General features: G+C 27.7%; 33 protein-coding genes and 2 tRNA genes (2 of these 35 only partly in view). 12 read left to right on the top strand and 23 right to left on the bottom strand.

From position 1 onward, the window contains the following. A protein-coding gene (gene nusG, locus EXC46_RS01295; protein WP_027333823.1) for a transcription termination/antitermination protein NusG crosses the window boundary here: on the top strand, position 1 shows a 1-nt sliver of it. It extends 596 nt beyond the left edge of the window; a 1-nt sliver of its 597-nt coding sequence is all that appears in the window; its start codon lies beyond the left edge, outside the window; the stop codon is cut by the window's left edge — 1 of its three bases falls inside, at position 1. A gap of 103 nt (positions 2-104) precedes the next feature. Then, positions 105-178: transfer RNA gene (locus EXC46_RS01290), tRNA-Gly, on the top strand. A 121-nt stretch (positions 179-299) separates the two neighbouring features. Here EXC46_RS01290 and EXC46_RS01285 read toward each other — a convergent pair. Next, on the bottom strand, positions 300-704 hold the full coding sequence (locus EXC46_RS01285; RefSeq protein ID WP_129622114.1) for a hypothetical protein: 405 nt from the start codon (positions 702-704) through the stop codon (positions 300-302). An 81-nt stretch (positions 705-785) separates the two neighbouring features. Between EXC46_RS01285 and EXC46_RS01280 the strand changes: the two genes are divergently transcribed. Continuing rightward, complete coding sequence (locus tag EXC46_RS01280) at positions 786-2,414, top strand: IS1634 family transposase (RefSeq protein ID WP_084262976.1); 1,629 nt, start codon at positions 786-788, stop codon at positions 2,412-2,414. A 159-nt stretch (positions 2,415-2,573) separates the two neighbouring features. Here EXC46_RS01280 and EXC46_RS01275 read toward each other — a convergent pair whose 3' ends face one another. After that, positions 2,574-7,685: a rhoptry family protein gene (locus EXC46_RS01275; protein ID WP_027333644.1), complete on the bottom strand. Its 5,112-nt coding sequence runs from the start codon at positions 7,683-7,685 to the stop codon at positions 2,574-2,576. A 312-nt stretch (positions 7,686-7,997) separates the two neighbouring features. On the opposite strand from EXC46_RS01275, the gene EXC46_RS01270 reads away from it, so the two are divergent. The 3 genes from EXC46_RS01270 to EXC46_RS01260 all read left to right on the top strand — a co-directional run bounded on the left by EXC46_RS01270 (position 7,998) and on the right by EXC46_RS01260 (position 10,047). Further along, positions 7,998-9,080 carry a potassium channel family protein gene (locus EXC46_RS01270; protein WP_052353016.1) on the top strand — a complete coding sequence of 361 codons (1,083 nt, stop codon included), beginning with the start codon at positions 7,998-8,000 and terminating at the stop codon, positions 9,078-9,080. After that, positions 9,064-9,894, top strand: a complete 831-nt coding sequence (locus tag EXC46_RS01265) for a deoxyribonuclease IV (RefSeq protein ID WP_027333645.1) — start codon at positions 9,064-9,066, stop codon at positions 9,892-9,894. The genes EXC46_RS01270 and EXC46_RS01265 overlap by 17 nt, the downstream gene beginning before the upstream one ends. Positions 9,895-9,973: 79 nt before the next feature. Then, positions 9,974-10,047: transfer RNA gene (locus EXC46_RS01260), tRNA-Gly, on the top strand. Between the two features lie 76 nt (positions 10,048-10,123). Here the strand turns inward: EXC46_RS01260 and EXC46_RS01255 are convergent. The 10 genes from EXC46_RS01255 to EXC46_RS01210 all read right to left on the bottom strand — a co-directional run bounded on the left by EXC46_RS01255 (position 10,124) and on the right by EXC46_RS01210 (position 16,985). After that, the gene (locus EXC46_RS01255; RefSeq protein WP_052353017.1) at positions 10,124-10,768 is read right to left on the bottom strand and encodes a deoxynucleoside kinase; all 645 of its coding nucleotides are present in this window, start codon (positions 10,766-10,768) and stop codon (positions 10,124-10,126) included. Between the two features lie 16 nt (positions 10,769-10,784). Then, entirely contained in the window at positions 10,785-11,453 is a 669-nt protein-coding gene (locus EXC46_RS01250) for a deoxynucleoside kinase (protein ID WP_027333647.1), read from the bottom strand. Positions 11,454-11,511: 58 nt separating this feature from the next. Continuing rightward, positions 11,512-12,480 (bottom strand): prolyl aminopeptidase, encoded by a 969-nt coding sequence (gene pip / locus EXC46_RS01245; protein ID WP_027333648.1) that lies wholly within the window; start codon positions 12,478-12,480, stop codon positions 11,512-11,514. Beyond that, positions 12,461-13,525 (bottom strand): aminopeptidase P family protein, encoded by a 1,065-nt coding sequence (locus tag EXC46_RS01240; protein ID WP_027333649.1) that lies wholly within the window; start codon positions 13,523-13,525, stop codon positions 12,461-12,463. Before EXC46_RS01240 ends, pip begins: the two co-directional genes overlap by 20 nt. A 92-nt stretch (positions 13,526-13,617) precedes the next feature. Next, positions 13,618-13,770 carry a 50S ribosomal protein L33 gene (gene rpmG, locus EXC46_RS01235; RefSeq protein WP_027333650.1) on the bottom strand — a complete coding sequence of 51 codons (153 nt, stop codon included), beginning with the start codon at positions 13,768-13,770 and terminating at the stop codon, positions 13,618-13,620. 106 nt (positions 13,771-13,876) lie between these two features. Further along, a complete protein-coding gene (locus EXC46_RS01230; RefSeq protein ID WP_027333651.1) occupies positions 13,877-14,344 on the bottom strand; it encodes a Sua5/YciO/YrdC/YwlC family protein in 468 nt (155 codons plus the stop codon). Positions 14,345-14,428: 84 nt separating this feature from the next. After that, positions 14,429-15,085 (bottom strand): LemA family protein, encoded by a 657-nt coding sequence (locus tag EXC46_RS01225; RefSeq protein WP_027333652.1) that lies wholly within the window; start codon positions 15,083-15,085, stop codon positions 14,429-14,431. Positions 15,086-15,167: 82 nt separating this feature from the next. Beyond that, on the bottom strand, positions 15,168-15,377 hold the full coding sequence (gene rpmE / locus EXC46_RS01220) for a 50S ribosomal protein L31 (RefSeq protein ID WP_027333653.1): 210 nt from the start codon (positions 15,375-15,377) through the stop codon (positions 15,168-15,170). Positions 15,378-15,402: 25 nt separating this feature from the next. Further along, the gene (gene rpsD / locus EXC46_RS01215; protein ID WP_027333654.1) at positions 15,403-16,002 is read right to left on the bottom strand and encodes a 30S ribosomal protein S4; all 600 of its coding nucleotides are present in this window, start codon (positions 16,000-16,002) and stop codon (positions 15,403-15,405) included. Between the two features lie 233 nt (positions 16,003-16,235). Then, positions 16,236-16,985, bottom strand: a complete 750-nt coding sequence (locus tag EXC46_RS01210; RefSeq protein WP_027333655.1) for an MAG0110 family membrane protein — start codon at positions 16,983-16,985, stop codon at positions 16,236-16,238. Positions 16,986-17,077: 92 nt separating this feature from the next. Here EXC46_RS01210 and asnA point away from each other — a divergent pair, with 92 nt between their 5' ends. Further along, the gene (gene asnA, locus EXC46_RS01205; RefSeq protein WP_027333656.1) at positions 17,078-18,058 is read left to right on the top strand and encodes an aspartate--ammonia ligase; all 981 of its coding nucleotides are present in this window, start codon (positions 17,078-17,080) and stop codon (positions 18,056-18,058) included. 32 nt (positions 18,059-18,090) lie between these two features. Next, complete coding sequence (locus EXC46_RS01200) at positions 18,091-20,235, top strand: coiled-coil domain-containing protein (protein WP_027333657.1); 2,145 nt, start codon at positions 18,091-18,093, stop codon at positions 20,233-20,235. A gap of 116 nt (positions 20,236-20,351) precedes the next feature. Here EXC46_RS01200 and EXC46_RS01195 read toward each other — a convergent pair whose 3' ends face one another. The 7 genes from EXC46_RS01195 to EXC46_RS01165 form a co-directional block, all read right to left on the bottom strand. Then, the gene (locus EXC46_RS01195; protein WP_027333658.1) at positions 20,352-21,953 is read right to left on the bottom strand and encodes a PTS transporter subunit EIIC; all 1,602 of its coding nucleotides are present in this window, start codon (positions 21,951-21,953) and stop codon (positions 20,352-20,354) included. Positions 21,954-22,100: 147 nt separating this feature from the next. Then, entirely contained in the window at positions 22,101-32,825 is a 10,725-nt protein-coding gene (locus tag EXC46_RS01190; RefSeq protein ID WP_027333659.1) for an SGNH/GDSL hydrolase family protein, read from the bottom strand. A 264-nt stretch (positions 32,826-33,089) separates the two neighbouring features. Next, positions 33,090-33,878 (bottom strand): Nif3-like dinuclear metal center hexameric protein, encoded by a 789-nt coding sequence (locus EXC46_RS01185; RefSeq protein WP_027333660.1) that lies wholly within the window; start codon positions 33,876-33,878, stop codon positions 33,090-33,092. Between the two features lie 81 nt (positions 33,879-33,959). After that, on the bottom strand, positions 33,960-35,453 hold the full coding sequence (locus tag EXC46_RS01180) for an RNA polymerase sigma factor (RefSeq protein ID WP_318024000.1): 1,494 nt from the start codon (positions 35,451-35,453) through the stop codon (positions 33,960-33,962). A 1-nt stretch (position 35,454) separates the two neighbouring features. Continuing rightward, positions 35,455-37,374 carry a DNA primase gene (gene dnaG / locus EXC46_RS01175; protein ID WP_129622113.1) on the bottom strand — a complete coding sequence of 640 codons (1,920 nt, stop codon included), beginning with the start codon at positions 37,372-37,374 and terminating at the stop codon, positions 35,455-35,457. Between the two features lie 20 nt (positions 37,375-37,394). Then, complete coding sequence (locus EXC46_RS01170) at positions 37,395-38,756, bottom strand: glycine--tRNA ligase (protein ID WP_027333662.1); 1,362 nt, start codon at positions 38,754-38,756, stop codon at positions 37,395-37,397. 113 nt (positions 38,757-38,869) lie between these two features. Further along, the gene (locus tag EXC46_RS01165; protein WP_027333663.1) at positions 38,870-39,424 is read right to left on the bottom strand and encodes a thymidine kinase; all 555 of its coding nucleotides are present in this window, start codon (positions 39,422-39,424) and stop codon (positions 38,870-38,872) included. Between the two features lie 62 nt (positions 39,425-39,486). Here EXC46_RS01165 and whiA point away from each other — a divergent pair, with 62 nt between their 5' ends. From whiA to EXC46_RS01145, 4 genes are all read left to right on the top strand, one after another. Beyond that, the gene (whiA, locus tag EXC46_RS01160; RefSeq protein WP_027333664.1) at positions 39,487-40,368 is read left to right on the top strand and encodes a DNA-binding protein WhiA; all 882 of its coding nucleotides are present in this window, start codon (positions 39,487-39,489) and stop codon (positions 40,366-40,368) included. A gap of 57 nt (positions 40,369-40,425) precedes the next feature. Then, the gene (locus tag EXC46_RS01155; RefSeq protein ID WP_027333665.1) at positions 40,426-41,346 is read left to right on the top strand and encodes an ROK family protein; all 921 of its coding nucleotides are present in this window, start codon (positions 40,426-40,428) and stop codon (positions 41,344-41,346) included. A gap of 102 nt (positions 41,347-41,448) precedes the next feature. After that, positions 41,449-43,887 carry a PfkB family carbohydrate kinase gene (locus EXC46_RS01150; RefSeq protein ID WP_027333666.1) on the top strand — a complete coding sequence of 813 codons (2,439 nt, stop codon included), beginning with the start codon at positions 41,449-41,451 and terminating at the stop codon, positions 43,885-43,887. Further along, positions 43,868-44,107, top strand: a complete 240-nt coding sequence (locus EXC46_RS01145; RefSeq protein ID WP_027333667.1) for a hypothetical protein — start codon at positions 43,868-43,870, stop codon at positions 44,105-44,107. Before EXC46_RS01150 ends, EXC46_RS01145 begins: the two co-directional genes overlap by 20 nt. Before the next feature lie 354 nt (positions 44,108-44,461). Here EXC46_RS01145 and EXC46_RS01140 read toward each other — a convergent pair whose 3' ends face one another. The 4 genes from EXC46_RS01140 to EXC46_RS01125 form a co-directional block, all read right to left on the bottom strand. After that, complete coding sequence (locus EXC46_RS01140) at positions 44,462-46,090, bottom strand: IS1634 family transposase (RefSeq protein ID WP_084262976.1); 1,629 nt, start codon at positions 46,088-46,090, stop codon at positions 44,462-44,464. A gap of 169 nt (positions 46,091-46,259) precedes the next feature. After that, positions 46,260-50,744 carry a GA module-containing protein gene (locus EXC46_RS01135; RefSeq protein WP_027333822.1) on the bottom strand — a complete coding sequence of 1,495 codons (4,485 nt, stop codon included), beginning with the start codon at positions 50,742-50,744 and terminating at the stop codon, positions 46,260-46,262. Then, entirely contained in the window at positions 50,698-57,366 is a 6,669-nt protein-coding gene (locus EXC46_RS01130; RefSeq protein WP_027333821.1) for a GA module-containing protein, read from the bottom strand. Before EXC46_RS01130 ends, EXC46_RS01135 begins: the two co-directional genes overlap by 47 nt. Before the next feature lie 20 nt (positions 57,367-57,386). Beyond that, on the bottom strand, positions 57,387-57,671 hold the 3' end of the coding sequence (locus EXC46_RS01125) for a hypothetical protein (protein ID WP_027333820.1). The gene runs 2,640 nt beyond the window's last position; only the last 285 of its 2,925 coding nucleotides appear in the window; the start codon falls outside the window, past its right edge; the stop codon is at positions 57,387-57,389.

The raw sequence follows: 57,671 nt of genomic DNA, 5'->3' as shown, positions 1-57,671 counted from the left end.
ATGCACATACTAAAACCAAACATAGAGCAAAAAAGTTCTATGTTTTTTTATAATTTTTGTTTGACTCTTAATAATAAGATGTTATAATATATACACAAATACACGCGAGTGTAGTTTAATGGCAGAACTTCAGCCTTCCAAGCTGACTATGAGGGTTCGATTCCCTTCACTCGCTCCATTTCATTTTAATGACCGTTAACACAACTAAATGTTGTGTTTTTTCTTTTTCTCATTATGCGAAAGAAAAACACAAGCTTAATTCAAAACTTGTGTTAATTTCTTAAATATAGGCTTGAAAATTAGTTTTTATCTTTTCTCTTTTTAATTGCAAACGCTATAATTCCAGTTCCAGTAGCTGCTAAAAGAGCCAATAAGATTCATAATCATGCAAGTCTACTACTTGGTTTTTGTGTCACATTATCTTTATTAGCTTCTTTTATAGCGCTGTAAATAACATCTGATGAATCTTGTTTTGTAATTTTCTTAAGATTGTCGATGTCTTCTTTTGTTAAATCTGACGAATCCTTGTTAACAATCTCAAAGTAGTTAATTTGATCTAATTCTTGTTTAAATGTGTTATATAAGTTTGGATCGATTGAGTGAATTTCATCAAATGCATGATTAAATTTATCTTGGTCATTATTTAATAGTGCATCCTGCGTTTCCAAGTTAGACCTCATTTTTTGAGGTCTTTTTTTAACCATATATCGTAGATATATGAATTTTCGAAAAATTTTTATTTTTTACACACTTTACACACTTAAATATGGTATAATATATATGTTATGAAATATAATTTATGCAAGAAAAAACAAAATGGTAAGTATTATTTGGTGTTAGCAATTTCAAAAGGTTTCGGCAAAGGATATGGAAGTCAAGTAGGTTTAGGATACTGAGAAGATATTAAAGAGAAATATAACCTTTCCGAAATTGATGATATTAAACCAATAGCAGCACAAATAAACACTAATTTAAGTAAAAAAGATGTTAAAGCAGAGTTTTTTAAAATGTTGGATCCAACTTCTGTTAAAACTAAATTTCAAAATATCGGAATTGAAGCAATTTACAAGATTATTAAAGAATTGGAGTTATTCAAATCTCTTCCAAAAACTAAACACAAGGCTTTAGAAGAAGTTTTGGATTTTATCATTGCGACTCGTATTTTGATACCAAGAAGTTATACATCACAATTTAAAAATAAAAACGATTTTATAAATAAAATAGATGTTCAAAAATCATCAATTTTTAACTATTTAGATACAGTTTTGGAGCATAAAAATACCATTTTAGCTGATTTGCATAAAAAAATTAACGAGCTAACAAATACAAATGATCATATACTTCATTTTGACAATACAACTGTTTATTTCGAAAGTTTTGAAAGAAAAGGAATAAGAAAAAAAGGCTTTTCAAAAGATGGGAAACATAATGAAGATCAAGTTGTAATTGCTATGTCAGTGGATTCAAATGGAATACCATTTCATTACAAAGTTTTTCCAGGAAATACTGCTGATTCTAAAACAATGATTGATTTTCTTGTTGAAATGAAGAAAATTTACAATATATCAAACTTGACAATAGTTGCAGATCGTGGTTTAAATAACAATGCAAATCTTCGTTTCCTTGAACAAAAAGGCTTCAAATACATTTTCCAAAAAAGAATTGATACATTGAATGAAGAAGGCAGAAATTTTATCGTTGAGGATAAAGATTACATGTACAAAAATGAAATTTTTTCGAAAGAAAGATATGTAGATTCAGTGTGAAACAAAAAGAGATTTAATGGTGAAATAAGAAAACAAATTGTTTACTTTAGTCCAGCAAAACAAACACTTGATAGAATAAAAAGATTAAATTTCTTATCCAAAATAGATAAAAAATCCACAAATCAAAAAATTTGTTTGAGTGATTTAGTGCCTGAATACAAGAAAAAATACATGGATATTGAAGGTAAAACAGTTGCAAAATTGAACTATGAGAAAATTAAAAAAATAGCCGATCAAGACGGTTTTTACATGATTGAAACAAATATTCACAACCTAACAGCTGAAAAAGCTATAGAAATTTACAGACAACAGTGAAAAGTTGAAGAGAATTTTAGAACTTTAAAATCATCAATTCAAATTAGACCAGTATATGTTCACAATGAAAATCATATTTTAGCTCATATACTATTATGTTTTTTATCACTTGTGACATTAAAGTATTGTCTCTTTAAATTAAAGAAATATTATGATGATAATGGAGAAATACAAGAAGTAACTTTAAAAATGCTTATTGACTCTATAAATCTAATAAAAATGTCCAAAAAGGAAGTGAATGGAGAAATTGTAAACACGACAACTAATGAATTTGATGAAGATCATAAAAAATATTTCAAAATTTACAAAGACTTCATTGCTTGCATAGGTTAAATTTATGTGTGTAATTTAAGACACAAAAAAGACGAATATCGCTATATTATAGTAATATTCGTCTTTTTTATGCTTTTTAACTTGGAAACTCAGGATGCGAAAGAAAAACACAAGCTTAATTCAAAACTTGTGTTAATTTCTTAAATATAGGCTTGAAAATTAGTTTTTATCTTTTCTCTTTTTAATTGCAAACGCTATAATTCCAGTTCCAGTAGCTGCTAAAAGAGCCAATAAGATTCATAATCATGCAAGTCTACTACTTGGTTTTTGTGTCACATTATCTTTATTAGCTTCTTTTATAGCGCTGTAAATAACATCTGATGAATCTTGTTTTGTAATTTTCTTAAGATTGTCGATGTCTTCTTTTGTTAAATCTGACGAATCCTTGTTAACAATCTCAAAGTAGTTAATTTGATCTAATTCTTGTTTAAATGTGTTATATAAGTTTGGATCGATTGAGTGAATTTCATCAAATGCATGATTAAATTTATCTTGGTCATTATTTAATAGTGCATCTACTAAATCCATTTCTGCATTAGCTAATTTATTTAGCTTTTCTTTTTCTTTAATTAATTGATCTTTTAAATTAGCGTGTTTTGGATCTTCAAGATCAACATCTAGGTTATTTTCAACTAATTCCTTAAGTTTGTTTTTGATCTCTTCATAATTTTGATCATTAACATTTGAGTTTTTGTACTCATCTAATTTTGAAGCTAAATTGTTATATTCTTTTAGTTTATCAATAATTTTTTTGTAATCAGGGTTGTTGATACCAATTTCATTTAGTTTATTTCAAATCTCATCAAGCTGTTCATTACTTAAATTATGATTTGTAATATCTATAGTTAACTCGCCAATGATTTTATTTGCATTTTCGATTGCTTCTTTGAGTTTTTCTTCTCAATTTTGATCTGTTGAATCTGCATTTTTGACTTTTTCTTTGAGTTGTTCTTTATCTTTGTTTGATAAATTCTCTTTAGAGTAAATAAGATTAATTAAATCACCTTTTTTCTTGTTAACTTCTTTCGCTTTGTTGAATGCATCAACAATTTGATCATTGCTTGTTGAGTTGTCAATTTGCTCTTTAAACTTTTCTTTTTCTTCTGGGCTTAAGTTAGGTAAATTATCAATTTTATCCTTAAGATTTTCAACATTTGGAGCAATTCTATTCAGTGCATCTTCAATTTTATGGATTGCTTCTTCAATATCTTGTAAGCTAAAATTATTTGGATTATTTAAAATATTTTCTGCATTACTAATTGCATTGTTGTACTCATCTTTTTTATCTTGCGCGGCATTTTTATAACTTGCTGAATTTCTTATGCTATTTGATTGACTTACAAGTTCCTTGAGCGCATTGATCTTATCTTCACGTTTTTTATTTCCGTTTAGAGACTCAAAATCTTCTTTAAGTTTATTAAGTAATTCGCTAATTTGATCTAGATTTAAGTTTGCTCCAGAGTCTTTATTTAAGTTATTTAAAGCATTTTCATATGTTTCTTTAAATTTATTTTGTAACTCTTTATCTGCATCAACAAAATTAAGGTTCTCAAGTGGATTTTTATCTTCTCCTTGTTTAATAACTGAATCAATGTAATTTTTAAGTTCAGACATTTTATCATTTAATTCTGTTGCTTCATTAATAAGAGCTACAACTTTGTTTAAATCATTTTGATTAGCTTCGATTCGATTTAGAAAATCTTGTTTTTGAGCATTATTGAGGTTATCTAAACTGTCAACTTTTTCAATTGCATTTTCTTTTGCTTTGTTTGCAAATTTATCAAGTGATTCACTTGTATTATTAATCAGTTCATCAATTTTATTCTTAATTAAATCAGGATTATCTAAATCAAAATACTCTTCATTTGCTGTTGTATCATTTATTAACTCATTATTTTCATTTACTCTGTTTTTAAGTTCATTTTCAAGCTCTTTATTCGCTTTATCAGCTAGATTTGGATCATTAATGATATTAGAAGCTTTATCGTTTTGTTTTTTAAGCTCATCAAGTTTACTAATAATTTCATTAATTGTGTTTTCTAACTCTTTAAGTTTTTCAAGTGAATCTGCTTCGTCTAATTTATCTTTAATTTTTTCTTTTAATGCCGGTGGTAGAACATTGCTATTTTCAATTTCTTCTTTAAGTTCATCCCGTTTTTCACTTGTTGAACCACCATTTAAGTTAGCACGAGCACTTGCTAAATTATTTTTAAGATTATTAGCTTGTTCAACACTTAAATTAAGCTCTTTAGCTTGATTTGCTCTTTCTAAAGCAAGATCAAAAGCATCCTTATATTGTGAATCAGAATTAATATATTTATCTTTAGCTTTTGTTTCGTTTGATTTAGCTAACTCTTCAAGAAATTCACTCATAGCATCATCAAGGTCTTTTGCAGTACCAACTACGCTTTTGTCTTTGACATCAATAATACTTTTAATTCTAGCTACATCGTTTTGAGTATTAATTTCTTTAACTAATTCTTCTCTTTGTTTGTTATTTAAATGTGGCAATAAAGTAATGTCATTAACTTTGGAAATTGCATTATTTTTAGCACTTTGTAAGTTTTGAACTCCATTTAAATTATCATAAGCTGTTTTTAATTTATTGATTTTATCTTGCACAACATCTTTTTTAAGATCTAAAAGCTCAAGATTTGCAGTAACGTCTTGCAATATTTTATTAAATACATCTTTTAAGTTGCTTGATGCTTGACCATATTTAAGGTAATCTGCACTACTTATGTTTTTAATTGCTTCACTTTTAGCTTTTAAGTCTCTTAACTGTGACATTAATTCATTAAGTGTATTAGCAGAACCTAATTGATCGTTTGCTTCGATTTTAATGATGTTTTTAAGTTCATCAATTGAATGAGCTTCGCTAATTTTATCGTTAATTTGTTTAATTTGCTTGTTATTTAAAGCATTTAATTTTTTCAGAGCTTCTCTTGCTTTTGCTTTAGCTTGTGCTAGTCCTTCAACACCTTCAAGATTTTCAATTGCGTTTCTTACATTATCAGTAAGTGTATTAATAAATTCTTTGTCAATTGAATCATCTGCTTTAATTAAATTTTCAATCGCTTGATCTAATACTTTTTTGTTTTCACTTGATGAAAGTTTGTAGTTATCAGTTTCTTTTGTTTTCAGTGCAGATTCTTTTAAATCTTTAACATCTTGCATTAAATCATCTAAATCATTGATCTTGTTTTTAAGATTTTGAAGTTCAGTTACTTTATCAGCTTTATTTAATGAGCTGTCTTTTATTTTTTGATCAACAAGATCTTTTAATAATTCTTTTTGTTTTGGAGTTAAGTTTTGTTTGTTTTTAATGCTTTCTAAAGCATCTAAATATTCTCAAAATAGTTCAATTTCGTCAATTCGAGGATCAACATCCTCAACTCTAATAAAAGTAAAGGCATAGTCTTTATTTGCAGGATATTTTTCTAAAATAGTTTCAATTTCGTCACGATATTCTTCTGGAAAATCTGGTTGTTCTTTCAATTTGTATAAATCATCATACATTTTTCTTAATTTAACCATTTTATCATTGGTTTCTTTGATTAAACCTGAATTATCATTTGTAATATCAATTAACTTTCTTAATTCATCATAATTTTCGCTTGCACGAACTTTTTGAATAAATTCGTTTTGTTGTAATGGCACTAAAGCTGGGAAATTGGCACTATCTTCAACTATTGCTATTGCTTTGGATCTTTCAACTTTAAATTCATTAATTGTATATTCAACATTGAAAATTAAACGATATGGATCTTCAGGATCTCTAGTTGCTTTTGAAACTTTAATATCTCAAATATCGTTGATTTTCTTAGGAATTGATGCTTCTAATTGTCATGTCTCAAAAACATCCTTACCATTTGATGTTAAATATTCATTTTGAGTTTTTGTATCAAGTGAAGAAAATGTACGAGAATATCATGAATCTACATCATTTCTTGTCTTATTTCCACTTAATATTATTCCTGAATTTGGAACAGTTCCTTTACCAGGAGCAACTAAATTGAATTCAATTTGATCTTCATTAGGTAATTTATATAAAGTTGATTTTGTCTTGTATTCTCTAACATCAATTGAGTAATTTTGACGATCAGCATTAATTTCTGCGGCTTTTCAGTTAAAACTATAGGTATATTTACTTTGGTCATGAGTAGTAAAACCAGCCATAACATAAGCTAAACCACCAGGGTTTTTAGCATCAAAATAAGCTTGGTTTTTTCTTGTTTTAAAAGTCACTTTAAATCAGTTTTGATCTGCGAATGTACCTCAATCTGTTCCTGTATCATAACCAAAACTAAAAATAGTTCCAATATTGTCTTGGAATTTCTTGCTATGTTGGTAGCCTTCACTTGAGCCGACTGATCCTTCTGTTATGCTACGTGGTGGGTAAAAATATCTCTCTCCTCTCTTATTAAGTTCTGTTTCCATTCGATCAAGAACACTATTATCTATAGAAAAATAAGCTCTAACTGGGTTTGAGTCTGGAGTTGGATTAAAAATTCCTCAATCAGTAAAAAGATTTTTATAAACAGGGTTAATTGCTCATTTATGTTCTAACCTTCATTTGTTATCACCTTCTCAATAAACCAATGAAGTTGTTCATCTATTGAAATTATTTAATTTTCCTTTTCTGCTACTTCCAGGAATTGGAATATCACTAATGATCGCACCATCAGACATAAAATTAATATCCGCGTATTTTTCTCTTGCAGTTTTAGGATTTGCTGGAACAACCGGAATTGGAGCTTGAATACTTTGAAAAATGCGTTCAGAAGTTGTACTTCTATAAGCTGTTATGAACATGCTTCTTGGTACTAATTCTAAACTTTTTGAAATAACAATAGAAAAACGCGGTCTATTGCTTCACTCTTTGCTTGTAGTGTCTATTTCTCCTCTTACGAAAGTTGGGTTTCTATTGAAAGTTGCTTCTCATTCTTGCTCTTCTTCGTATCATTCTTCTTGATCTTTTAATTTATCACCTTTTTCACTTATGGGTCTAATTGTGGCTAATGAATAATCTTTATTTCCGTAAACTTGTGGATTATAACCAACATTGAAAGGTTCTTTTCCTTTCATATTTCACTGATAGTGATTTGGGTTATAAAATGTCATAAGATCTTCATTAAAAACAGCTATTGAATCAGGCGTGCTAGAGATAGCCACTCTATCTCCGTTGTTTGAAACAATAGCTGATGTTGCTACCAAAAATAATGGTGATGTTGAAACTGAAGTTATTAATAACTTACTAAACTTCTTCATCTTATTCTCCTTAATATTAACTGACAAATACTTTAAAAAATAAAATCTTGAAATCTATATTTATGTCATTACGTATATAGACATAAAAATCATATAAAAATATTATTTTTTGTCAATTATGCCAATCGCTTTTTGTGCCAAACATTTTTTGTTTTTATAGCTTAATTTTAGTTATTTTAGTAAAGCTATTTTTCTTTTAGAAAATATGGTGATAAAAAAAGTAAAAATTAGCTTCAAAAAAGTTGAATTTTTTCTTAATTTTTACTTAATAAAATGCACTCATTTTAAAAGCTTCAATATATAATTTATATTATGTTTAAAAGAATTATTAATTGAAATATATTTAAAGTGAATCCATTCGAAGCGCTAGCTCCGATTGTGTGATCTAAAAGAGAAATAAATCCTAAATTAGAAAAAATTAAAGGCGAAATTATATTGTTAAGAACAATTTATGCAATTGTTATTTTTATCTCATGTATCGTTTCATTTTTATCACTTTTTGATTTAGGTACAATTAAGTGACTCAAAATTATTATTGGAATTATTCAAATTATTACTTTCTTTGTTTTCATCATTGATTACGTCTTACACATGCTAACATATCAATATGCAAGCGATAAAAGTTATTTAAGAGTGCCTTTTGTACATTTACGTTACTTCTTTAGTTTCAACTCTTTTGTAATAATTTGTTGTTTATTAGCTTCAATGCACGTTGTCGAACACTTTGGAGCAATTAGTCCAGATCTTAAAAATTTCCTTTCAAACATAAAAGGACTTAACGTGTTTAGAATCATAAGATTATTTATGGTTTTAACCTTATTTGGTCCATTTCAAGTTATTACTCAAGTTTTTGCAACTCAAAAGAAAGTTTTAACTTCAGTATTTATTTTAATTATTGTTTTAATTGTTCTCTTTGCTCTTGTTATTTGAAATAATGAGATCACATTTTTAGAAGAACAACAAAAAGAATTTTTAGACGCTAAAATCCAAGCTCAATTTACTAGCGAACAAATAAATTCACCAGAGTGAGCAAAACAAATTGAAGATTTTAAAACAACAATTATTAACTCAAGCGATTATCAAGCTTTAAGTAGTGGTTACATTACAGATTTTTGAACATCAATTTACTTTACAACAATTACCTTAACAACAATCGGTTATGGTGATTACGCGCCACATGCGCCAGTAAGTAGAATGATCGTAAGCTTCATTGCATTGATGGCAATTGCTATTATTGCTATCCCTTCTGGGGTTATTGCTGGAGCTTTCTTAACAGAAATGCAAAATCGTGCTAAAACACAACAAGAACAAAAAAAGATCAATAAGCCTAAAAAGATTTTAAACATGATCGAGAAAAAAGCAGAAAAGAGTGAAGAATATGATAAAACTAGGTAGTTTCGTTTCATTTAAAAAGCCTAATTATTTAGTAGGAGCAGCACAAGAAAGTATTAATAATGGAGCAAATACAATGATGATTTATCTTGGTGCACCACAAACAACAGCTCGTGCTGATGTTGCTTTATACCAATTAGAGGAATTTGAAAAAGAGTATCAATCAAAAATTGCTAAAGATGATATAGTTGTTCATGCTCCATACATCATTAATCCTGCTAATCCAGAAAAAAGTGCATATTCAATTGATTTTCTAGTTAAAGAAATTAAAAGAATGAATTATATTGGTGCTAGGCTACTTGTTTTACACCCTGGAGCTTATACTAAATATGATCCCGAAGATGCATTAGATACACTTGTTGATAGCTTAAAAACAATTTTAGAACAAACAGAAGATGTCATTATTTGTATTGAAACAATGGCTGGTAAAGGTACTGAAATCGGTATTAATTTCGAACAAATCAGTTACTTATTAAAGTGAGTTAACTCCGATCGTTTAAAAGTTTGTTTAGATACTTGTCACATGTGAGATGCTGGTTATAACTTAAAAGAATACAACAAATTCAAAGAAGAACTTAAAAAGTGAGATCTATTAAAAGAAGTTAAAGTCATCCATTTAAATGATTCAAAAAACGATTTAAACTCGCATAAAGATAGACACGCAAATATCGACCAAGGTTTTATTGGTTTAAAAACGCTTCAAAGATTTGTGCACGATCCTGATTTTGATAATATTCCAATCATTTTAGAAACTCCTTTTGAAGGAACGCAATCTCCTTACAAAGAAGAAATCAAAATGTTACTTAACAAAGAATAACAAACCTAAAATATCGAAAATTATTTATAAAAAATGTTTGCTTTATAATTTTTAGTGTATAATATTAAAGCAAACACACGCGAGTGTAGTTTAATGGCAGAACTTCAGCCTTCCAAGCTGACTATGAGGGTTCGATTCCCTTCACTCGCTCCATTTCATTTTAATGACCATAGACACAACTTTAAGTTGTGTTTTTTTATTTTCTAAAAATAAAATACAAAAAAGCAAGTTAATTAAACTTGCTATTTGATCGAAAATTTTCAATTTGTAAAAGAGCTTCATTTAAAACTTCTTCTTGATTTTTATTATTTGTATCTAAAATACAATAATTTACACCATATTCTTGGCAGAGCTTAATAAAATTACTTTTATAATCGTGATGTAACTTTTTGTAATATACTTCATTAATGTTTCAATTATCAATTTCTGCCTTGCGGTTTCTTTGGAAAATACGATTTTTAAAAGTTTCAAAATTAACATCTAAATAGATAACAAAATCAGGGATATTAAAACTATCAATCATTTTATTGGCCATTGTTTTATAAGATCTTCATCTTTTAGGATCATTTTCAAAAGCAATTTGAGAAAAGATGATGTGTTCAACTGAAAAACGATCTAAAAAAAGGAAATAATCAGCAAATTGTTTTTTAAGCTCATTTTCAATTTTATATAGTTCACTAATGTGCGAATCTAAAACATATAGTTCAAAAGATAAAGTGATGTTAGGTTTTTTCTCAAGATGTCACTTTAATAAATTGTTAAAAACAACATCATTCTCTTTAAATTCATTTAAAAAATATGCTGGTTTTTGTAAATTGTTTTTGTAATGTTCAACAAGCAAGCTCACCAAAGTGCTTTTACCAGATGAAATCATTCCACTTACTGCTACTTTAATAATTACCTCCTTGTTTTAAAAAGTTATTAATAAGTTCTTGGCTTTCTTTAAAAACTTCTTCTTCGCTTTTGTTATCGGTATCTATAATTTGATATTTAACATTAAATTCTGCACACAATTTAAGAAATTCTGTTTTATATATCGAATGGAGTTTTTCTCAATATCACAAACTAGCTTCTCAATTATTAATTTCAGCTGGTCTTGATCTTTTCAAGATTCTTTCTTTAAATGTTTCGAAATTCATATCAAGAAAAATTACAAAATCTGGAAGAGAATTAGCAGAAACTAGTTCAGTCACCCCTGCTTTATAAATTTCAAGATAATTCTGGTTTCATTCATTTTCAAAATCAATATAAGCAAAAATGCAATGTTCAAGCGGAAAGCGATCTAAGAAAATAAAATTCTTTGATTCATCTAAATTTAGATTCTTGAATTTTTCCCTAATAGCTTCAACACGATGAATATGACTATCCATTACATAAATATCAAAACTTAAACCAACATGTGGTTTATTTTTTAAAAATCAATCTAAATAAGTATCAAAAATAAAATCGTTATCTTCATACTCTGAAAGTGATAAATTTTCATTTCCATAATGGCTTGAAAGTTTTTTAACTAAAGTGCTTTTGCCAGATGAAATCATTCCGCTTACTGCTATTATCATTTTGCTCCTTTTTTGTAAAAAATAAATTCTACTTTGCTTAATACAAGTAAAGTAGAATTTATAAATCAAAAACTTTTTGTGGTTCTTTTAAAAGTTCAACTAGTTTATTTAACAATTTTTCTTCTCACATAGTATGTCCAGCTTGTTCAATAAAGAATAATTCGGAATTATTTAAAGCTTGGTTCAATAAATAAGCTCCAATTGGTCTTGTATCAACATCCTGTCTACCATGTACAATAATTGTTTTGATATTCTTAATTTTACTAATATTTTCTAAAATGTAATTATCTGAAGGTAAAAAACTTTTATTTATGAAATAATGGGATTCCAATTTTGCAATTTGTAGATCACCAGGTTCAAAAACTAAATGTTTTGAAAGATCAAAATCTAAATTGGAAACTAGATTTGATTCTCATAAATTAAACTCATATGCTGCTTTTTGAATTTCTTCTTGTGAATTTTGTGGGTTTGTGAAATACAAGTAATATTTTTCTAAAATAGATTTACCGGTTATTTGTTTAGATTCAATATAACTTTTGTACCTTTCAAAAGCTTCTGGATAAAAATCACTTGCACCTTTTTCATATAAAAAGTTCACATCTTCTTGACGCGCTAAAAAAACACCTCTTAATAGTAAAGCTAAAACACGTTCAGGATGAGCAATTGCGTAACATAAAGCTAAAGTTGTGCCTCAACTACCACCAAAAAGAATTCACTTCTCGATATTTAATTTGATTCTTATTTTTTCAAGATCTTCAATTAAATCAAAAGTTGTATTATCTTTAATTTCTGCAAATGGAATGCTTTTTCCTGCTCCCCTTTGGTCAAATAAAATAATATGATAAAGATTAGGATCGAATAAACGTCTAATTTTTTGTGAAATTTGACCACCAGGGCCACCATGTAAAAAGACGATAGGAATTCCGTTCGGGTTTCCTAAAAGTTCATAATAAATACTGTGAATTTCACTTACTTTTAAAAAACCTTGTTCATATGGTTCTATAGCATTAAAAAGGTTTTTGTCCATTGTTTTCTTCTGGTCTTGAAAATACGTAGTGACCATCTTGTGTAACTAAAACATCATCTTCAATTCTAGCTCCACCTAAACCTTCAATGTAAATTCCAGGTTCAACTGTAATAATCATTCCTGGCTCTAAAACAAAATCTGAAAAAGCTGAAACTGATGGTCACTCATGGACATCGATCCCTAATCCGTGACCTGTTGAGTGTAAGAATAAATCACCGTATCCTTTTGAAACAATATAATTACGACATACTTTATCAATTTCAGAAGCTTTGATACCAGGTCTTACCGCTTCTCTTCCTCTACGGGCTGATTCTTTAACAATTTCAAGAATTTCAACCATTTTTGGATCTTTAGCCATTTCTTCACCACCAAAAATAGAAGTTCTAGTAATATCAGCTGTATATCCTTTGTATAAAGCTCCAAAATCTACTTTAAGTAATTCACCCTTAACAAGCTTACGTTCTGTAGGGTGGTGGTGTGGTTCAGCACTTGAAGGACCAATTGCAATAATTTCGTCAAACCCTTCTTTATCTGCACCATTCATTTTAAGAAGGTAATTTAAAAGAGCTGCAGCTTCTTTTTCAGTCATACCTTCTCTTACTTGTTGCATAAATTGATTATATGATTTAAGAGAAATATCAATAACAGCTTGCATTTTTTCAAGTTCAGCTTTTGATTTCACAATTCTGAGATATTGAGCATCTACTCACTCAATTGTTTCAGGGTTAACCATTTTTACAATTCTATCTTGAACTGATTTAGTTAAATAGTTTTTTTCCAATGCAATTTTCTTGAAATTTCTTTGCGCAAATCATTCGGACATTGAATTTCCTTTGATAAGTACAATATCAACATTTTTAGCATGTTTTTGAGCGTATTCAATATATCTAGAGTCCACAAATAATGTAGCTCTATCCTTTTCGATAGCTATAAATCCATCTGTTGTTTGAACATCAGCGTATCACAATCTTGTTTGTGGAGCTTCAGAAATAAGAACTTCTGCTCCTGATTTTTCGAACATTTCATTTAATTTTGTACGATCCATTTGTATCTCCTTTTTGAATTTTATTTTTATATAAACAATTATAAATAATTAAAAAAAAGAATAGCTTAAAACTATTCATTTTTTAATGTATATTATTTTTTTTCTTTGTGGTTTGTGTGAGCATTACATTTTGAACAATATTTACTTAATTCTACTTTTTCAGGAGTATTTTTTTTGTTTTTCTTTGAAATGTAATTCTCCATTTTACATGTAGTACATACTAATGTATATCCTTCTCTTGCCATAAATAGCTCCTTTATTTTTTAATTGTTAACAATATTTTTAATATTATAACAAAAAGAACATTTTTTAAAACTTTTTAAGCTTCTTTTTATGTATTAAAAATGCACATTAGCTTCTTTTGATTACTTCATTTGTGTCTAAATTATAGATTTTGCTAGGCACATTGCTCATTTTGCCAAAATTATAAAAATGAGAAACGTTTGGAAACACTTTTTTGGCCATTTCTAGTTCTAAAGGTTTTTCTCCTGACAAATTACAACTAGTCATATAAAGTGGACCATTTACAAGTAAATAATCAATTAAAAGCTTTTGATCAGGCATTCTAAATCCTTGGTCGTTCACAATAATACTATTGCTTCCTGGTCACACTTTCTTTGCGAGCTCATCTGCTTCTAAATTTCACTCTTTAAAGCTACGTGCTTGTTCAATGCTTCCAACTAAAATCATAATTTTTTTACTGTGAGGTCTTTTTTTAAGAAAATAGATGGTATCGAGCGTTTCTTTTTTCACAGGGCCACCGATTCCTAAAACAGTATCTGTTGTACAGATAATAATTTCTTCAAAATTATATTTCATAGCTTTTTATATTATAGTTATTTATTCCAAAAGTATGATTGCTTTATTAAAAAATCAAACACCAAAAAGTGTTTGATCTATGTTTTATAAGTCTTTCATCGAAACATCTTGTCTTTGTTTTGAAGAAGCAACATATAAAGGCATTGTGCTAAGGTGCATTGAAGATGCAACTATACTTGCAGGAAACATAAATATTTCTGTATTAAATCTAGTAACTTTTGAGTTGTAAAGTCTTCTAGTTGCAGCTATTTCTCTTTCAATATAAGTTGTTTGATCCATTAATTCTTGATATAAAACACTTGCTTTAAGTTCTGGATAATTTTCATAAATAGCCATTAAACGACCTAAAATAGAAGTATTTAAAGCTTCAATTTGAGCTGAATTTTGAATTGTGTTTCCTGAATTAAGTAAGCTTCTATATTGTGCTACTTCTTCAAAAACACTAGCTTCGTGTTTTTTGTATGATTTAACTTGATCAGCTAATTTAGTTAATGTATCAGCTCTTTTTGCTAATTGTACATCAACTCCTGAAGCTGCATCGTTAATTGAGTTTTGCATTTTTAAAAATGTGTTTTTCTTCACAATATAGTAAATAAGTGGAAGAATTAAAATACAAGAAATTCAAAATAAAGTTTTAAGAACAGGTGAAACGCTTGGACTTTTTGGTCTATTATCAGCATTTGGATTAAATTCCGCTCTTTCTTGATTTGCTTGGTATGTTGGATCGAATAAATTTGACATAAAGTCTCCTTTTTTATTATTAATTTTGATAACAAAATTATATCAAAAAACCACCTCCTAGATAGAGGTGGTTCATAAATTATTATTTAGACATTTTTTCAAGACGTTTGTTAAATTTATCAATTCTTCCTGTTGCCTTAACTTGTGAACGGTTTCCTGTGTAAACAGGGTGGCATCCTGAACAAACATCAACTGTAAAGCTTTTTCTTGCTGATTTAAAATCAAATTCTTTTCCACATGTTGAACATTTAACTTGAACTTCAAAATATTGAGGGTGAATATCTTTTTTCATAAATCTTTTCTCCTTCTAATTAGTACTATTTTGCGTAGTACTCAACGATTAATGCATCTTTGATTTCTGAGTGCATTTCGTTTCTTTCAGGTAATCTGTCGAATGTTACTTTGAAGTCTTTTCTTGTCATTCAAGCTGCAGCTGCTTTATTTTCTAAAGCTTCTTTAATTTGAACATTGTTTCTTGAAGCTTCTTTAAGTTCAATAACATCACCTAAAGAAACAATCATTGATGGAATGTTTGCTTTTTTACCATTTAATGTAAAGTGTCCGTGGTTTACTAATTGACGAGCTTGTCTTCTTGTTGTAGCAAATCCTGCTCTGTAAACAACGTTATCTAAACGAGCTTCTAATAATTGTAATAAGTTTGTACCTGTAACACCTTTGATTTTAATAGCTTTTTCGAATGCTTTACGTAATTGTTTTTCGCTTACACCAAACATGTATTTAACTTTTTGTTTTTCATATAAGTGTAAACCGTAATCTGAAAGTTTAACTCTTTTGTTTCCGTGTTGTCCTGGTGCGTATGTTCTTTTTCTTCCTTTAGAAAATTCTTTTCCTGTTTCAAGAATTGAAAAACCATAACGACGAGCTTTTTTGAACACTGGTCCTGTATATCTTGACATATTTAATTTCCTCTTTCTGCATAAAAATAGCTAGAGGGTTTGTTTCTATCGAGATAATTTTCACTTAATGTTTTCAGTTAATCAGCTTACTTACTAGCAAATTGTTTGAGACAAGTGAAAATTATTTTTCAACATAACAAACTGCTGTTTTATGCTTATTTATTTTAACATTTTTTATTTAAAAGCAAAATAAAAAAATTCAATCCAAATTTCTTTGAATTGAACCTTCTATTTTATCTTCTGCCGTATATATCTAATAGGAATCTAACTAATTGAATATATGTAAGGAATAAATTAATTCCAGCATATGTTCCTTCACGTCAAACTGTTGTATTAGGAGCAAATTTCATCTCGTGTGCTTTTTTCTTCATAACGTAGAATTGTAAAATTGTAGATAAACTAAGAACAGCTATTGCAATTGCGGAAATCACCATTTCCATTTTGTTACTAAAGATGAAAAATGATGCAATTACTAAAATAATAAAGACAAATAAAAGCACAGATGCAATAACTTTAATACTTCTCATATCAACAAGTTCAAAGTATCCTAAAATACCCATTACAAACATAATTCCAACTGGCGCTAAAAGTATCGCAACTATTTTTCAAGCATTTTGTTTAATATCTTGGATTTGAGTTCCAAGAATCACTCCGATTAAAAAACCAAAGAAAATAATAAACACAACGCTGGCTACAAATAACCAAGGCAGTGATAGCCTGTTTAAACGGTAAGAAAAAATAATTGTAAGGATAAAAATAATTGCAGCAGGAATGAAAAAGTGTGGAAGATGACTAGCTACTCATGCTGAAAAATTAAAATTACCACTTGTGAAAATATAAGTTAAAGTTAAAGCAAATGCTAGACAAAGTGCAACACAAATAGAAAAAATACTAGCTGTAATTCCATAAAATTTTTTCGCTGCTTTAGTATCATCGAGTGAAAATGTTATTTCTTGACTATTGTCTTGAGTTTCGTTAAACATGTTCTCTCCTTTCTTTTTACATTTAATTTAAATATTTAATTATTTAAGCATATATAATTTTAATATATTTATGCACAATAAGGAGCAAAATTATGTACATACCTAAATTAAGCATTAGACAAACACAAAGTGCTATTCAAGACTTAAAAAAAATATTCCAAGAAGAATTAAAGAAAAATTTAAATCTAACTCGTGCAACAGCGCCGTTATTTGTTTCAAAAGAATCCGGATTAAATGATGGGCTAAATGGTGAAGAACCTGTTGGTTTTTTACCTAAAAATTCAACTCACAAATTAGAAGTTGTTCACTCCCTTGCTAAATGAAAAAGACACGCTCTTAAGCAATATCATTTTGCACCATACGAAGGTTTATACACTGATATGAATGCTATTCGTAAAGAAGAAGATTTAGATGAAGTCCACTCATATTATGTTGACCAATGAGATTGAGAAAAAGTAATTTTAGAAAAAGATCGTAATTTAGAATTTCTTAAAGAAACTGTCAGAAAAATTTATCTTTCACTCCAAAACACAAAGAAAAGATTGCAAGAAATGTTTCCTGCTCTTGACGATAAATTAGCTGATGAAGTTTATTTTATAAACTCTCAAGACCTTGAAAACCTATATCCAAATGAGACAATCGAAGAAAGAGAAAACAAAATTGCTAAAGAAAAAGGTACTGTTTTTATCTATGAAATCGGTTATCCACTCAAATCAGGCGTAATTCATTCAAAAAGAGCTTTCGATTACGATGATTGAAACCTAAATGGTGATTTAATTGTTTACTCAAACATTTTAGATCGTGCTATTGAATTATCTTCAATGGGAATTAGAGTCGATAAAAATAGTATTGTAAAACAGAGTCAAAAAACAAAAGAAGATCTAATTAAACTTTCTCCATACCATAAAGATGTTATTTTAGAAAAATTACCACTGACAATTGGTGGTGGAATTGGACAATCCAGAGTAAGTATGTTTTTACTTCAAAAGGCTCATATTGGTGAAGTTCAAGCAAGTTATTGACCAGATGAATATCGTGAAAAAATGATGAAAAAAGGAATTGAGTTACTTTAATTTTAAAAACACAAAAATAGAGGTTAATTGACATGAAAAAACAAATTAGAAAAATTATTTTACCTTCTCTTTGTACAGCGGCTCTTACATTCCCAATTGTTCTTTCTTCAAGTTGTGAAGATCAAACTTTAAAAGACAAAGTTAAAGAATATGAAAACCAAATAGAAACACAAAATAATAAACTCCAAGAAATCCAAGCTAAACTAGAAAGTTTAATTCAAGAATTAGAAAAAGAAAAAGCTAAAAACAAAGATGCTTTAAGCGAGCTAGAAACTAAAGTTAGCGAAAATGAAGCGCTAAAGCAAGAATTAAGCACAGAAGTTGCTAACTTGGAAGAAAAGAAAACTGAACTTCAAAAAGCTCTCAAAAACTTCGAAACTAACAAAACCGAACTAGAAGGAAAGAAAAAAGAAATTCAAGAATTAAATAAACAATTAGCTGAAAAACAAGAATCATTAGATTATGTTTTATCGCAATATGAATATTTCAAAGAAGAAAACCGCCGTTTAACAAACCAGTTAAATAGCACAGATACAGAAATTCAAGCTTTATTGCAAGGTATTAAATTAATTAACAAAGATGGTCTTTTTTCAGCGTTTTTTGCTGATCTTGTTGATTCAGGCTTAAATGAATATCCTAGTGTTTTTATCACAAGAAATGCTGCTCAAGTGTTCCTTTCAAGCTTCATTCAAATGATTGGTCAAATTAACGCTTTCAAAGATAAAAACAAGCCATATAATGACATATTGTACTTTATTGATGAAAGTGTTTGAAACTATGAAAAAGCCTTAAACGAACCAAACACACAAAGATTTAACCTTGAATATCTTGATGATAAATATCACTCAATTTTCAATATCAAAAACAAGGAATGAAACCTTGAAGAAGGTCGTATTTCATTAATCAACAACACCAAGTACATTAGCGGTGTTAATAAACCATTTGATACATTTTTCAAAAGCATGGATGAGATGTTAACTTATTTCCAACCATACCTAGACAAAGGAGTAAAATTGTTCGACTTTTACATCCCTGAAATTAGTTGAATATTTGATGCTAAAGAGGACATGAGAAACTGAATTTTTAAGCATGCTAATAAAATAGTATTCATTAGTGATGGTAATGCACAGCAATATCATTTTATTGAAAATCATTATCAAAATTGAGCATTAAATGATAAGCCTCGTCAGTATTCAAAAAGCGAACTTTTAGAAATTTGAAATAATTTCCAACAAAATGATAATGTTAATAAATTGCCAATTGATTTTGAATATTTCTACACACTAGAAGAAAAATTCAAAATTTATAACCTAGAAAAAAACTACATTAATTCATTTAATGGCAAACTTAGATCAAGAGGAAAAGAATGAGCAGTTTTAAATATTAATCAATATCCTGTTGATCCATATGAAATACAAAACTATCTTCAAGTTACAAATCAAGATTTTATTAATGAGTTTTTAACAGTTAATAAAATCAATAAAACAAGCTTTTTAGATTTTATAATCAAAGGAAGAGAAAAATTCGATCCACGGAAAAAGAACTTAATCTTTATTGGTTCTTCGTTATTTAAAAAGAATAACAAAGGGTGAAGAATTAACCAAAACCAAAGAGCTTATCAAGAAATTCAAAACTACATTGCAAAACTTAAAGAACTTTATCCCCTTTCAGAGTATAACTACTTCTTTAAGTTGCACCCTAGTTACTTAAAATCTGACGCAGATGAATATATTGATTTGTTATTTGGAACAGAAGATGCTAAAAATAGTGCAATATTATTAGATCCAACACTTGCATGAGAATACTTAATGTCAATTGATATCCAAAATATGCAAAATGATAGCTCAATTTTATTCAATAGTGACGGAACATCTAAAACAGAGCTCTTCGGATTACAAGGTACAACCACAGTGCTATTAACAACAATGGTACTTCTAAACTCACATTTTGGATGAGATGCAGAACAAATCAAAACATTTGTAAACTTTCATAATTTCCCACTTTCAAATACATTCAATATTCTTTCGCGTGATAAATATTACGAAAATCCTGATGTAGCTTACCAAGCAAACCTTGCTCAAATGGCAAGAGTTTACAAATACTTCCTTGGACTACCTTTCTTCCCGCAAGAATCAGATTGAATTGATATGCGAGCATTCTTTAAAAGACAAAATTAATAAACTAAAAAGGACGCAGAAACTTTATTGTTTCTCGTCTTTTTTGTTGCTAATTAACTCCTTTAGCTTGCTAAAAAAGAAAAAGAAAAATCACACAGAGTGTGTGTGATTAGTTCTTATTCAGCTCATTTAACAAGTTCTTTTTTACCTTTTGTTAATGCTCAACCAAGTGTTGCACCAATAGCTACAACTGATGTAATTAAGTTTCCAATTAACATTTTTACACCATTAGACATAGCGTTATGGATTACATAGTTGAAGTTAAGTTTTGCTGTGTAGAATTTAGCTTCAGCATCACCATTTTTTCATGAGAATTGTAAAATGTTTCCAATTCATGAAGCTGAACCTTGGCTTGTTGCATATGTTTGACTCATTCCAAGTCAGTATCCACCAACTGCTGATGCAATAGCACCAATAATTAATGGATATTTAAGAGGTAAGTTAACTCCAAAAAGAGCAGGTTCTGTAATTCCTAAATTAGCTGAAATAGCTGATGAAGTAACTTTAGAAATTTGTTTATCTTTCTTAATAACTAAAAGAGCAATTAAGATTCCAATTCCAACCATTCCTTGTGCAATGTTTGAAACAGTTGCAATAGGTGTAATTCAAGTAAATCCTTGACCAAAGTCTTTTGCTGTAGTTGTTACAAGAGTAGCTTCAATTGGCAAGAACCCTTGGTGAAGTCCTGTAATAACTAAAAATGGGTACACAAAAGCAATAAGTGCTCCACCAATTCCGAAGAATGGGAAGTTTGTGTATGTTCAAATTTTTTCGAATGCTAATCCGATGTATTCTGAAATAGCACGACCAATTGGTCCAATAATTCAGAAACCAAGGAAAATAGTAACGAAAACAGTTACTAATGGAACACTTAAGATAGCGATTGTTTCGTGAGAAATTTTTGTCATTAATCTTTCTAATCAGTATCCTAAATATACAATCATTAATACTGGAACAACTTGTGCTTGGTATCCAATTAATGGGAAGCTAAAGAATCCTCAACTTTTTGGGAAAAGAGTATAAGCAACAGTTGTTGTTGCATTAGCTGCTGCCGGATCATTTAAATTGAATAACTCATAGCTACTTTGTGATCATGAATTCATAAGTGATGGAGCAATCATGATAATACCAATTGCAAGTCCATAGAATGGATTTCCACCAAATTTTTTCATTGCTGTATAACCAACAAAAGCAGGTAATGAACCTAAAATAGCTCCTCCGATAATGTCGAAGAATTTTTGCATTCCTAATACAGAAGAGTTTTTTGATCCAAAAGCTCCGATAAAGCTAGTTAAAGCAAGTGCGATCCCTCCTGCGATAAAAAGAGGAATTAAAGGAATAAAAATTTCAGCAAATGCTCTAATTCCTGATCTAATGTTTAAAAATAAGTTATCTTTAAATGAAGCGTCTTTTTGTCATTTAAAGGTTTTGTTTTTCTGTTCTGATTTAACAACAGATGATGAATCATCTTGTGATGCTTCGTATTTTTCAAAAACTTTATTAACAAGTCCAGCACCAAAAATGATTTGAACTTCACCATTAGCGATATTAACACCTTTGGCTAATTCAATTGATTCAAGTTCTTTTTTATCTACAAGTTCAACATTCTTCACAACTGCTCTAAAACGAGTTGCACAGTGGTAAACTTTTTCAATGTTAGACTTTCCACCAAGTCCTTTATTGATTTCTGAACTGATTTTGTTTCAATCGTAATTCATTCAATAGTCCTTTCTATTTGATTTAAAATCTCTAATATTATATAAAAATTTCCATTATTCTAAAAATTGTTTTAAACCTTAATACAAGGCTTAAAAGAGTTAAATGAAAAGAAAAAACAAACACATTAAGCCTTTGTTTGTTTTTAATTATTTATCGCTTTTTAGGTAACCTTTTCTTAAGGCATCTAAAAGCACTTCTGTCATTGTACGAGCTGAATGACGATCTTTAACTTTGTTAAAGAAGTAAATATAAGCAAGAAGCTGATCTGATCAGTAGTTTGAATAATATGTGCTTGATGATCTATTACCTTGAATAAATTCAGCGTTATATCATCCCTTATTAAACCAACCATTTAAGGCACCCATTGTCTTATATCATTTTGGTAAATATTCGTTAAATTTACTATACTGTATTTTAGCTTCATCAAAAGCAGATGTAGCCCCTCTATTAATTATCGCTTGCACATCAGCGCCAATAGCATTTCAGAACTTACCGCTATCATATCCAACCGAAGCACCAATAAATCATAAGAAAGTGGTATACATTCTAAATAATGCTTTATATTCATCGGTTCGCTTGTAGTATGTTTGATATGAAGAATCATATTCATTATTAGTTACTCTACGGAAAAGTTCACTATAAATAGGTTTAAAGAATGCTTTAAAGAACACTTCTGCTTTTCCTACAACACTGAAAATACTTACGTCAAAATCAAATCCTAATGACTCTGAATTGGGATCTTTTGGTTTTAACAATGCATTGTAGATCAATTTATACATACCGGTTGTTTTTTCTAAATTAAATGATCCACTATATCCATTGTTTGTTGAACGATATGAAAATTCTGAAGCATCAAAAAGACGGTTGATTAATTTAACATAATTTTTATTTCCGATTGCAGCAATTAAATTCTCAATAAGTTTTGTTTTATCAAGAATTTTACTTAATGAAATATTTTTAGGGTTTTTATCTGATGTAATGATTGATAAAGCACCTTTTTTAATCGCTTCTAAAAAGGCTTCCCCTGGGTTAGCTGCTTGCTCAAAGTCTGTGTTTTGTAGATTTTTATAAATGTTTTCAAAAACTGTATTAAACTCACTTGAATTTACGATGGTACGAAGCCCGCCTTTTAATACTGCAGTAAATAAGGCGTGATCGTTTTCTAAAGAAAGATTTCAATTTGATTCAATAAGTTTTTTAAGAACAATTCTTGCCAATCCACCGAAGAACTCATCTGTGTTTTCGTTTGAATTAATAATTTCTACAATTCAACCTTTAAGATTTGTTTTAAGTGAATCAAGCGAGCTTGAAGTAGGTTTGTTTAAAAGAGCATTTAAAGCTCCATATCAAGAATTTTTAGCTAAATAAGCTTGTGGACGGTCTAAAACATCGTCTACCATTAACTGTAAAGCTTTTTTAAGCTTATCATTCTTAATGAAACGAACAATTGTTTTATTAATAAGTTCTTTATTAGATTCTTCTGTTTCATTAAAGACTAAACCAGCTAAATTAAGGTCTTGAACAATTTGAGTTAACTTGTCATCTTGAGTTAGTAATTTTGAAATAACTTCTTTTAAAATTTGTTTTACAGCTTCTTTATGTGAAACTTCATTTCCGTTTAAACTAGATGAACCAATTACTAAATTATCACTTAAGAATTTCTTGAAAGTAGAATATTCAGTTAATTGTAAACTTGCGAAAATATTATTTTTAATTTTAGTTACCATCTCATCAAGCGACTGACCAGGTTGCTTGATGATTTGAACTAAAACATCTAACAGGTTATCTAAAATACCAAGACGATCAATTCCAGCATAAAGATTATTAGCAAGAATTGTGACATAATTGTTAATTAAGTCATTTTTTTGAACACCAAGAAAATCAAAGAACTTATGAATAATGTACTCTGTGTTAATTTTAAATGAGTTTGTTTTAAGTGAACCAAGCAAGAATTCTTTCATGTCTGATTTAAATTGAGTTTCATTGCTTGGTATTACAAGATACTTACGAAGCACATTAGCAAGTGTGGTTTCGTTTGCAAGGGCTTCGTGGTTATTTAAAACATAACCAACTAAATTATTAATTAAACTTGCTGTTTCTGGCACTTTAATAAACTCATTAATAATATTTGAAAATACTTGTACACCTTGGTTTTGTCTATTATCAACAAAGTTAGCTAAAATGAAACCTTGACTTTCGCTTGGGATTTGCTCTCAAATCATTTGACCAAAGTCAATTTTCTTAATAATAAAATCAACAATATTCTTAATAAATACCTTGAATGTTTCGTTATTATTACGTACTGTTTCTGAATTTAAAGCTGTTCTTAATAAAATAAGAATTCTAGTTTCCATTAAATTCAGATCACCTACAACATAATTTTTAAAACTATCTCCAAGAACTTGGAAAAGACTAGCAAAATCTGCATTGATACCACTATTTTCAAGTTGCTCAAAAAGCTTATTGAGCATTGGGTCAATCAACTGCACGTTTTGATCAATTTCAGCAATTAATGAGAAGAAACTTCCAAAAAGACTAGCTCCATTTGTTTCATTAATGTTGTTTAGAATTTCTGGGTATTCTGAATTTTTAATTGCATAGTAAGCGAATTTTCCAAGTAATTTGCTTGCTTTTTCGTCACTACCAACATAACCAAGAAGTTCTTTAACCAAAGTAATTAATTCTTGGTTAAATTCATGATTACTAAATAAAATTTTAAGTAAATCATTATAGCTATTTGCTGATTTGAAATCATCAAAATGATTAATAACGTGTTCAGCTAATTTAATAGCAACTTTCTGCACATTTTGACTTTTTAGAATCGATTTAATTGCATCTGCAAATTCATCATTAGCAATGTTGTATGGAACAAGAAAATCTAAATTAACTAGTGAAACAATTTTGTCAATATGTTTTTCACTACTAAAAATATTTACGATTAAACTTTTAGCAATTTTGTTTCAAGTTTCTTGGTTTTTTGAAACATTTGTTGAAAGATTAATAAATTGTTTTACCAGTTCAAAGTTATTTGCTAGATCTAATGAATTTCAAATATTAGTTCCTATATTAGAAACAAATTCATCAATTGTGTTTGTACTTTGAATTGTTTGAATTAAAGCATCAAACACACTGTTATAAGCACCACTTTGTTCAATTCAATTTCCTCAATCATTAAGAACATCTTGAACTAATTTTTCTTTATTGGCAATTTCTAAAATTCCAGCATCAAGTCCTTCAATATTTAAGAATTTGAAAATAACTGAATTTACAAATTGTGCTAAATTGCTAATTTGCTTGCTTTCATTACGGGTAATTTGAATAATGAGTTTGTGTAATTTAGCTTTTATATTCGCCACAAATGATTCATTATTAATAAAGTGTTTAAGAATTAAATATGGATTCTTATAGTTACTTAAAAAGTCTAAATTAGGCTCATTTAAGAAACTTTCTAAAACTGAATCTAGAAGTTCATATAAAATGTCTTGATCTAAAATGTCTTTGAAAACATTAATTAAGTGTTTTTTAGCTTCAATTGTTAAAATTGGACTATTAATTTGATTAATTAAAGGAGAAATTCATTCAATAATATAATCACGTCCTGAATCGTTTGGACCAATATGTAACCCTTTAATTAAAGCAACTAAAACTTTTTTAAGGGTAGATTTATTTGTGCTAATTGCTTCTAATTTGTAAATTTTATTTGCAATTTCAATAAAGCTATCACTAAATTCAGTTTCAAGAATTGTTTTAACAAGATTTGGAATATTTTGAATTGTTTGTTCAAGTTCTTCTTTTGAACTTGCGTGATCTTGAATTTCTTTAAAGACACGTTCAATAATTTGTTCAAAAACATTTAAGTTAGCTAGAAAATCACTACCTTCTTTTGCTAAATCTTCAATGAGTTTTTGTACATCGCTAGTTGTAGTATCAACGTGGAAAGTATTTAAAGTTCTTGTTAAAAGTGATTTAAAGACATTGTTGATTTCTTCATGTTTTAAAATAAATCTTATTAATCCAACTAAATTATTCTTAAACTCTTCAAATTTGATGTTTTGAAGTGTGATTTGTAATAATTCACCTACAGACCGAACATTTTGATATGAGCTAATGTTAGTGATAATTGAATTTAAAGTATCAAAGAAAACATTTTTAAATTCACTTGAACCAACAACACTTTTTACTAAAATATCTAATTTTTCAACTTCAATGTACTGCGAAAGTGTTTCGAGAGCACTATTTGGTAATTTATTAAGAAGCGATTCATTAGCTATGATTTTCTTAATTTGCTCATATGAATTTTCTAAAATCTTAAGTAGAGCAGATTTATTGTTGTTTAATAATTTTGATGTTGATAAAGCGCGAATTAATTCAAGAACTTTTTGCTCTAAATTGTCTTTGCTTAAGTTTTCTTTAAGGGCTGCAAATAAATTTTGAATAATTGATAAAGTTTGAATTTCATAACCATTTGTTGCAAGTTCTTTGACTAGAGTATCATAAGCTACACTTGATAAACCAAGTACATTATCAACTACAAAATAAGCATCTAAAAGATTTTCTGAAATAGAATCAAGTTCTGTTTCAGTAAGACCAGCCACATATGGTTTGAACCCTTCACTTTTTAGTGCGTTTTTAATAGTTGAAACTACAAAATTCTTTGTTTTGTCGCTTTGCAAGAAATTATTAAGAATCTCAATTGCTTTTGGTTTAAGAGTAGTAACAACATCATTTTGGCTAAAGATAGCTTTAACTAAATCATTATAGCTATTAGCATCTTTATAAGCGTTACGATCTTTAACTAATTCAGTAATTACTAAACTCGAAATTTCCTGAAGTAAGCTTCCTAAATCATTATCGTTGTAGATGTTTTTAAGAAGCTCTTTCGCTTCGCTTGTGGTTAAACCAATTTTTGTAGAAATAGAACTTAAAGTAGCATCATTAATACCATCAATTAACTCTGCAACTTTGTTATTTGTTAAATATGTATTTAAAGCATTTGTTGCAAGTTCTTTTAAAATAGCTTCGTTTTCAGGTTTGAAAAGCCGACTATTAAGAAGAGATTTGATAAGTGAATAATCATTTAAATCAAAAAGCGAAGTAAGATTTGCTTTGAATTTCTCTACAAAAGTACTTCAATTTACAACATCTTCCATTTTAAAGACTTCAATTATTTTATTAATAATTTTTTGACTTAAAGGACTTGAAGTGTTATAAGTAAGAGTGTTAAGAATTGTTAAACGTAAATCACCAATAAAACTATCATTAAGTTCTGAAGTAATAAGATTATTTTCTTTTAAGAAGTTAGTAAGTAATTTATTAAATGTTTGATCAAAAGCTTCGCTTTCTAAAAATTGATGAACAAAACCTAAAAAAGCTTCTTTATTAGTTTCAACAAAATTTGTTGCTTTTAAAATATTGAAAATAGCATCTTCGGGTTTGAAAAGAGGTTTTTCAAGTTCACTAATTAATAAATTATCATTATTAATTAAAGCAAGAATAAAACTTTCAACTAATTTTAAAAGATTTTGATTATCTAGAGCAAAATTAACTGTAGCTAAAATTGTCTCTTTATCAAGATATTTGGCTATTTTTTCATCAAGCTCGATTTTGTCAACTAACTGATTTGCTAAATTACGAAGTTTATCTTTAGTACTTTCTAAACTTAATAAGTGACTTATAAATTTAGAAATAAGCTCTTTATTTTCTGTAAAGATAGGTGATTTTAAAAGTGTGATAACTTTTGCTTTTATTTTTTCAAGATCGTATTCACCATTTGTTTGAATACTTTCTAAAACTTTATTAAGTAATTTTGAAGGAATACCTTGCGCAAAAGTAACTATGTCTTCTTGTGATTTCATTTCATCAAGAATTTGAATCATATAATCTAATGTTGAATCTCAAATTCCTAAATCCACAATTAGCTTTTTAATGTTGGTTGCTGTGATGTGAGCAAAAGAATTTGTAGCATTAACGTTTGCTCTATAAAATTCTTGGAAATTATCTTGAATTAATTTGACAATAATTCTTTCAAGAATTAATTGACTGTTTTCTGAATCGAAAATACCATTAATTAATGCTTTAAGGTCATCTTTAAACGAACTTAAATCAAGAATTGATAATAATTTTTGAGCAAAGTCATTTCAATTTGTAAGGTTTGCTTCTTTGAATTCGTTTCAATGATCAAGCACTTTATTAAGACTTGATTCAACGATATTTTGGAATGAAGTATTTTTAACAACTTCGAAAAGTAAAATTGCTAAATTCTCGTTTGCTACATATTTATTAATTTCAGTAAGAAGATTTGTTGGTAATGAATTAATAAATGACTTGATTTCTTCTTTTTCAATAGTTCTAAAAATATAAGTTCCAACGTTTGAAATAATTTTTTTGAAAACAATTTTACTATCGCTATCTAATGTAGTTTGATCAAGGAAGTGTTTGAAAATCTTGAAACTTGTTTCATTTAAATTAACTGACTTAATTGCTTCCTTAAGACTCTCAAGTACAAAAGGTAGAATTTGTTTAAGGTTAGTTTCATTTGATTTAGCAAAATTTTCCAGTCCTTTATATAAGGCATTAACAAGATCTAATTCTTTAATAGCAAATTTAGCTGTCGGAATTGCCCCTTGTAAAACTTGCTCAAGTTGTTCAAGAGCAATACCTTCAAAAGCGAACTTAATTGATTCATTGGTTTTTAAAAATTCAGCAAGAACTTTAACTAAAGTAAAATCAACAGTGTCATTTTCTAAAACTAAATCATTAAATAATGTCACAACATTAGTTTTAACTTGAGCTAAATATTCAGGATTTCTCACAAAAGCTAAAAGAAGCTCAAGAGGTGATTCTCAAGTTTTAATAGCTGCTGTATTAAAATCAAAAAGAGTATCTAAAGTTGGTTTTAAAAATTCTTTGAAGTGTTCATTTGTTAAAAGTTTTGTAACTAACGAGATTAAATTCTCTTTGCTAATTACATTTACAAAATTACTTTCATCAAACGGAATTGCATTTAATCAATTTGTTAACTCGTCATGCTGAACAATTTGATCAAATAAATGCATTAAGAACGCAACAAGCGCGTCTTTATCACTTTCGGTTCAAGAAGTAATTTTTTCTAATAAAAACTTACTAAATTCTAGAATTGAAAAATCACTAATTAGTGGCTGCGCTATTGCTTTAACATTACTTAAAATTTCATCTAAATTAGAGCTTTGTTCAATTGCTTCGAAAAGAGAGTCAACTACTCTTGTGATTAAATTAGTGTTTTTCGCATAAATTAAAGCTGTTTCAATTAACTCGCTTGCAATCGCTTCATGGTTAGGTAAATCTAAATCAATTTGATTTTGTTTTGCAAAATAATTAATAAGTTGCAATAAAGTTAAACTATATTTTTTATTTTGTAAAACTTCTAAAACAATTGGTTTTAAAGGAATTAGGACATTTTCTTTAAAGTTAGGTAAAGCAAAAATAGTATCAAAGATTTCTTTTGGTGTACTTTTGTTAGTTAAAGTTTCAGTTCACTGCGGATTTGAAATTAAAATACTTAAAATGTTTTTAAATAAACTTGAAGTATCTGATAAAAGAATTACATCTTTAAGAAGTAATTCAACTTCTCCTGGATTGATGTAATCTGAATTATTTTCAAGAAAAGGACGAATAGATGTAATAAATAATTCGTCAATTAAGTTGCTTGTAGCAAATCTCTCAAAAGCTTTAGTTAAAACTTCAACTCATGCTTCAGAGTTAGTTTGAATAATTTCTAAACCAATAATTTTCTTGATAAAACCAAAAACATCAGGTTTAACTTTTTGTGCAACTACATCAATTAATTTTGATGGAATTTCTTTAAGTTTTTCAACAAATTCTTCTGTAGTGTCTGTTTTAGTGGCTTCACTTAATCCTTCAAATAATTTATCAACAACTGTTGGCATAAAATCTAATTCTTTAAATAAACTAATTAGACCTGTTGAGAGATCCGAAATTAGTTTTTGATGAATTTGTGCATTAGGATCTAATTCTAAATTCTCAAAGACTTTAATTAAACTTAATCTGATTAATTCTTGAATTTTTGGATCATTTAAAAGTGATACGATAAGTTGCTTAATTGGATCTTCAATTTCGTTAATATCAATTTTTTGAAGGATAAATCTAATAATTTCTTGTGGATTTTCAAAATCAATATGAGCTGATTCAAGCTCATCTAAACTATTAATTAATTTATCAAGAAAATAATTGATGATTGTCTTAAATTCAGGATTACGCGAAATATTAGTAATAAGTTCTTGGAAATTTTGGTAGCCAATATACTCATCAATTGAACCTTTAATTGAATCAGGTAAAACTTTTTCGATAAGTAATGCTAAATTAATATTTTCTGATTGAAGGAAATTATTAACAATTGTTTTAATAATATCTTTATTTGTTTGAACTTGTTCTGGAGTTTGGTTTGCTGTAATTGATCTTGAAAGCAGTTTAATAACTTTAAAAATATTTTCTGATTGACCAAAGTGAGCTTTAGCTGCTTCACCAATGCTTTTGGTTACTAAATCATTAATTTGATCTGGTTCAATGCTTGGGAAACCTGAAATAAATTGAGCAATAAATTCTTGCGCTAAATCAAAAAGACCATGATCAAAGTTTTTATCATTAAGGTTGTCGATAAAATTACCAAAAAGATGTCTGAAATCAGCTTTTTCTTGTTCATTAAGAAGTAATTTGTTTTGAGCAAGAAGATTGGTTACTAATTCAATAATAAAGTTTTTGATTGAAGGAACTTCAATTACCTTTTTAACAATTTTTTTTGCATATTTTGCTAATTTAACAGCAAATTCTGAACGATATTCTGAAAGGTCAATTGTTCCATTTCAATTAGGATCAACAATAAAGGCATTAAGAACTTCTCTAATTGAGCTTACTTGTTCAAAATTTGAACTATTAATTACAAAAGTTTCTAAAACTAAAGTTAAGACACCAATAAAGTTGCTATCAAAGTCATTTGTTTGATTGTCAAAAACGATTGAACGAATTAATGCTTTAAATTCTTCTGAAGATAGACCTAAAGTGTTTGAAACTGATTCAGGAGTAGCACTAACAACTAAATCAATAATTTTATCGGCATGAATTCTTAAAGTGTTAAGAGCAAGTTCTGGTAAAACGACTTTAAAGTCGTCTTTATAGACATTCACAAGTTTACTTTTTGCTATCGCATTAATTAAGTTAAAAATGTATTCAGTTTTTAATGCACCATCTTTAATAGCATCAAAAAGTGTATTTAAATTAAGTTTGTTTTGAGCGTTAAGACTTCTTAAGTTTGATTGAATGTTGAAAATAATATTTTGAATTACATTTGAATCAAAAATTTCTTGAATAAGGTTCTCGATAACTAATTCACCATCAACTTCACGGTAAAGTAATTCACGTAATTTTTGTTCAGGATCAATATTTAAATAATAACGATTAGTTATTAAAATATTAAAAACACTAAGTGCAAGTGTTTTGAAAGAACTTGCAAGTTCAATAATTCGGTTTGAGAAGTTTCTTGGAGTTCTTAAAACATCAAGTTCTTTTTCAAACTCATTTTCTTTATTTAAATATGTCGAAGTATTTCAACCTAAAATATCAAGCGGATTTGCATTAGGTTCAATTTGATAATTAGTTGTATTACGATCTGAATTAATAAAATCTTGATCAAAATCATAATTTTCAGAACCATATGAACTTAAATCCAATTTTGAATTGGTAATTTTTAAATAAATATCCATTGCCATTTTTTTATAAGCTCTGGTGTTTGGATGAATATCGATTAAAATAGAACTTAATTCATCATAATGTTTATTTCAATAATTTGGATTGTATGCGTTAACATAGTTAATTCCATATTTAGACGCAACTTCCATAAGGTTATCATTTAAAACAGAAATAACAGTATCTGTAATACTTAATTTAAGTTTGTCTCCAACAAGATCTAAAAAAGCTTTATCAAAAATATCTTTTAAACCTAAAAAAGGAGTAGGATAACTAACTAAATTAATGTGAGCATTTGGAGCTAAATTTTTAAGTTGACTGATAAAAGTAGCTAAACGCTTTTTCACTTCAGGAACGACAGAAGCATAAATTGAATTAACAAATTCAGCTGCTTTTTGGTATGAAGGATTATCACTTGTTAAATTTTCAATGATTTCAAAAACATTATTTTTACGAAGTTCATCAAAGATTAAGTAGAAAAAGTCATTAGCACCTAATGTAAATGTAATCAAATTAGCATTAGCTAAATTTACTAATAATTCTTCTTTTACTTTTGAATTTTTGCCATATTTAGTTATTAAACTATTACTATCTAATTTGCTTTTGCTATCATATTGAATTTCTAAAAAATTAATTCAATCTAGAATAGTTGAACCAGAAACAGCATAATTTTTGAACTGAGCTATTCTTGATTTTTGATTTAAGATGTTAGCTAAAAATGAAGGGTATGAAGCTCCAGTGATTTCTCCATTTGATAAAAGTTCACCTGGATAATCTTTTGGAAGTGCACCATCAAATCCTGCGGTTATTGAATCCCCGATTGCTACATAGTTGATTTTTTCATTACTTTTAATAATTTGATGAGTTTCAGAAACTTTTCTTTCTGTAGAATAAGAGATCGAAATATCAGAAATTGAAGTTGTTCAATCACTGTCTGAATAATCTTGATTTGTACTTGTTGTTAAGTTAGTAGGTAATTTTTCTGTTGTAGTAGTATTTTTCTTTTCAATTACAACATTACCATTATCAGCACTAATAGGTTTTGAAGAACCTGGTGCCGCACAAGAAGCAGCTAAAGTTGTAGAACCAAAGAATGCTAAAATTCCAACAAGTAAATTATTTGATTTTTTCATAATAAATCCCTTGCTTTTTAAAATAAAAAAGCTGTCCTTTCATATCTTCAAAATCATTTTAATATATATAAAATATATATTAAATACTTTTTGCTTTTATGTTTAAATAAATCATACCAAAAACTCAAATAAAAAAGAAATTTAAAAAACAGCCCAAAATAACCAAAAAGTTAATTTTTGTGCTGTTTTTATGCTTAAAAATAATTTTTTGTATAATTCTCATTTTTATTCAAATATTGTTTGGAATATTTTTTGCTTTTTATTCTATTTAATAGTGATATTTTGATAAGGTTCTTTAGTTTTTATCACAATAAATTTTTCCTTCGGAAATTTAGCGCTTAAAAGTTTTTGCATGTGAAATGCAAACACTTCCTCATCAAGATGTGGTACTTCTAAAATGTTAATATTTAACTCTTTAAAATTGATTCAATCACTTCAACGAAAATCACTTGTAATAATTAAATCTGTGTTATTAAAATGTAAATCATTAATTTGACCAATGTATCCGCTACCACTTAAAATTGCTATTCTAGGGAAAGTTTTATCTCAAAAACTTTGTTTGACATTTGTTCTAAATGACTCAAAACCTAGTCTTTTGTTAAATAATTTAGTCAAGTTGTTAATTGTAAAAGGATATCCTTCTAGCTCTGCTGAAAATTTTTGAGAATCTGTTTTAACATAGTCTTCTAAACCTAAAAATTTAGCTATTTGGTATGAAGTTCCTTTGCTATCGCAATCATAATTCGTGTGCATTGCAAAAGCTGTAATTTGATGCTCTTTTAATAATTTATGAAGTTCTAGTTTATAAGGTGATTTTTCTTTTTCTGCTTGTTTTGTGGCCTCAAAATAAAAAGGGTGGTGTGTTAAAATCAAATTACAATCATTTTGAATTGCGGCCTGAATAGTTTCTGATGTAAGATCAATTGCTAAAATTACACCTCTTAATTTTTTTGCTTGATTAAACTTAACACTGTAACCTGAAGGATCTCAAATTTCCTTATTTTCAAGTGGATACATCTCGTTTAATCCTTTAATAAAATCCTTTAATTTCATAGTACTAATCCTTTAATATTTTCTTTTGCTAATTTTGTAATTATAATACATTTTATATAAAAATAAAGGCCTTGAAGGCCTTTAGTTTTTTAAATAATCTTTAAGGTTCGCACCATGTTTTGGGTTATTTTTAAGTTTTCTTAAAATTTTATTTTCAATTTGACGAACTCTTTCCTTTGAAACACCACCTCTTTCTTTAGCTAGTTCTTCAAGTGTGTGAATTCTATAACGGTTACCTTCAGGGTCAACGCCGATACCAAATCTTTTTCTAATAAGTTCTTTGTCTTCTGGTGCTTCTAATGTATCTTCAATAATTTCGTGAAGAATTTCAGCAAGCTCTTCTTGTGAAGCATAATCAATAGGAGAAACGATGTTTTCATCTTTAACAAAGTCACTAAAACTTGAATCATTTTCTTTTCCAACTTGTTTATCAAGCGAAATTGGATCGATATTGATTTTTCTAATGTATCTAACTTTGTCAGCTGTGTAACCATCTCCAAAACGTTCAGCAATTTGATCGTCAGTTGGTTCATAACCTAATTCTTGTTGTAATTCTCTTTCGATTTTTGAAATTTTATTGATAGTTTCAACCATGTGCACAGGCACACGAATTGTTCTGGCTTGATCAGCAACTGCACGAGTGATTGCTTGTCTAATTCATCAAGTTGCATAAGTTGAGAACTTAAACCCTTTATTAACATCGTATTTTTGAACTGCCTTTAAAATTCCTGCATTTCCTTCTGAAATTAAGTCAATAAAAGTTAATCCTCTATTTTTATATTTTTTAGCATTATTAATAACTAAACGTAAATTACGTTGGATAAGTTTGTCACGAGCTCTTTTTCCTCTAAAACCACCTTTTTCCATTTGTTTAGCTAATTCTTTTTCTTCTTCAATTGTTAAAAGTTCACCATATTTCCCAATTCATCTCATGTATCATTTAACAATATCATTAGTTTCTGTTAATTTATTTGAAAGTGATTGTTTTTCTTTTTCTTCCCCAAGATCAACATCACTATCAAAATCAAGAGATAAATTATCTAGATCTAAATCTAGTTCATCTTCGTCAAAAAAGCTATCTTCTAATTTATCCTCGTCATCTTCGTTGTCTTCATCACTATCTTCATCATCTTCGTTGTCAGGATCGGGTGCCAAGTAGTCTTCTTCATTAAAATCATCTTCAATACCATCTTCATCAACAAAGTCATCGTCATCATCTTGAAAATCAGGTAAATTTTCAATTTCATCTAAATATTCTTCATCATCAAGCTCTTCTTCGTCTTTTTCTTGAGCTTTACTTTCTTTACTGTTTTTAGAAGATTTTTTAGAACTATTTTTCTTTACTTCGTTTTCTAATTCTTCTTCACTTATGAAATCATCATCTCCATAGTCAACACTATCAAGAATAATATCAGCGTCCATTAATGCAACTATAAATTCGTCAATATTGTCTTCGTCAACTGAAAGACCTTTTTTATCTAAAATTTTAAAAACTTCTTCTTGTGTAAAAAAGTCCTTTTTCTTTTTCTCTAATTCTTTTTTTAAGAAATTTATGATAGATTCGAATGCATGCATATTATTCTCCTTCATTTCGTTTTTTATTCGCTTTAATTCTTATTTTTTTATTTTTAAGGCTTTGCAGTAACGTTAATTGTTTTCTTTTTTCAAGTACTTCGTGCAAGACTAAATTAGTTTGTTTTTCTCTTTGTTTTAAACAATAATCAACATAAGGTCTTAAATAAAAAGTAATTTGATTATCTGAAATATTTATATTATTAAAAAATTCATCAAAAGCTTGTTCCTCTACCTGATCTAGCGGAGCGCCTTTAAGTATTTTATCAAGTTCTTGTTTAGGTATGGCTTGAAAAATTGATTCTTTGATTTTAGAAATAATTGCTTCTCTCAAAGATGGGGTTTGACTATTTATATTTTCGTAATATTCTTCTATGTTTAAAAAAATATCTAAATCGTCAGCTAAAAGAGCATAAATTGCATCTTTGCTTTCATTTTCAATCAATGATTCATAAATTCTTGGGAATTTGATAAGGTATATTAAAAGAGTGAAATTAAGAGGTTTATGAAGCTTTTCTGCGACACTAGCTATGATGCTTTTACTTACTTTTTTAGCATACTTTTGATCAAGTTCAGTCTTAAAGTAGTATTGATCAAAATGACTAGGAGCCTCGTTTAAAACATAATCAGGAATTTCATTTGGAACTAGTTCATCTTGTATTTGTTTATTTACAAAAAGAAGCTTATAATTGGTCTCTTTGTAAAATTTCTCTGCAATATAATTTTGAATTTCATCAGAAGAGTAACTAAAAATTCTAATTAATTCATTTGCGGCTTTTTGAACTAAATCGAAATCAATATGATCTAATAAATTAAATTTCCGTAAAAGGAAGTCATAGATAAAATCAACTGCTGATTTTTTATTTTGTAAAATTTCAAGAAGCTTTTCTTTTCCTTCGTTTTGTAAAATTTCATCAGGATCTTTAGATAAATGATTAATAATTATCTTCACATTAGAAATATTAGCTTTAAAAAGAATTTCAATTGATTTAAAAGTTGCTTCTTGACCTGCATTATCATTATCTAAAAATAAATTTACTTCATATTTTTTTAATAAACGAATATGTTTTTGAGTTAAAGCTGTGCCCATTAAACCAACAACATTAAAAATCTCGGCTTTATAAAGCGCGATAACATCCATAAAGCCTTCAACAATAATAATTGATTTTTTAGCTTGAATTTCATTTTTGGCATTATGGTAGTTATAAAGTAATTCAGATTTTTTAAAAAGATGCGTTTCTGGTGAATTAATATATTTAGCTTGAGAGTTGTTAAGTGCACGAGCACTAAAACCTACAATGTCTCCATACTCATTTCTAATCCCGAAAGTGATTCTATCTCAAAATAATTGACGCAAATCGGAATTTAATAAACCTGCTTCAATGAGTTGTTTTTCTGAAATATTAGATTTTTCAAAATAAGTAATTAATGAATTGTTTTTAGCATAACCAATATCAAATTGATTACGAATGCTAATATCATCTAATTTACGCTTATTTAAATAATCTTTTGCACTTTTAGAGGTTAAAACTTTGGTTTTGAAAAAATTATTAGCAAGCGAAAGGGTTTCGATGATTTCTAAATCTTGTTCATTATACTTTGAAATGTTACTTTTTTTATAACTTTCAAAATCAAAATCAATATTTAGTTTTTGAGCTAAAAATTCTATTGCTTCAATGAACGAATAACCTTTCATTTTCGTCAGAAAAGTTACTACATTTCCGCTTTCATTACAAGCAAAACACTTGTAGATTTGTTTAGCCTCATTAACAGTGAAGCTTGGGGTATTATCTTGGTGAAAAGGGCAAAGACCAATATAGTTATTTCCTCTTTTTTGTAATGATAAAAATTCAGAAATAACATCAACTATATTAGATTGTTTTTGAATTGAATTAATAAATTCTTTTGGGATGAAATTGCTCATATTTCACCTTTCTGAAAAAATTATTTTTTCAAGTAATTAGAAAGTTCATCAATAGAAACACGAATTTGTTCCATTGTGTCTCTATTTCTTAAAGTTACCTTGTTGTCTTCTAGTGTGTCATAATCAACAGTTAAACAATAAAATGTTCCAATCGAATCTTGACGACGATATCTTTTTCCAATTGAACCTGCTTCATCATAAGTTGATGAAATACCCTTATCAATTAGTTGCTTGAAAATTTCTTTAGATTTATCCCCTAATTTTTTAACCAAAGGAAGTACAGCCACTTTGTATGGAGCAATATCGTAAGGAAACTTCATTACAATTCTTGTTTCATTTTCAACTTCGTCTTCTTGGTAACAATTAGTGATAACAGCAAGCATAAGACGATCTAATCCAATGCTTGGTTCAATTACATATGGAACTAATTTAGAATTTGTTTGAGGATCTAAATATTCAAGTGATTCGTTGGTTGCAGCCATGTGACTCTTAAGGTCATAATCAGTTCTATTTGCAACACCAAGAAGTTCACCTCATCCAAATGGGAATTGGAATTCAATGTCACTTGTTCCAGCTGAATAGTGTGCTAACTCTTCTTTTTCGTGAGCTCTAATTCTAATGTTATCTTTTGTAATTCCTAATTTAAGCGCAAAGTTATAAGCTTTATTAACATAGTAATAAAATCAATCAGCAGCTTCTTCAGGTTTAGTGAAAAATTCTAATTCCATTTGCTCAAATTCTCTTGTTCTAAAAATGAAATTTCCTGGAGTTACTTCATTTCTAAAACTTTTACCGATTTGACCAATACCAAAAGGCAGTTTAGCTCTTGTTGTTCTTAAAACGTTTTTAAAGTTAACAAAAATACCTTGTGCAGTTTCTGGTCTTAAGTAAACTTTTGCTTTTGAATCTTCGGTCACACCTTGTTTTGTTTCAAACATCAAATTAAATTGTTTAATTTCAGTTCATTCAGTTTTTGAACCTTCATATTCTTTAATATTTTCAACAACAAAATCTCTCATCTCATCAAAAGACATTTTTTCAGGAATTAAATCAGGGTTAATTTCTTGAATAAGTTTATCTGCACGATATCTTTTACCATTTACTTTATTTTCAATTAAAGGATCACTAAAATTTCCAACGTGACCACTTGTTACTCAAACTTGTGGGTTCATTAAAATTTTTGAATCAATTAAAAAGTTATTTGGTTCTTTTAGAATGAATTCTTTTTTTCATTCGCTTGCAATATTATCTTTTAAAAGTGAACCTAAAGGTCCATAATCTCAAGTGTTAGCAAGTCCTCCATAAATCTCACTACCTTGAAAAACAAATCCAGAATTTTTTAAGTGGTTTACCACATCTTGCATTTTCTCTTTATTTAGCATGGTATAAATTTTATCATTTTTTCTTTATTTATTTAATAAATAAAGTGAGTTTATCCATTTATGAAAAAAAGAGATAAAAAGAAAAATCCTTTTACCCCTAATATTTGCGATCATTAATTCTTTTTACTATGACAAGCTCTACATCTTGCTTCGTATTCAGAATCTCCTAAAAGATGTCTCTCTTTTGAAGCGATCTTACGATATGACATATTTGCTTGCCCTCTACATTGCATACAAACTGCTTTGAGCTTTAGAATTTGATCTGCCTGTGCTAAAAGTTCAGAAACAGTATCAAAACTTTTACCCTCGAAGTCCATATCCAAACCAGAAACTAAAACTCTAATTCCTTTATTCAAAAGTTTTACAATTTCTACTGTGATAGATTTATCGAAAAAGTGAGCTTCATCAAAAGCTACAGCTTGACAATCTTTTTGGATAAACTGTCAAATATCCTTTGAATTTTGAATCGAAATAGCTTTAATATGTGAACCAGTTCTCGAAACAATTTCGTCTTCTGAAAAGCGAACATCAAAGTGAGGTTTGAAAACTATTGTCTCAACTCCAGCTATCTTTCAAATTTTAATTCGTTTAATTAGTTCAGCGCTTTTACCAGCAAACATAGGACCAGTAATTACTTCTAAAGAACCTTTAGGATATTTGTAAAACATATTTATAACCTCTCACTTAAAATAATTTGAATTTTTTGTTAAATTAATTTTATAATTTTTTTATGAAAAATAAGAACATAAAAAGTACTTTTGCTTGAGAAATAAAGAAAGAAATAATAAATAATGCTTCTTCTAAACCGGAAATTTTCGCTTTTTTATCGGGTTTAATTTTCGCCAACGCAAGCGAAAATGAAACTAGATACGAGCTAAAAATCAAAAATCAATACATTTTAGAAAAAATTATCTTAAAGCTTTCAAAAATGAAAATACCATTTGAGAAAAATGAAAAATGAAAGACAAAAATTATCATTAATAAAAAAGATTTTTTAGTAAAAGATGAAATTGATTATAAAGATTATTTAACTTTCTTTTTTGCTGGTGTTTTTTGTGGAAGCGGGAATATTTCATCAAAAGTATCTACATCTTATCATTTAGAAATTTCTTCGCGATACAAAGAAAAAATTGACAAAATTATGGAAAAACTCAATTTGTACGAGTTTCATTTTCAACAATTTTATCGTAACGAAAAGTACTATATATATGTTAAAAAACAAGATAAACTACTAGATTTTTTATCAGCAATTGGTGCTAAAAAATCATGATTTAAACTACAAAATTGAAGAATCGAAAAAGATAAAGAAAATATATTAAACCGTATTAATAATATTGATATTAGTAATCTTCAAAAAATTGCAAAAAGCTCATTAAAACACATCGAAAATATTAACTATGTTTTTGAAAATAATCTAGAATCTGAATTTAAAGAAAATGAACTTGTTTTCTTTAGAGTTAAAACAGAAAACAAATGAGCTTCTTTTGTCGAATTATCTAATATTTTACTGACTGAAAATAACATTTTTATCACAAAGAGTGGGCTAAATCATTGATTAAGAAAATTGGAAAAAGTAGTAGAAAAACACAAAAATAGTAAGCATTTTGAGTAATCAAGTTATTCAAAAATTTGAGCTTTCATTTGAAATCTAGCTTATATAATAATTAATATGAAAAACACAATTAATAACTCTACTTTTGCAGCAATTGATGTTGGTGGAACTAATACTCGTTTTGCTCTTTTTGATGAAAAAGGTGAAATTATATTAAAAAACAAAACAGCAACAAACTACAATGATGCTGGCGAAACTTTAAATTGAATTTTAAAAAATATTGAAGAACATAAAATTAATTATTTAGCTCTTTGTATACCTGGTCCTAGTGATTATGCAAACGGAATTGTTTTAAAAAGCCCTAATTTAGGTGCTTCTTGAGAAAATTTAGATTTAAAGAAATATTTATTAGAAAACTCTAGCTATCTTAAAGATGTAATTTTTGAAAATGATGCGAATGCAATGGCTTATGCAAATCATAAAATGAATAATTGTAACAAAGATGAAATCTCTCAATTTTTTACAATTTCAACAGGTTTTGGTGCAGGTTTAGTTATCGACAATAAAATATATCATGGCAATAAATACTACGCAGAAGAAATAGCACAATTACCAATTAGCGCCAAACCTTTTTTTGGCGAACATCGTTTACTTAATCCTTTTGCACTAGAGTTACATTGTTCAGGCACAGGAATTGAAACAAAAGGGAAGTTTTATCAAATCGCAAACTCTACTAAAGAAGTGTTTGAGTTAGCAAAAAAAGAAAATAAAGTAGCTTTAGAAATAATTGCCGAAGCTAAAGATGCATTAGCTCGTACATTTGCTATTTTTGCAGGAATAATAGCTCCACATTACTTTTTTGTTGGTGGAAGTGTTGCTTTAAATTCTAAAAAAATGATAAAAGAAGCTTTTGAAGAAGCTAAAAAAATGAGCGATCCTAACCATTTTAAAGAAACAAAATTAATTTTTGACAAAATGGGTGACGATAGTGCTTTAATCGGTTTATACCATTTAATTAAGGACAAAAATAGCAAATAAAAAGTTTGCTATTTTTCTTTTTCAACTCTACTTTTTAGAAAAATTTAATAAAATTTATTTTAAATAAACTAATTTATTTCAAAATATGATAGGAATTAAAAAATGAATAAAAAAGAAGCTTTTTATAATGAAAAATTAGCAAAAATGCAACTACTTGCAAAAAATCCATATTATGCAGACAGATTTGCGTTTTTAAACTATTCTCAAATTAAAATTAATCAAAAATTAAGAAATAACTCAGCATTTTTAAACAAAAATCACATCACACCTTTTGCTGGACTAATGAACGATCCAAATGGACTTGTATTTTTTAAAGGTTATTATTATGTGTTTTATCAAAATGTGCCACAAATTGCTATGCATAAAACAAAATTATGAAGTGCTTATAGAACTAAAGATTTTAGACATTTTGAAGATTTAGGTGTTATGATCACACCTTCAATTCCAGAAGATTGAGATGGAGTTTTTAGTGGTGGAGGTATAGTTGTTGAGAATAAACTTTATGTTTACTACACAGGAAATACAAAAAAATGATTAAACGAAAAAGATTTTATCCGTGGTTCAGCTACTATTCTTTGTGAATTTGATGAGCAAAAACTTGCTTTTAAAGAGAAAAAAGTTTTATTTGAAGTTAATAAAGATATTTACACTGGTGATTTTAGAGATCCGTTTCCTTTTTATAAAAAAGATAATCAAACTTTTTATTTATTCCATGGAGCACAATTAAAAGACTCTAAAAAAGGTTCAATTTCAATTTACCATTCAAAAAAACATGATCAAGACTTTCAACTTCTTGGAACTCTTAAAATTAATAACTTTCAAACTCCTGATGCTTATATGTATGAATGTCCAATTTATTTTGAATTGGATGGATATGATGTTTTAAGTTTTTCAACCCAAGGTCAAAAGTATTTTCATCCATATAATGAAAAAAATGATAATGTCGTATTTTTAATTGGAAAAATGGATTGAGAAACTTGTGAATTTAATGTTGAATGAATGCAACACGCCGATTTAGGGTTTGATTTTTATGCTTGCCAAACATTTAATAATACAAAAAATAATGAAATTATATATTTAGGTTGAGCAGCTAAACCACAAGATTTTGAAGTAGCAACCTTTGATGATGGTTATGCTCACCACATGAATTTACCAAGAAAATTACAAATTAAAGAAAAACATTTATATCAAATTCCTCATTTTTTAAATCTTTCAGACCGCAAAAGTAAACTTACAAAACAATTTACATTAGCTAATAACTCATACTTTATTGAATTAAATCTAGAAATAAACAAAGACAATTTTAGCTTCGAAATTGAAAATTTAGACAAAGAGAAAATTACATTTAGCTACGAAAATAATGTCTTTAAAGTTGATAGATCACAAATGTCAGTATTAGAAGCATTAGAAACAGGTCTTGTTGTTGAAAGAGAAATTACTCAAATTCAAAGTTTAGAAATCATTTTGGACAAATCATTTATTGAAATTTTTATCAACAAAGGTCAAGAAGTTTTTAGTGCAAAATACTTTATTAAAGGTCAAAAAATCTTGAAAACAAAAAACTTAATCGGAGAAATAACAGAAATGAATTCATTCACAGAAGAAAGAAAATCTGACAAAGTTATTCTTTTGCCAGGAGAAGCATTAATTGATAAATATAAAACTGATACAGAAACATTAGAAAAAGTAGGTGGTGCTCCTCTTAATGTTTGTGGCGCAGTTCAATTACTTAATCAAAATGCATATTTTTTAGGAAGTATTGGTGATGACAAATATGGTCAAATCATTGATAATTTCTTTGATTTATATAAGCTAAATAAAAAATATTTACAAAAAATTAATCAAAAAACAACTGTTGCTAATGTTGTTTTGGATTCTAACGGAGAAAGAAACTTTACCTTCGAAAGAGGTGCAGATGAAAGTTTTAAATTAAATGATTTACCACCATTTGATGCACTTGTTTTATCTTCAGCAACTGCTTTTTTAGGTGGAGAGTTATTTGAAACATACAATAAATTATTAACAAAAGCAAAACAAGATAAAAAAATTGTTTTCTTTGATCCAAATTATCGTGATGCTTTATATAGTGATAAACTCAAAGATTTTAGAAATAAAGCGAAATACTACATTGAAAATTCTGATGTTATAAAACTTTCAGATGAAGAATTAAAATTAATTTACGGTTTTGATTTAAATCAAATTGAAAATCTTTCACAACTTAAAAACAAAATATTCTTAATCACTCTTGGCGAAAAAGGAACATTGGTGTTTTTAAATGGAGAAAAAGAAATAGTTCCAAGTATTAAGGCTAAAGTAGTTGATACAACAGGAGCTGGAGATTCATTCTTTGGATACTTTATCGCTCAATTTATCGAACATAACAACTTTGATTTAACAAATCTGAAGATTAGTGATTTTAAACATATTATCAAAAAAGCTAATATTTGTGCATCCTTTGTAATTGGTAAAAAAGGCGCCATTGAATCATTACCAACCATCAAAGAAATTGAGGAAAAATTCAATGAAGAACTTCTCAAATAAAACTAAATTTAAACTCTTAATTCTTACATTAGTATTAATTGGGCTAATTTTAGGAGTGATAATATCATTAGTTATTTATTTTAATGTTGAAGCTGGTAAATTTATTTGATATGGATGAATTTTAATCCCTATTTGTGTAATGTTGATATTTACATTATCTATTTATGGTATTTTAAATTTATTCGGCTTTTTCAAGTGACTTTATCGTGAGAAAAAATAAAAAATCAAAAAGGTCATATAATTATTATAGAGATTGCATAAATCTCATTTCTAAAAAAAGAAAAGCACCTTGCCTGCCAAGGTGCTTTAATATTACTACAAAGAAAAATCAACATATCGCTTTGATATTGATCGTTCTTCTTTCTTCATGATATCTCAAATAGTTATTATTTAGATCAATAAAGTCTTCAAATTTAGTAACAAAAAATGAATACGTCTTAAAAATAGATGTATTCATTTTTTTATATCATTATAGTTTATCCTGAGTTTCCAAGTTAAAAAGCATAAAAAAGACGAATATTACTATAATATAGCGATATTCGTCTTTTTTGTGTCTTAAATTACACACATAAATTTAACCTATGCAAGCAATGAAGTCTTTGTAAATTTTGAAATATTTTTTATGATCTTCATCAAATTCATTAGTTGTCGTGTTTACAATTTCTCCATTCACTTCCTTTTTGGACATTTTTATTAGATTTATAGAGTCAATAAGCATTTTTAAAGTTACTTCTTGTATTTCTCCATTATCATCATAATATTTCTTTAATTTAAAGAGACAATACTTTAATGTCACAAGTGATAAAAAACATAATAGTATATGAGCTAAAATATGATTTTCATTGTGAACATATACTGGTCTAATTTGAATTGATGATTTTAAAGTTCTAAAATTCTCTTCAACTTTTCACTGTTGTCTGTAAATTTCTATAGCTTTTTCAGCTGTTAGGTTGTGAATATTTGTTTCAATCATGTAAAAACCGTCTTGATCGGCTATTTTTTTAATTTTCTCATAGTTCAATTTTGCAACTGTTTTACCTTCAATATCCATGTATTTTTTCTTGTATTCAGGCACTAAATCACTCAAACAAATTTTTTGATTTGTGGATTTTTTATCTATTTTGGATAAGAAATTTAATCTTTTTATTCTATCAAGTGTTTGTTTTGCTGGACTAAAGTAAACAATTTGTTTTCTTATTTCACCATTAAATCTCTTTTTGTTTCACACTGAATCTACATATCTTTCTTTCGAAAAAATTTCATTTTTGTACATGTAATCTTTATCCTCAACGATAAAATTTCTGCCTTCTTCATTCAATGTATCAATTCTTTTTTGGAAAATGTATTTGAAGCCTTTTTGTTCAAGGAAACGAAGATTTGCATTGTTATTTAAACCACGATCTGCAACTATTGTCAAGTTTGATATATTGTAAATTTTCTTCATTTCAACAAGAAAATCAATCATTGTTTTAGAATCAGCAGTATTTCCTGGAAAAACTTTGTAATGAAATGGTATTCCATTTGAATCCACTGACATAGCAATTACAACTTGATCTTCATTATGTTTCCCATCTTTTGAAAAGCCTTTTTTTCTTATTCCTTTTCTTTCAAAACTTTCGAAATAAACAGTTGTATTGTCAAAATGAAGTATATGATCATTTGTATTTGTTAGCTCGTTAATTTTTTTATGCAAATCAGCTAAAATGGTATTTTTATGCTCCAAAACTGTATCTAAATAGTTAAAAATTGATGATTTTTGAACATCTATTTTATTTATAAAATCGTTTTTATTTTTAAATTGTGATGTATAACTTCTTGGTATCAAAATACGAGTCGCAATGATAAAATCCAAAACTTCTTCTAAAGCCTTGTGTTTAGTTTTTGGAAGAGATTTGAATAACTCCAATTCTTTAATAATCTTGTAAATTGCTTCAATTCCGATATTTTGAAATTTAGTTTTAACAGAAGTTGGATCCAACATTTTAAAAAACTCTGCTTTAACATCTTTTTTACTTAAATTAGTGTTTATTTGTGCTGCTATTGGTTTAATATCATCAATTTCGGAAAGGTTATATTTCTCTTTAATATCTTCTCAGTATCCTAAACCTACTTGACTTCCATATCCTTTGCCGAAACCTTTTGAAATTGCTAACACCAAATAATACTTACCATTTTGTTTTTTCTTGCATAAATTATATTTCATAACATATATATTATACCATATTTAAGTGTGTAAAGTGTGTAAAAAATAAAAATTTTTCGAAAATTCATATATCTACGATATATGGTTAAAAAAAGACCTCAAAAAATGAGGTCTAACTTGGAAACGCAGGATTTTTTTATATCATTATAGTTTATTTGTTAATTAACTATTAGTTACCTTTCTTTCTTCTTTTTCAACCAAAGAAAAGAAGTAAGAAAAGCCCAATAACTGTAGCAGATAAAGCAACATATAGTCAAATTAAAGGTCATTTAACAGCATGTTTTTTACCTTTTGTAACTTCTAAAGCAGCACTATAAAGAACTTCAGAAGCATCACGTTTTTCAATATTTTTTATTGTTTGGACATCTTCTTCTGAAAGTGCATCACTATTTTTGGTGATTATCTCGAAGTAATTTTTTGCTTTTAATTCCTCATCAAACTCTTTATATTTATTAGAAAGAATACTATCTAATTGTTCAATTACTTGTTCAAATTTTTCAGCATCTTGATTAAGTAATGAATTAACTAAATCAATTTCGCTTTGCGCGATTTGGTTTAATATGTTTTTATTAGAAATAATTCTATCTTTAATTAAGTTTAATTCTTCTGAATTTAAACTGAGATTTAGATTTGTAGCAATTGCTTTTTCTAATTTTTGTTTAAGTTCAGCATAATTTTCAGAATCTACCTTTGTGTCTCTATATTCTTTAAGTGCATTTGATAAATTAGTATATTGCTTGTATCCGTTTGCGATATTTTCATAATCAGGATTATTAATACCAATTTCTTTAATTCGATTAATTATTTGATCAATTTCAGAATCCAATAATGAATTAGTTTTGCTATTATCTAATAATTTCTTAACTAATTGATTTGCTTCTAAAATCTCATTTTTAAGATCTTTATATCAATTTGGAACGTTAGAATCTGCATTCTTAACACGCTCAATTAATTGATCTTTATCGCTTTTTGTTAAATTAGGTTGTGAATTAATTCAATTAATTAATTCTTGTTTTTTATCATTTAATTCTTTTGCTTTTTCTAAAATATCATAACGTTGCTTTGGATCATTAGTATTTTCAATTTGATCTTTATAAGCTTGTTTTTCTTGTTCTGATAAATTAGGTAAGTTGTCAATTGCATCTTTAAGATCTTGTTTATTATCAAAAATATCTGCAATAGCATCTTTGATTTCTTGAATAACTTTTTCTATTTCGTTTGAAGTTTTGTTATTTAAGTTTTCAAGAATTTCTCTTCCTTTTTCAATTGCTTTATCATATGCATTTTGTTTCTCTTTTGGAGCAACAATGTAAGGATCCTGCTTAATAAATTGATTTGATTCATTTACTAATTTTTCAAGTTCATCAACTAATAATTGTTTTCTTTGATCTCCATTTAAAGCTTCAAAATCTTTTTTAAGAGTAAGTAACACTTCTTCAGTTTGCTCTAAATTAAGGTTTTTTCCGTTTTCTTTATTAACTAAATTTTGAGCTTTGTTATATGAGTCATCAAAATTATTCTTAAGTTCTTCACTTGCATTAATGTAATTGTTTGATTGTTTTGGATCACTTGCCTTACCTTCTTGAATTACATTATTGATATATTCATTTAATTGCTTCATCTTATCATTTAAAAGTGATGCTTGATTATTAATTCGGTTAACTTCGCTAATTAATTTAGCGTTAGCAATTTGTTCTTTAAAATGTTCAATTTGAGCGTTATTTAAACTTTGATAATCGCTTAATTTACCAAGCATCTCTTTTTTAGCTTGATCAAGATTTTCATTTGCTTCAGCAATTAAATTAGCCATATCTTCTTTTGTTTTTGTAATTAAACTATCAATCTTATTATTGAGCTCTTCTCAATTTACAGGATCTTGAAGTTCAGAATTAATTAGATCATCATTATTGATAATATCTTGATCTAATTTAGCTTTTGTTTCTGGTGTTGCGTTTTGATATTCACTTTCTTTTTGAAGATTTTTAGCATCGTTTTGAACTTTTTTAAGTTCTTCCATTTTTGAAGATAAATTATCTACAATTTCTTTAATTTGATTTAATTTATCATCATTTTTAGCTTTTTCAACTTCATTAGTCAACTTTTCTTTTTGAGAAGGGGTTAAATTAGGGTCGTTAATAATTTGGTTAATCAGTTGATCTTTTTTATTACTAAAGTTTGTTTCACCATTAAGTTTATTTTTAGCTTCTGTAAGTTCTTTTTCAATTCTTGCAACTTCATTTAAATCAAGGTTTTCTCCCTTAGCTTTATCAACTAAGTTTTCAGCATTTGCAAGTTTAGTATCATAATCAAATTTTAAGTTATCATCAGCATTTGCATATTTAATTGGATGTTCTGAAAGTTGCTTTTTAGCTTCGCTAATAGCATCATTTAACTGGTTCATAGCACCATCTAAAGTATTTGCTTTAGCTTTAATGCTTTCAACTCTTTCAAGCAATTCAGCATTATTAACTTCTGCAATTAAAGCTTCTTTTTGCTTATTATTAAGGTTATTTAAACCGTTAATGTAACTAATTGCTTCGTTTTTAGCATCAGCTAATTTTGTATCACCATTAAGATTGTTGATTGATTCTTTTAAGTTTGAAACAAGCTCATTAATTTTTTCTGGAACAATGATGCTTGATTTTTTATTCTCAGCATCTTCACCTTCTTTTGATACTTTTTCTACCTCAATAAGTGCATTATCATAATTGTTTTTGTAAGGTTTTTCAGCTGTATTATCTGCGTTAAGGTAATTTCCAGTTTCTTTTGTTTTAGCTTCTTTTTGTTGCTTAGCTAAAGTGTTAAGTTCTTTCATTGCTTCATTAACTTGATTTGCAATTTCTTTAACTTTAGCAACTCCTTCAGGAGTTTTTTGTTCAGAAACTTTTTGCTTAAGAGCATCTTTTTGAGCTTGGTTTAAATCGCTGAGATTATCAATAAAATCATTTGCATCATTTTGAACTCTAGTAATGTTTTGCTCACCATTAAGTGCATCAAAAGCATTTTGAATTGCATCATTAATTGCTTTAATATTTTCAGTATCAAGCAACTTATCGAAAGTGTTATTGCTTAAGTTATTATTAAGCACCTGTGCATTATCAATTGCTTTATCATAAGCATCTCTTAAAGCTTTTTCAGAACCAGTGTAACGAATTGCTTCTTTATTTGAGCTTGCTGCATTGATATTATCTTTTAACAATTTAGTTGCTGAATTAAGGACTGAATAAGCTTTATCAAGATCTTCTACTTTTTTAAGTGTGTTTATGTTGCTTGAATCAATTTGAGCTTTAGCAGCTGCTTTTTGTGCATCAGTTAAATCATTGTATTTAGTATCAATATTATTTTTTGCTTTTGTTTTTGCCTCAGCAAGTTTTTCATCACCATTAAGTGCTTCTCTTGCATTAATTAATTTTTTATGTTTTTCCTTAACTTTTGCTAAATCAAAATTAGGACCATTTTTAACATTTGTATGATTTGCTTGGTTTGTTAAAGCATCATCAAAAGCTTGTTGAAGCCCTTTATCTGCTTGAGTGTAATCTACATCAGTTTTTGAAATTGGGTTAGAAGCAAAATTTTCATTTTTGTAATCAAGCATTGCTGCATCTAAAATATCAGCATTACTTTGAATTGCTTCAATTTGAGAAACATTATTATTAATAACTTGATCAACTAAATCTTGCTTTTGAGCATTTGTAAGATTTGTTAACTCTTTAATGTGCTTAATAGCATCTGTTTTTGCTTTGTTTTCTTGTTTTGCTTGTTCTACTAAAGCATTAACTTTTGCATCAAAACTTTGAGCATTAGAATCTACTTCATCTTGAATAATTCAAGATGGATTTGTTGATTCTTGGTAAGTTAATGGAGCTTGATTAATTAAACTTTCATAATTTTGTTTTTCTTTTGAACTTAAGTTGTTTAAGTTAGTAACAATATTGTTTGCTTTACTTTTTGCTGAATCTAAATAAGTTTTTAATAATGCAAAAACTTCATCACGGTTAATATTTTTATCAAGCGAGTCAACATTATTTTTAAGAGCTATCTTTTGCTCATCATCTAATAAAACAAATTGATCTATTTTTGCTTTTAGATCTTTTCTGCTTCCATCTAAATTATTAGTTTTTGTAATAAGGTCATCAGCAGCTTTATCAACTCTTTTTGCTAATGATTCTAAAGTTTTTGCTTTTTCTTCAGTAAATTCAACCAATCCAATTGTTGCTTTTTCTGCAATTGCATCATTAAGAGATTTATTTAATGCATCTTTAGCAGTTTGTTCATCTAATTTAAAAATTGGTTGGTTTTTAGCATCTTGTGCATTGATAATTGCTTGCTCTAATTTTTTAAGGTTAGTATTTAAGTTTGTTGCATTATTTTGAATACTTTGAGCAGCTTGAAGTGAATTTTGATTTTCAATAACACTATTAAGTTCGCTTCTTTGTTGTGAAGTTAACTTATCAAGGTCATTAATTGCTTTTTTAATTTCTTGAGCGTTTTCACCACCATTTAACGCTTCTTTTGCACTAGATAATTCTTGCGCTAATTTATTTAAGTTTGCAAGATCTTTAGCATGGCTATCAGGATTGATTTCTGTGCTCAATGTACTTAAAGCATTATCAAAAGCATCTTTTTTTATCTTGATCTGATAAACGGTAATCAATTGAATTTTTATATTTTTCTGCTTCCAGCTTAAGTTGATCAGCTAATTGTTTAGCGTTATTATATGCTTTTGCTTCTTCTAAAATTTCCTCAGCTTTTTCTGTTGTTGTAACATTTTCAATTCTTGCTTTATAAGCATCTTGTTGATTAGTGTTAATTGCATTTAACTGGTCAATTAAGTTTTTAAGAGTTTGTTTTTTAGCATTTTTAAGAATTTCATCCAATTGATCTTGTGGTGTTGGATTTTGATTGTCAATTGTAAAATCAACCTTTTTGACTTGCTTAATGTATTCTTGAAGTTGCTCGCTACTTAAATCATTAAGTTTATTTAATTCATCAATTGTTTTTTGTTTTGCTAAGTTGTAACGTTCAGCTTTTTGCTTAATTTCATCAATTAAATTTGCTTTATTTGAACTAGTATTATCAATGTTATTGATATTAGAAATTAAATTACTAATTTCATTTGAGTTTAAATTAGTTAATTGATCAATTTCTTGGATTGCTTTTTGCTTGAGACCATCTAAGTTAGCAAAAGAATTTTCCAAGCTTCCATTAGTTCGATTATCATCAATTAAAACATCTAATTGTGAACCTTCATTTGTTCCATCATTTTGAGTTGAATTAATAAGTTCTTTAGCTGCATTAAAAACTGAATCATAAGCTTGTTTTTTCTCTTTTGTTGCATAAATGTAATCATCTAATGAATGAACATTTTTATCTTCATATTTAGTTACTAAATCTTTAAGTGTGCTCATATTTTGATTAATTGAACTATAGCCATTAAATGCTTTTTGAGCATCTACATAACTTTGAGAATCATTAATAGCTTGAATTAAGTTCGCAGTTTGTTTTGGATTTAAATGTGGATATGAATTATTTATTTGATTTTTTAAATCTTGTTTTTGTGCTTCTAAAACAAGTTTATCTAATTCTTTTTTACTTTCTTCACTTAAAGCGATTGGATTTGAATTAGGTACAACTGTTACAACAAGATTTTTAACTTTTTCAATATAAAACTCTTTTTGTCCTTGTGAATTATTTGAATTTGTTGTTAAATGATTTAATGCATCAATTAACGCAATTCTCTTTTCTTTTTCGGAATTAATTAAGTTGGCTTTTTCAATTATTGCACTAATTTGATCAGTGTAATTGTCTTCAAGTAAATCAATTGCATCAAGTTCTGCTATTAAAGCTTCTTTTTCTGTGTTATTTAAATTTGGATATTGTGAGCTATCATTAATTTTATTTTTAGTCACAACAATTTCACCATCTAATAAAGCAAAAAGATTGTTTAAACTATTAGCTTCGTTTTTGTTAGCAATTAAAGTTTCTAAATTATTAGTTGCATCTGCTAATTTTCCATTATCTGTTGTTGAAACAAGCAGATCTTTGGCATATTGTAAGTTTGTATCAAAATTAGTTTTTGGTGTTTGATTAGCTTCTGAATATTTTGAATTGGTATTAGCTTTTTTGAATTCTTCCATTGCAGGAATTACAACTTCTTTAAGTTGTTTCATATTTTCATTAATAGAATGATAGCTATCAAATTTCTCTTGAGCTAATTCTTTTGTTGTTTGTTCATTGATTAAGTTAATTAAATCAGCTTTTTGTTTAGGGTTTAAGTAAGTGTAAGTTGTATCAATTAAATTAATTAAGCCTTGCTTTGTAGCATCTATAACAATATTTTCAAATTTTTGTTGATTATTTGAATCGTTTTCATTGTACTCTGCATTTTTAATCTTTGTAATATACTCTTGTTTTTCTTGGCCGTTTAAACCATCGATCTTTTTAATTTTTTCTATATATTTTGCTTTTTCGTCATTTGCTTTTTTAGCTTTATTAAGAATCTCAGTAATTTCATCTTTGCTTTTTGCATTTTGAATTAACTCTTTATATTTATTTTTTTCTGTTTCTGAAAGATTATCAAGACCATCAATTTCTTTTGATGCACTATTTTTTTGAAGGTTAATTAATGCATTATCTAAAGCATTAATTAATTGATCAACTTGATCAGCATTTGCATTAGCGTTAATTAAGTCTTGCGGAGTTTTATTAATACTTGTATTTCTGTTATTAATAATATCTTTTGCATTAGTTAAAGCATCATCATAAGCTTTTTTAAATTCTTTCGATGCATTAGTATATTCAGGAGAATTTTTATTAGTTGTTTCTTGAGATGCCTTATCAATTAATCTAGACATTTTGTCATAAAGTGTATCAGCGTTATTTTTAACTACCTCAATGTTAGTTAAATCATTAGATTTGATTTGCTTTTTGATTTCATTAATTTGTGAATCATTAAGTTTTTTAGGCTCGCGATCGTTAATCTCATTAAAGGCATTTTCTTTAGCTGTATTATCGTTTTGAGCACTTTCTACAATATTATCAATAAACTCTTTTGAATTAGAATTATTAGCTACAAGATCAACTTGATCAATTTTATTTTTAAAGCTTGTTTTTTCATTATCACTTAAAAAGTCAAGATTATCAATTAATTTTTTAGCAACTTCTTGATCACCATTTAATTTTGCAAATTCATTTTTAAGAGAACTGTTTGTAATCTCATCAGCAATTAAGGTATCTAAAATGCTTTCACCATTATTTTGATTAGAAGTTAATAAATCTTTTGCTTTTTGAATTAAGTTATCAAAATCAGTTTTGTTTGTAGCTTCTGTATATTTAGCTTGTGTTGTATTTCCTTCAAGTTCATTAATAATATCTTTTAACGACTTCATTTTAGTGTTAATCGTTTCATAATTTGTGAAAATATTATCTAAATTACTTATTGGTTCAGTATTTAATTTATTGATTAATTCTTCTTTTTGTTTAGGGTTTAAGTTCTTAAGTTCATCAACACGATTTAAGTAAACTGTTCTTTCAAGCTTTTCTTTAACCTTGTCAAGTTCATCAGTAGCTGATTTGCTATTAGCTTCATTAGTTAATTCTTTTGCTTGCTCTGGTGTTATTTTACCTGCGTTTTTGTATTCTTGAATTTTATCTAAAATTGAATTTCGATACTCTTCTAAATTAGTTAAGAATCCTGTTAAGCTAACTTCTTTGGTTGCACTAATATCAGTTGAACCAACTGAATCGAGGGTATTTAATTCAGATAAAGATTTATTAGTTTTGATTTTAACAGAGATATTAAGTGTACCACTAACATCATTTGGACTAACAATACTTATTACTTGACCACTAGCTCGATCACTTGATTTAATTACGTTATTATTAAAGCTTAATTGAGCAAATTGCACAAGTGAAGCTTTAGTATTATTTTTGTTTAATCCTGTGTAATTTACAAGTGGATTTTGACTATTTGCATTGACCAAACCTTGCGCTAATTTCGCAATTCTTTCTGCTTCAGTTGTAAATTGGTTATTTTCAACATTTACAAAAGCTTCTTTTGAATTAGAAATAGCATTATTTAGTCCATTCTGAGTAGATTGAAGGCGGTAAGTAATTTTTAATCTACCTGTAATATCATCAAATTTGAAACTATCATAAACTACTTCTTGAGTATTTGAATCCATTGATACTTTAACATATTGTTCAATATTATCACTGTTAATTTCAGAAGCAAGAACTTTAACAGCATTTTTAGTAAATGAAACATTAACTTCATTATTTAAACGATTTACTTCTTCATTTTGATTTGTTAAAAATCCTGTTGCACTATTATTGTTTTTTGATTTGTAAATAACATCTGTAAGGTCAGTTTTAGTAGAAACAATGCTTCAAGTTCAAGTAGCACTTCCGTTTTCATCACTTGTATTAGTTAAAGCGGGAACAACTTTTGCTTTTGAGTTAGCTAAATTATTATTGATAATTTCAATGTCAAAACTTGAAAAATTTAAACTTGATGCTTTTGTAGTGTTTTTATCAATTGTATTTTTAAGGTTAATAAGACCAAAATTATCTAATTTTTTAAGTCTTTCTTGTTCGTTTTCAAAATCACTAACAACTACATTTGCAATATGTTTTGAAATAGCGCTTGGTGTAGTGACTAATTTTGACACTACATCATAAGAAATAGTAATTTGACCATTACGTTGATTTGTTTTATTAACAATAATATTTGTAATTTCTTCAGTTGCACTGTTGTAATTTGCAAAAGTCAAATAATTAGCAACATTAGAATTATTTACAGCATCTGAACTAATTGCTTTGCTATTTTTAATTGTAACTGTTGGAGAAACTTCGCTTATTCTTTGCAATTCTGTTTTAAACCCTGTAAGAGCATGTGGTGCATTAGCATCGTCTGATGTAACATTTTGAGAAACATTTAAATTAGGTTTTGCTGAATTAACAGTATAAGTGAAATTAATTTTTCCATTTCTTAAATCATCTTGAGTTGGAGTTTTAATTACACGGTTCGAAATAGAAAGCTGAATTGAAGGATCTGAAAGCTCTTTTAAAGTGTTATTTTCTCTAACTTTAAACACAATAGCAGTTGTTTGTGCTTGTTTAGGTGTGACATTAGCGCTATTTGGGTACTCAGCAACTAAATTAGGTAAAAGAGCTGCAATTCTTTCTTGCTCCATTTGTTCAGCGGTTTTAAAAGGACCTACAGTAACAGTTTCAGAAACATTGTTTGATTTAGGAGCTGCAAAGTTTGCTCATGATTGTCTTGAAGGATCATTAATAGTAATTAAGTTAGTTTTTTCACGTGTTGAAACTAAAGTAAAGGTTGATTTGATATTGCTTGTAGTAGCATCTCTTCCAGTAATATTAACACCATCTACTCTTGCATTTTGGACATTAGAATTAGCTGTTAAGCTAAAGTCTGCATTAGTTACATTATTTACATCTTTATTTTTATTTAAAATGCTTGAAGTTACATTACTTGCTTTTAATAACTCATTTAAACGGCTAGTTTGAGTTTTAAATCCTGAAATTATTTTAGTATAAACTGTATCTGATTTAACATTTGTCATTCCATCTTTAGTTGATTGAAGTTTATAACTAACTTGTAAATCACCGGTTACATCATCATAACCAACAATTGTAATGTCGCTTGCACTTGCTTCACCGGTTATTTGGAAACTAATTTTATTAATTGAATTTGCAATTTTAAGTGTAGATGCTTGGACTTGTTTGTCAGCCACATCAACTTTAACTGAAATATTACTATTTTCAGGATCATTTAAACGTTCTTTTTCTTCTTGTAAAGAAGTTTTAAAGTTAGTAATGAAATTTGTTGTCTTAGTTGAACTAATTTGAATATCTGATTCGCTTTTGAATTTGCTTGAAGTGATTTGATATTCTAATTTTAATTTTCCATTAGCATCATCTATTTCGGTTGTTCTAATTTTAGTTATGGTTGTATTTTCATCAGGTTTATATGTAGTTTTAAATTTATCTAATTGAGCATTTTTAGCTAAAGTACTTGAAGGATTTGGATAAGTATACTCAACAACTAAATTATTAATTCTATTTCTTTCTTGTTCAATTTCGTCACCATTAAGAGCACTAATAGCATTTGACAATGCATCTTTTTTACTTTTTGTATCTTTAAGCGCTTTTTCTGTAGAGATAAATTGACTAATTTCTTTTAATTTTGAATTAGCATCAATTAGATCTGAAGCAGAGCTAAGAGCATTATTAAAACTTGTTTTTTTAGACTTTGAAGCGCTTGTATAATCTGTTGTTTTTTGTACTCTTTTATCATCATCAATTTGAGATACAAGAGTTGGCACAAAATCATTTAATTCTTGTGCTTTATTAAAGACTGTTTCACGTTCACTTTGTGTACCTTGATGTCTAATTTCATTTAAAATTTGATTTTGTAATTGTTCAGTTAAATTTTTAAATTCTTTAACTTTTGTGTCATATGAATCTCCATTTAAAGCACCATATGCATTTTCAAGATCTGATTTAAGTGTGTTTATAGAACTAGGATCAATAATTGCTAGAGAAGTTGTATTTTGAAGCACTTCTTTAGTTTTTTGTAACTTTGTTTTAAAAGTTTCTTTAACATCATTAGTGGAATAAGTGTAATTGCTTGAAGTTAAATTTCTAGTTGCTTCATCTAAAGAATTAAATTGGTTTTTAAGCTCAACCATTGAACTATTTAAGTTTGAAATTTTATCAGAGTAAGCGTCTTTAGTTTCTCTTGTGAAAGTAGTTTCTTTAATTTCTTTAATTAAAGCATCTTTTTGATTTTGAGTTAATGCAGAATTTTTCCCATCAATAGTTGATGAATTCACTTTATCTATTAATTGTTTACGGTAACTATTTTGAGTTTTAAAAGGTAAAATAGCGCTTTGTAAACTTAGATCATCACCAAATCTGGTAGTTGAATTTTTATTAATTTGTGCATTATCGATAGCATTTCTTAACTGTTGTTTTTCAATATCTGTTAAATATGGATAATCTGAATCAATATTATTTTTTAAGTTTTCTTTAGATTTATTAAATGCTTCATTTGTTTTTGATTGTAAGAAACTGTCGGTTTGAGCGATTTTATTAGTTAATACATGTGTATTTGCATCATAAGAATAGTTGTTTTGAGCTTGGCTATTTGCAACAGCATTTTTAAATGCTGATTTTTGATCTTCTGTTAAAAATTCAAAACTATCGATGTTTCTTGAATATTCTTGTTTATTACCATTTGAGCTAACCATTTTATCCACTCATTGAGATTTTAGGTTAGCATAAGCATCTTAATAAAAGCATCTAAACCTGTTAAATCTCTATAAATGCTATCAGCGTTAGAAACATCTTCATCATTAAGTTTCTTTAAATAATCCTTGTATCATTTGTCATTAATAAGGTGATTTTCTTGAGTTGAATTAGCATAAATATTGTGATAATCAGAATCAGGATTATTGTTAACAAATTTATCTTTTTCTTCTTTAATAGCTTCAATTTTGTTATATAAATTGACAATCTTTTCACCATATGTACGAACAATATCAGACATTCTGTC

This window comes from Mycoplasmopsis glycophila (genome assembly GCF_900660605.1).
Taxonomy (GTDB): Bacteria; Bacillota_I; Bacilli_A; order Mycoplasmatales; family Metamycoplasmataceae; genus Mycoplasmopsis; species Mycoplasmopsis glycophila.
This window is presented reverse-complemented; position numbering and strand designations above follow the sequence as displayed.